44 protein-coding genes and 1 CRISPR repeat array (1 of these 45 running past the window's edge) are annotated in these 57671 nt (G+C 71.3%); of the genes, 24 read left to right on the forward strand and 20 right to left on the reverse strand.

From position 1 onward, the window contains the following. Window positions 1–91: 91 nt before the first annotated feature. The 3 genes from ABZ449_RS25975 to ABZ449_RS25985 form a co-directional block, all read right to left on the reverse strand. Window positions 92–1885, reverse strand: a complete 1794-nt coding sequence (locus tag ABZ449_RS25975; RefSeq protein WP_360350377.1) for an SMI1/KNR4 family protein — start codon at window positions 1883–1885, stop codon at window positions 92–94. A 530-nt stretch (window positions 1886–2415) separates the two neighbouring features. Then, window positions 2416–3222: a helix-turn-helix domain-containing protein gene (locus ABZ449_RS25980; protein WP_360350511.1), complete on the reverse strand. Its 807-nt coding sequence runs from the start codon at window positions 3220–3222 to the stop codon at window positions 2416–2418. A gap of 107 nt (window positions 3223–3329) precedes the next feature. Next, window positions 3330–4139 (reverse strand): alpha/beta hydrolase, encoded by an 810-nt coding sequence (locus ABZ449_RS25985; protein ID WP_360350380.1) that lies wholly within the window; start codon window positions 4137–4139, stop codon window positions 3330–3332. 524 nt (window positions 4140–4663) lie between these two features. On the opposite strand from ABZ449_RS25985, the gene ABZ449_RS25990 reads away from it, so the two are divergent. The 4 genes from ABZ449_RS25990 (at window position 4664) to tgmC (ending at window position 8566) form a co-directional block, all read left to right on the forward strand. Continuing rightward, entirely contained in the window at window positions 4664–5899 is a 1236-nt protein-coding gene (locus ABZ449_RS25990) for an MFS transporter (RefSeq protein WP_360350383.1), read from the forward strand. 287 nt (window positions 5900–6186) lie between these two features. Beyond that, window positions 6187–6462, forward strand: a complete 276-nt coding sequence (gene tgmA / locus ABZ449_RS25995; RefSeq protein ID WP_360350386.1) for a putative ATP-grasp-modified RiPP — start codon at window positions 6187–6189, stop codon at window positions 6460–6462. Then, the gene (gene tgmB, locus ABZ449_RS26000; RefSeq protein ID WP_360350388.1) at window positions 6459–7427 is read left to right on the forward strand and encodes an ATP-grasp ribosomal peptide maturase; all 969 of its coding nucleotides are present in this window, start codon (window positions 6459–6461) and stop codon (window positions 7425–7427) included. Before tgmA ends, tgmB begins: the two co-directional genes overlap by 4 nt. Next, complete coding sequence (gene tgmC, locus ABZ449_RS26005; protein ID WP_360350391.1) at window positions 7424–8566, forward strand: ATP-grasp peptide maturase system methyltransferase; 1143 nt, start codon at window positions 7424–7426, stop codon at window positions 8564–8566. The genes tgmB and tgmC overlap by 4 nt, the downstream gene beginning before the upstream one ends. A 101-nt stretch (window positions 8567–8667) precedes the next feature. Here tgmC and ABZ449_RS26010 read toward each other — a convergent pair whose 3' ends face one another. Further along, window positions 8668–8874, reverse strand: a complete 207-nt coding sequence (locus ABZ449_RS26010; RefSeq protein ID WP_360350394.1) for a hypothetical protein — start codon at window positions 8872–8874, stop codon at window positions 8668–8670. Window positions 8875–9137: 263 nt separating this feature from the next. On the opposite strand from ABZ449_RS26010, the gene ABZ449_RS26015 reads away from it, so the two are divergent. From ABZ449_RS26015 to ABZ449_RS26025, 3 genes are read left to right on the forward strand one after another with little or no spacing between them, the layout of a single operon-like run. Continuing rightward, window positions 9138–11069 carry a LodA/GoxA family CTQ-dependent oxidase gene (locus ABZ449_RS26015; RefSeq protein ID WP_360350397.1) on the forward strand — a complete coding sequence of 644 codons (1932 nt, stop codon included), beginning with the start codon at window positions 9138–9140 and terminating at the stop codon, window positions 11067–11069. After that, on the forward strand, window positions 11069–12172 hold the full coding sequence (locus ABZ449_RS26020) for an FAD-dependent monooxygenase (protein WP_360350400.1): 1104 nt from the start codon (window positions 11069–11071) through the stop codon (window positions 12170–12172). The genes ABZ449_RS26015 and ABZ449_RS26020 overlap by 1 nt, the downstream gene beginning before the upstream one ends. Further along, window positions 12169–12423, forward strand: coding sequence for a hypothetical protein (locus tag ABZ449_RS26025; RefSeq protein ID WP_360350403.1), 255 nt, complete (start codon window positions 12169–12171; stop codon window positions 12421–12423). Before ABZ449_RS26020 ends, ABZ449_RS26025 begins: the two co-directional genes overlap by 4 nt. Window positions 12424–12537: 114 nt before the next feature. On the opposite strand, the gene ABZ449_RS26030 is transcribed toward ABZ449_RS26025, so the two are convergent. After that, window positions 12538–13509, reverse strand: coding sequence for a proline dehydrogenase family protein (locus ABZ449_RS26030; protein WP_360350406.1), 972 nt, complete (start codon window positions 13507–13509; stop codon window positions 12538–12540). A 132-nt stretch (window positions 13510–13641) separates the two neighbouring features. Here ABZ449_RS26030 and ABZ449_RS26035 point away from each other — a divergent pair, with 132 nt between their 5' ends. Further along, a complete protein-coding gene (locus tag ABZ449_RS26035; RefSeq protein ID WP_360350409.1) occupies window positions 13642–14601 on the forward strand; it encodes a helix-turn-helix domain-containing protein in 960 nt (319 codons plus the stop codon). Window positions 14602–14627: 26 nt separating this feature from the next. Here ABZ449_RS26035 and ABZ449_RS26040 read toward each other — a convergent pair whose 3' ends face one another. The 3 genes from ABZ449_RS26040 to ABZ449_RS26050 all read right to left on the reverse strand — a co-directional run bounded on the left by ABZ449_RS26040 (window position 14628) and on the right by ABZ449_RS26050 (window position 20508). Then, window positions 14628–15137, reverse strand: a complete 510-nt coding sequence (locus ABZ449_RS26040; protein WP_360350412.1) for a winged helix-turn-helix domain-containing protein — start codon at window positions 15135–15137, stop codon at window positions 14628–14630. 671 nt (window positions 15138–15808) lie between these two features. Next, a complete protein-coding gene (locus ABZ449_RS26045) occupies window positions 15809–20101 on the reverse strand; it encodes a serine protease (RefSeq protein WP_360350414.1) in 4293 nt (1430 codons plus the stop codon). Continuing rightward, window positions 20098–20508 carry a CU044_2847 family protein gene (locus ABZ449_RS26050; protein WP_360350417.1) on the reverse strand — a complete coding sequence of 137 codons (411 nt, stop codon included), beginning with the start codon at window positions 20506–20508 and terminating at the stop codon, window positions 20098–20100. The genes ABZ449_RS26045 and ABZ449_RS26050 overlap by 4 nt, the downstream gene beginning before the upstream one ends. Before the next feature lie 196 nt (window positions 20509–20704). Next, window positions 20705–21219: direct repeats of the CRISPR family, unit length 29 nt; unit sequence GGAGCCATCCCCGCGTGTGCGGGGCCGAC. Between the two features lie 434 nt (window positions 21220–21653). Here ABZ449_RS26050 and ABZ449_RS26055 point away from each other — a divergent pair. Beyond that, on the forward strand, window positions 21654–22166 hold the full coding sequence (locus tag ABZ449_RS26055) for a hypothetical protein (protein ID WP_360350514.1): 513 nt from the start codon (window positions 21654–21656) through the stop codon (window positions 22164–22166). 221 nt (window positions 22167–22387) lie between these two features. Here ABZ449_RS26055 and ABZ449_RS26060 read toward each other — a convergent pair whose 3' ends face one another. Continuing rightward, on the reverse strand, window positions 22388–22717 hold the full coding sequence (locus ABZ449_RS26060; RefSeq protein WP_360350420.1) for a hypothetical protein: 330 nt from the start codon (window positions 22715–22717) through the stop codon (window positions 22388–22390). A gap of 643 nt (window positions 22718–23360) precedes the next feature. Here ABZ449_RS26060 and ABZ449_RS26065 point away from each other — a divergent pair. Further along, window positions 23361–23927: a ParA family protein gene (locus ABZ449_RS26065; RefSeq protein WP_360350516.1), complete on the forward strand. Its 567-nt coding sequence runs from the start codon at window positions 23361–23363 to the stop codon at window positions 23925–23927. Then, window positions 23927–25147 (forward strand): ParB N-terminal domain-containing protein, encoded by a 1221-nt coding sequence (locus ABZ449_RS26070; protein WP_360350423.1) that lies wholly within the window; start codon window positions 23927–23929, stop codon window positions 25145–25147. The genes ABZ449_RS26065 and ABZ449_RS26070 overlap by 1 nt, the downstream gene beginning before the upstream one ends. 215 nt (window positions 25148–25362) lie before the next feature. Here ABZ449_RS26070 and ABZ449_RS26075 read toward each other — a convergent pair whose 3' ends face one another. Further along, on the reverse strand, window positions 25363–26325 hold the full coding sequence (locus ABZ449_RS26075) for a hypothetical protein (RefSeq protein ID WP_360350426.1): 963 nt from the start codon (window positions 26323–26325) through the stop codon (window positions 25363–25365). Window positions 26326–26659: 334 nt separating this feature from the next. On the opposite strand from ABZ449_RS26075, the gene ABZ449_RS26080 reads away from it, so the two are divergent. Both ABZ449_RS26080 and ABZ449_RS26085 read left to right on the forward strand, forming a co-directional pair. Continuing rightward, window positions 26660–27865, forward strand: coding sequence for an alpha/beta fold hydrolase (locus tag ABZ449_RS26080; RefSeq protein WP_360350429.1), 1206 nt, complete (start codon window positions 26660–26662; stop codon window positions 27863–27865). Between the two features lie 89 nt (window positions 27866–27954). Continuing rightward, window positions 27955–28227 (forward strand): hypothetical protein, encoded by a 273-nt coding sequence (locus ABZ449_RS26085; protein ID WP_360350432.1) that lies wholly within the window; start codon window positions 27955–27957, stop codon window positions 28225–28227. A 97-nt stretch (window positions 28228–28324) separates the two neighbouring features. On the opposite strand, the gene ABZ449_RS26090 is transcribed toward ABZ449_RS26085, so the two are convergent. Together ABZ449_RS26090 and ABZ449_RS26095 are read right to left on the reverse strand one after the other, a co-directional pair. Further along, on the reverse strand, window positions 28325–29077 hold the full coding sequence (locus tag ABZ449_RS26090; RefSeq protein WP_360350435.1) for a hypothetical protein: 753 nt from the start codon (window positions 29075–29077) through the stop codon (window positions 28325–28327). 157 nt (window positions 29078–29234) lie between these two features. Continuing rightward, entirely contained in the window at window positions 29235–29417 is a 183-nt protein-coding gene (locus ABZ449_RS26095) for a hypothetical protein (protein ID WP_360350437.1), read from the reverse strand. A 269-nt stretch (window positions 29418–29686) separates the two neighbouring features. Between ABZ449_RS26095 and ABZ449_RS26100 the strand changes: the two genes are divergently transcribed. From ABZ449_RS26100 to ABZ449_RS26110, 3 genes are all read left to right on the forward strand, one after another. Beyond that, window positions 29687–30655: a hypothetical protein gene (locus ABZ449_RS26100; RefSeq protein WP_360350440.1), complete on the forward strand. Its 969-nt coding sequence runs from the start codon at window positions 29687–29689 to the stop codon at window positions 30653–30655. A 68-nt stretch (window positions 30656–30723) separates the two neighbouring features. Further along, entirely contained in the window at window positions 30724–30969 is a 246-nt protein-coding gene (locus ABZ449_RS26105) for a transposase (RefSeq protein ID WP_360350443.1), read from the forward strand. A 63-nt stretch (window positions 30970–31032) separates the two neighbouring features. Beyond that, window positions 31033–31437, forward strand: a complete 405-nt coding sequence (locus tag ABZ449_RS26110) for a DUF5959 family protein (protein ID WP_360350446.1) — start codon at window positions 31033–31035, stop codon at window positions 31435–31437. Window positions 31438–31534: 97 nt separating this feature from the next. On the opposite strand, the gene ABZ449_RS26115 is transcribed toward ABZ449_RS26110, so the two are convergent. After that, entirely contained in the window at window positions 31535–32005 is a 471-nt protein-coding gene (locus tag ABZ449_RS26115) for a hypothetical protein (protein WP_360350449.1), read from the reverse strand. Between the two features lie 25 nt (window positions 32006–32030). Here ABZ449_RS26115 and ABZ449_RS26120 point away from each other — a divergent pair, with 25 nt between their 5' ends. Continuing rightward, entirely contained in the window at window positions 32031–32342 is a 312-nt protein-coding gene (locus ABZ449_RS26120) for a hypothetical protein (protein WP_360350451.1), read from the forward strand. A gap of 125 nt (window positions 32343–32467) precedes the next feature. Here the strand turns inward: ABZ449_RS26120 and ABZ449_RS26125 are convergent, their stop codons facing one another. The 6 genes from ABZ449_RS26125 to ABZ449_RS26150 all read right to left on the reverse strand — a co-directional run bounded on the left by ABZ449_RS26125 (window position 32468) and on the right by ABZ449_RS26150 (window position 42417). Then, window positions 32468–35434, reverse strand: a complete 2967-nt coding sequence (locus tag ABZ449_RS26125; protein ID WP_360350454.1) for an RNaseH domain-containing protein — start codon at window positions 35432–35434, stop codon at window positions 32468–32470. A gap of 50 nt (window positions 35435–35484) precedes the next feature. After that, window positions 35485–38793, reverse strand: a complete 3309-nt coding sequence (locus tag ABZ449_RS26130; RefSeq protein WP_360350457.1) for a hypothetical protein — start codon at window positions 38791–38793, stop codon at window positions 35485–35487. Further along, window positions 38786–40042 carry a hypothetical protein gene (locus tag ABZ449_RS26135; protein ID WP_360350460.1) on the reverse strand — a complete coding sequence of 419 codons (1257 nt, stop codon included), beginning with the start codon at window positions 40040–40042 and terminating at the stop codon, window positions 38786–38788. The genes ABZ449_RS26130 and ABZ449_RS26135 overlap by 8 nt, the downstream gene beginning before the upstream one ends. 46 nt (window positions 40043–40088) lie before the next feature. Next, window positions 40089–41321, reverse strand: a complete 1233-nt coding sequence (locus tag ABZ449_RS26140) for a helix-turn-helix transcriptional regulator (protein ID WP_360350463.1) — start codon at window positions 41319–41321, stop codon at window positions 40089–40091. A 203-nt stretch (window positions 41322–41524) separates the two neighbouring features. Beyond that, window positions 41525–41977, reverse strand: a complete 453-nt coding sequence (locus ABZ449_RS26145) for a hypothetical protein (RefSeq protein WP_360350466.1) — start codon at window positions 41975–41977, stop codon at window positions 41525–41527. Between the two features lie 287 nt (window positions 41978–42264). Beyond that, window positions 42265–42417, reverse strand: a complete 153-nt coding sequence (locus ABZ449_RS26150) for a hypothetical protein (protein WP_360350469.1) — start codon at window positions 42415–42417, stop codon at window positions 42265–42267. A gap of 287 nt (window positions 42418–42704) precedes the next feature. Here ABZ449_RS26150 and ABZ449_RS26155 point away from each other — a divergent pair, with 287 nt between their 5' ends. The 6 genes from ABZ449_RS26155 (at window position 42705) to ABZ449_RS26180 (ending at window position 56467) form a co-directional block, all read left to right on the forward strand. Further along, a complete protein-coding gene (locus ABZ449_RS26155) occupies window positions 42705–43628 on the forward strand; it encodes a hypothetical protein (protein WP_360350472.1) in 924 nt (307 codons plus the stop codon). A 113-nt stretch (window positions 43629–43741) separates the two neighbouring features. Continuing rightward, window positions 43742–47872: a caspase family protein gene (locus ABZ449_RS26160; RefSeq protein ID WP_360350518.1), complete on the forward strand. Its 4131-nt coding sequence runs from the start codon at window positions 43742–43744 to the stop codon at window positions 47870–47872. Between the two features lie 85 nt (window positions 47873–47957). After that, window positions 47958–49358 (forward strand): hypothetical protein, encoded by a 1401-nt coding sequence (locus tag ABZ449_RS26165; protein WP_360350475.1) that lies wholly within the window; start codon window positions 47958–47960, stop codon window positions 49356–49358. Further along, window positions 49355–51358, forward strand: coding sequence for a hypothetical protein (locus tag ABZ449_RS26170; protein WP_360350478.1), 2004 nt, complete (start codon window positions 49355–49357; stop codon window positions 51356–51358). The genes ABZ449_RS26165 and ABZ449_RS26170 overlap by 4 nt, the downstream gene beginning before the upstream one ends. Before the next feature lie 61 nt (window positions 51359–51419). Then, on the forward strand, window positions 51420–52517 hold the full coding sequence (locus ABZ449_RS26175) for a MoxR family ATPase (protein ID WP_360350481.1): 1098 nt from the start codon (window positions 51420–51422) through the stop codon (window positions 52515–52517). After that, a complete protein-coding gene (locus ABZ449_RS26180) occupies window positions 52514–56467 on the forward strand; it encodes a TIR-like protein FxsC (RefSeq protein ID WP_360350483.1) in 3954 nt (1317 codons plus the stop codon). Before ABZ449_RS26175 ends, ABZ449_RS26180 begins: the two co-directional genes overlap by 4 nt. A gap of 96 nt (window positions 56468–56563) precedes the next feature. Here ABZ449_RS26180 and ABZ449_RS26185 read toward each other — a convergent pair whose 3' ends face one another. Continuing rightward, window positions 56564–57004 (reverse strand): hypothetical protein, encoded by a 441-nt coding sequence (locus ABZ449_RS26185; RefSeq protein ID WP_360350486.1) that lies wholly within the window; start codon window positions 57002–57004, stop codon window positions 56564–56566. A 205-nt stretch (window positions 57005–57209) separates the two neighbouring features. Here ABZ449_RS26185 and ABZ449_RS26190 point away from each other — a divergent pair, with 205 nt between their 5' ends. Continuing rightward, window positions 57210–57671, forward strand: the beginning of a protein-coding gene (locus tag ABZ449_RS26190) for a hypothetical protein (protein ID WP_360350489.1). It continues 705 nt past the right edge of the window; only the first 462 of its 1167 coding nucleotides appear in the window; it begins with the start codon at window positions 57210–57212; its stop codon lies off the right edge, out of view.

Consider the following 57671-nt stretch of genomic DNA (forward strand, 5'->3'; position numbering starts at 1 on the left):
CAGATATGACAAACGCGTCTACGTCTTCCTCGGCACGGTCACGGTCGCCGCACTGGTCATCTGGCTCCGCTCATGATCGACCGGACAGAACCTAGTCGGCCAAGTCCGCCGCCAGCTCATCGCGCCAGTGCACGGACATGCGCAGGCTCAGGATCGTCTCCGCCGCCGCGGGCAGGGGCAGCAGCAGGAACTGGCGCAGGGCCCCGGCCGCCGCGTCCCGGCCGTGCCACGCCGCGAGGTCGGCCTCGGTGACTGGCGCCGGGTCCGGCTGGTGGCGGGCCGCGTCGAGCAGTCCGCGGACGGCCCGGACCTCCGCCCGGATGGTCCGCATCCGCAGGTCGAGGGCCCCGTCGGCCGGGAGGTCCACCGGCTCGCCCCGGCCGACCTGCTCCAGCGCCCGGGCGATCTCCGAGTAGCCGTCGATGCCGGTCTCCGACGCCAGCCGGGCGAGCTGCGCCGCCATCGCGGAGCGCAACCGCTCCGGCGGGGTCCGCTCCACGATGGCACCGAGGTCGAAGTCGCGTACGACGGTGACCGGGTGCCGCGCCTCCGGTACGTCGTCGAGGACCGGCAGCAGCAGCGCGCTGGCCAGTGGTGCCGCTACGTCGTCCGCCGGGTCCCAGCTGATGCCGTGCTCCGCCGTCAGGCCTGCCAGCAGCCGCGCGTAGGCGGCCGTCGAGCCAGGCCAGGGATCGACGCCGATTCGCTGCCACTGCTGTCCGTCGCGTCCGAGCGCGGGCTGCCCGTCGGGGCCGGTTACGTAGTCCTCGCGCGGCGATTCGACCCGGTGACCTGCCTCCGGCCGCTCCGTGCCGTCCTCCACGACGGTCACGCGCACCTCGTATCCCTGCTTCGCCAGCCGCACCACCCGGGTTCCGCGGGACAGCCGTCCCAGCACCTCGGGACGGCCGAACTGGGCGTCACCGCCCTCCTGCGTGGCGTACGACCATCCATCGCCGCAGGACCCGGCCCGGACCATCGGGCGGTGTGCGGCCCAGGGCGCACCGGCGGACAGCCGCGCCTGTTCCCGGCTGCGCGGCCCGGCGGTCGCGGGCACGGAGCCGAGCCGGTCCAGAAGGTCTCCGGGGTCGATGCCCGCCACGAACACGACGTCCGGCTGCACGGGCGGTGCGGGTTCGGGCCCGAAGAATCCGCCGCCCCCGAAGGTGCCGACGGCGTATGCCCCGTCAGGCTGCGGGACGGGCGGGGCCGGCTCGGCCGCGGGGACCTGCGGCTCGGGGGCCCCGGCAGCGATGTCCAGGGCGGAGGTTGGGTCGGCGACGACCGTCCCGCCACCGTCCCAGATCAGCCGTCCCTCGTGGGCCAGGGGCGTCCGCCCGTCGAAGGGCAGGCCGTTCTCCAGGGCTGTGGCGAAGTCGGAGAGGACGTGCCGCAGTCCCGACCACGGGGTGAACGTCGAGCCCGTCTCGTCGAAGTACCGGCCTACCCGCCCGTGGTGCGGGCCGGGGCGAGTGACCAGGAAGAGTCCGTCGGAGGACTGCCAGCCGATGCCCAGTGTGACCAGCAGTCGTTCGTGCGGCCAGTACGCGTATTCGTCGCGCTCCTCCTCGTCGAGTTCGGCCTCCTCCTCGGCAGCGTCTTCCCCGACCTCGCGCAGGAACTCGGCGCTCTGGACGATCTCCCCGACCCCGGACAGCGGTCCGTAGTAGTCGAGCCGGAGCGTTCCGTCCTGGAGCTCCACACCGTCGTGCCGCAGCAGCGACTCCCTCAGGTCGGGCGGGAAAGTCACCCCCAGCCGGAGTTCGGCCGCCGCGATGTCCGCCAGGACGGCTGGCGGTCGCAGCAGTCCGTGGGTGACGGGGGCGTGCCGCGCGAGCCAGCTCTCGATGCGGTCCCAGGACTCTTCGACGGTGAACGTGATCATGCCCCGCACCCTAGGTGCGGGCACTGACACCCGGACGGCCGGGCTGTCCGTAGTCCCCTCCTGCCCCGATCTCGTGATCACCCCCTTAGCGTTAACCGCTGTACCGCTGTTCTCCGAGGCCGTGACACGCCGCCCAGCAGGCGGTCACGCCACCATGATCATTCTCAGCGCCAACGACTGTTCCGATGTTCCCCGGGGCCGATCTTATGAACGGTCCTCTGCGCGATCAAGATCAATCACGGGCCGCCGAACCCCCGCCGAACCCGGATTCGCTCTCAGAACCCGTTCTCACTCAAGAACGGGACGGACCCCTTTCTGAGACTTGCATTGTGCGAAAACCCGGGCCCATGACGAACCCTCAGCGGCCCTCCCCAGCCGACCGGTCGGACGCCGACGACGCCGAACAGCACGCCTGCCCGAATGTCCCAGGTCGGGCTGCGGGTGAGCGAGGCGTGCGGGCTCGACCCTGTCCCGCTTCTCATCCGGGCACGTGCTGAGAGACGATGCCTCGTCCCTCGTGGGACTTCAGCTCACTTCGCCGGAACCTGATGGATCGGAGAGGTAGACGGTGTCAGGTCCGCGAACGAGGTCGGCCACGCGACGTCATCGATGGCGAGCCACGGCGCAGCGGCTACGCCGGTGGGTGTCACCCCGGTGAACGCTTTGACCTCGCGGTGGAGGTGAGCCTGGTCGACGTAGCCGCTTGTGGCCGCCACCTGGGCGGCGGCGTTGCCCGCCGCGAGGAGGTGGGCGGCGTGGTCGAAGCGCACCAGGCGGGCGGCATGCTTGGGGGTGAGGCCGATCTGGGACCGGAAGCGGGACCACAGCCGTTTACGGCTCCATCCCACCTCGTCCGCCAGGCTGTCGACGCGAACCCGTCCCCGACTGGTGAGCATCATCCCCCAGGCGGCGGCCACCTCTGGATCAAGCGACGGGCGGGCGCTCATCCGTCGGCCGAGGACATCCACAGCGATCGTGAACCGCTCGTCCCACGACGCGGCGGCCCGCAGCCTTTCCTCGGCTCGCCCGGCGTCGCGGCCCCAGACATCCTCCAGGGAGACCACCGTCCCGCTGAGGTTGGTCGATTCGCCGAGCAGCGCAACCGCCAGGACCGGTGACAACCGGATCTGGAGGCACTCGATCCTCCCGGCAGCCCGGCCTCCGAGGCGAAGGTCGCCCGGTGCCAGTCCAACGGCCGTGCTGCCGCATTCGCGCCGGCCGGGGGCGTCGTAGACAAGGCTGTCTTCGTCGCTCAGGTCCACGAACAGGGTGACCGAGGGGTGCGCCACCATGGTGATGTCCGCGCGCGCCGGAGCACGTTGGCGGAACCCGGCCATGCTGATCCCCGGCAGCCGGGCCGGCTGCCGGGGCACGGCGACCTCCACCGACGCCCAGTCAGGTGGTGGTTCGGTGGACCTCACAGCACCAGGGTAGGCGATGGGTGTCAGCGGGCCGTCGCTGCGAAGTGCAGCAGCAACTCGCCGGTCGCCTCCGGCGCTTCGAGCATGGGGAAGTGACCCACGTCGGGCAGCTGCTCGACTCGCGAGTTCGGCACCGTGTCGTACTGGTGCGCCGAAGACGGATCCCAGCGGGGATCGGCAGCACCGAAGATCACCAGAACCGGGACGTCGAGTGCGGTCAGGCGCGCGGGTAGGCTCCTCTCGGCGATGTACGCGCCGTTTTGGCGCAGCACCGTCCTGAACGTGCGGTAGCCGATGCCCCGTACCTCGGCGACCAGGTCGTCCGGGACGTCCACCGGGCGGTTGCACACCGCGGTCACCCCCCGGCGGAGCATCGCGTCGGAACGGACTCTCCATAGAAGCGGGCCGAGCGGCGGGGCGATCAGGACCCGAAGGAAGAGGGGCTGCGGAAGGAGCGCGTCGGGACTCGGGCCACTGCTGATCAGTGCGAGCGAACCCACCAGGTCCGGGCGCTGTTCGGCGAGCGCGGTGGCGATGTATCCGCCGCTGGAGTGCCCGGCCACGGTGACCGGACGAAGGCCGAGCTCATCGAGCGCCGCGGCCAGGCTGGCTGCCTGGCCAGGCACGTCGTACGACGGCGCGGGCGCGGACTGACCGTGGCCCGGGAGGTCGATCCGGATGACGTGATACCGGCTGGCCAGTGCCGGCACTACCGGGCCCCAGGAGCTGCCCGAGGCCCCCGATCCGTGGATGAGTACCAGCGGCGGCGCCTCCCGCGGGCCGTCGTGGACCACGTGCATCCCGTGCACATGCTTACCGTCGAAAATACCCATACACGTGAGGATGCCTGGGCTGCCGGCCCTCGGTCTTGTACAAATGTCGTCACGGGGCCGACGATCGCCAGGACTTCCGAGAAAGCCAGCGGGCATGGCGCGGCCGCTCTGCTCGGCGGCCGACGACATCGAGGCAGCGCATCGGCTCGCCACTGCCCTCGTAGAGGGTGCCGTCCAGGTAGAACACTTCGTCGGCCCGCTGCGTGACGGGGCCAGGAAGTCGAAGAGGTGGATGAGCACCGGATTGCGCGCCGCCCGTACGACCTGGCGGTGCGGTTCCAGGTCCGTCTCGACGAGCTCGGCCGGTCATGGAGGTCTGACATGATCGATCTCCCCGAGTAGTCCTCAGGTCCCCGGTTCCCGCGCGGACGGCGGGCCTGCTACGGTGCCAGGCATGTTCCTCCCCCGTGCGTAGCGGACCCGCCACGACCGTGCCCCCTCTCGCCGGGCACGGCGTTCCGGTGTCCCCGCACGCCTTCGGGTACGGCCCCGCCCTTGCCCGCCTTCGCCGAGGAACGTCTCCCTTGTCTTCGCCCAACCCCTCCTACGCCGCTGTCCTGCGCGCCCCGCACGCCGGCCGTACCTTCGGCGCCGCCCTGCTGGGCCGGCTCTCGTACGGGATGGTCCCGCTCGCCATGATGCTGGCCGTCCGGGACGCCACCGGCTCCTACCCGGTGGCCGGCACCGTGCTGGCCCTGTTCGGGCTGACCAGTGTCTTTCTCTCGCCGGCCCGTGCCGCCCTGGTCGACCGGTACGGCCCCCGGCGCGCGCTGCCGCCGATGGCCGCACTGTACGCCGGGCTGCTGACCCTGGTGGCCGGCGCCACGTGGCGGCCGGGCGCGCCGCCGATCCTGACGGGCGTTCTGGTGGTCGCCGCCGGTGCCTGCACCCCGCCGCTCGGGCCGGTGATGCGGACGCTCTGGCGCCGACTGCTGCCGGACCAGGAGCTGCTCCGACGGGCGTACAGCCTGGACGCCGTCGCCGAGGAACTGCTGTTCGTCAGCGGCCCGCTGCTGGTGGGGCTACTGCTCACGGTCGCCGGTCCGACCGCCGGGTTGGCCGCGGGGGCCGGGCTCGTGCTTGCGGGCACCCTGGCACTGGTCTCCTCCCCGGCCGCGCGGGAGGCGGACCGGACCGGACCGGCCGCACCCGGCGAGCGCCCGGAGGGCGGGGGAAGGCTACGCCGCGCGGTGCTCACCTCGGCCGCGACCGGGCTGGCGCTCGGGGCGCTCGACCTGATGGTGGTGGCCTTCGCCGAGGAACGCGGGCGGGCCTGGGCGGTCGGTTGGATCCTGGCGGCGCTCTCGGCCGGCAGTGCCGTCGGGGGCCTGGCCTACGGCGCCGTCGGCTGGTCCGCCCCGAACCGGGCCCGGCTGCCGCTGCTGGTCGCCGGGCTGGGCCTGGCGTTGGCGGGCGCGGGGCTGGCGCCGAACCTCCCCGTGCTGACCGCGGCCGTCGCGCTGACCGGGCTGTTCGTCTCACCCGTGATCACCACCGCCTACCTGATCGCGGACGAGACGGCCGCGCCACAGGCCCGCACCCGGGCCGGCGCCTGGGTGAACACCGCTTTCAACGCCGGCTCGGCGGGCGGCACCGCAATCGTCGGCCTGCTGGTCGGCCGGCTGCCGCTGCCGCTCTGCTTCGCCCTGGCGGCCACCCCCGCGCTCCTCTCCGCCGCGTCAGCCGCCGGCCAGCTGGGCGACTTCGGTGGCAACAGGTCGCTCCGAAAGTCGGATACCGGGTCTGACCTGCGTCTCTAGGCTCAGGGGTAGGAGGAATCTGCTCGGTTTCGTGAGCTTCGCCCGCGTCGTCGGAGGGATCAGCGGCCTGCTTTCCGGCCCCACGCTCGAAGCCCACGTCGCCACGATCGCAACGGCAGCTTAAAAGTCAAGCTCAGCCGCCGACAGCCCGTCACCCCCAGGCGTGAACCCGGGTAGACCCACCGTCAACATGGCATATGACGACACCCGGAACCGGCTTGAAGGCAGCCTCGTACGTCGGCACAGTGATGGCCAGAGAACCGGCACCATCGATACGAGGAGGATGCATGACGCAGACGCCCGTACCGTGGGGCATCGGCAGGATGAGGCCGTTCGCGGCCGGTACTGCCACGCTCCCGGCGCTCACGCCCGTGATCGACCCCGAGACGCAGATCGCGGTCGTCGTGGACGAGAACGGCCGAACGGTGGAACTGGGTTCCCACGGGACCAGTACCAGCGGGCTCACCCCGACCATCACCACCCCTGGCGACGGAGCCGGGCCGGGCGGATCGACGGACGCCGACAGCACCGAGTCCTACGACCAGGATCAGAGCGGCAGTTGACGCTTCCCCGCCGCCGGCCGGTGCTGGTGCTGACCAACCCCTACGACGTCACCGCGGACGTGGTCCTGCGCGTCCTGGCGCACCGCCGCGCCCCCGTGGTCCGTCTCGACCCCGGCACCGACCTGCACACGGGCGCCTCGCTGACCGCCTCGTTCCGTACGGGCGGCCAGCGGGGCACCCTGCGCACTCCGAGCCGCGCGCTCGACCTCACCGAGGTGGGTGCCGTGTGGGTGCGCCGGGCCTCCCCGTACGAGGGGCCGGCCGACCTCGACGGCCAGGAACGCCGCTTCGCGGCCTCGCAGTCCGTTTGGGGTGCGGGCGGCATCCTCGCTTCCCTTCCCGGGGCGCACTACGTCAACCACCCGTGGGCCAACCGCGCCGCGGAGCACAAGCCCGCGCAGCTCGCCGCCGCCCAGCGCTTCGGATTCACCGTCCCGGACACCCTGATCACGAACGACCCGCAGGAAGCAAGGGAGTTCGTGGCACTCCAGCCGACCGGGGCGGTCTACAAACCGGTGTGGAACACCCCGTACTCCGTCGACGGCGAGCCGCGGGCCGTGTGGGTGCGGGAGGTCCGGGCGCAGGAGGTCACGGACGCGGTCCGGGCCTGCCCGCACATGTTCCAGGCCCAGGTCCCCAAGGCGTTCGACGCCCGGGTGACGGCCGTCGGCGACCGGCTGTTCGGCGTGCGGATCGACAGCCCGGACCTCGACTGGCGCCACCGGCAGGACCTGATGACCTGCACGCCGATCGCCGTACCCGAGCCGGTCGCGCGGTCCGTGGCCGACTACCTCGCCCACTTCCGGCTGGTGTTCGGGGCGTTCGACTTCGCCGTGGCGAGTGACGGCAGCTGGTCGTTCCTCGAATGCAACCCCAACGGCCAGTGGGCCTGGCAGCCGCCCGGGACGACCGAGCGCATCGCCCACGCCCTGGCCGACGAGCTACTGAGAGGCCCTGACGCATGAGCACGTCCGAAGAGCTGCGCGCCGCCCTGGCGGCCGGCCTGGCCGAGAACGGCGCGCTGTCCGACCCCGCATGGATCAAGGCGGCCGAAGCGGTTCCCCGCGAGGTCTTCGCCGGGTCGTACTTCCTCCCGGTCGAGGGCAGCGGCCCGACCGGCTACCGGGCGGTGCGGCAGGGGGACCAGGGCTGGCTGGAGGGGATCTACACCGACCGGACGCTCGTCACCCAACTCGACGGTCGCACCGGAGCGGACGACGTGGGCGGGCAACCGGTGGTCGGCGCCCCGTCGTCCTCCTCCACCCTGCCCTCCCTCGTCCTCGGGATGTGGCAGCAGCTCGGAACGGACGCCGGACACCGCGTCCTGGAGGTCGGCACCGGAACCGGCTACTCGACCGCCCTCGGCGCACACCGGCTCGGGGATGCCAACCTCACCAGCATCGAGTACGACCCCCGGGTCGCCGAACGCGCCGCCGCCGCCCTGCGGACCGCCGGCTACGCGCCCCGTCTCGTCGTCGGCGACGGGCTGCGCGGCGACCCGGACGGCGGCGGCTACGACCGGCTGATCGCCACCTGCTCGGTCCGCTACCTGCCGATGCCCTGGCTGTACCAGGTGAGGCCGGGCGGACGGATCCTGGTCACCCTGTCCGGCTGGAGCTACGCCTCCGGCCTGGCCGAGCTCACCGTGACCGGCCCCGGCGAAGCCACCGGCCGTTTCCTGCCCGGCTACACCAGCTTCATGATCGCCCGCCCGCACGACCGCCCGCCCCGCTCGACCGTCGCCCTGCTGCCCGGCGACGAACGGCCGAGCCTGATCGACCCGGCCGTCCTCGACAGCTGGACGGGTAGCTGGGTCGCCCAGCTCGCCGCCCCCTCCGCCGAACGCATGGGCAACGACGGCACACAGATCCTCTCCGACGTCGCCACCGGCTCCCAGGCCCGCACCACACCCCGTCCCGACGGAGGCTGGACCGTCACCCAACGGGGCCCACTGCGGCTGTGGGACCGCGTCGAGGAGGCCGTACACCTCTGGCAGCAGGCCGGCGAACCGCACCAGCAGGGCTTCGGGATCACGGTCTCGGCGGCCCGGCAACGGGTGTGGATCGGCACGGAGGACGGCCCGGGCTGGGACCTGCCGATCTGAGCCGGCGCCGGGTCGCCACCTGGGGCCTGCTCTGCGGCCCCGGGGGCCGGTTCCCCCGCCGGGCGGCGACCCGCAGCCCCGGAAGCGGGCTACCGGTCACCTCACACGCGCAGCCCGAGCCCCACGGCGGCCAGGACGGTGTTGGCCTGGTGGGCCGCCTGGTTCGCCACCGGGATCCACCCGGGCCGGAAGCGCTGCTCGTACTCGCCCGTCCAGTCCCGCAGCAGGGCGTCGAGTCGGCCGGTGACCGGTGCGGTGCGCTCGTCGTCCGGACCGAGGACGCGGCGCAGCAGGGCGGCGGTGCGCACGGGCAGGCGGTGGGCCCACAAGAGAAGGGGGGGTACCCCGAGTTCCCCGCAGCCGGGGCCCTGTCACCAGCCGAAGATCCCCTGCCGCCTGATCACGATCCGTCGCGCCCGACAGCCCCGTCGACGCGTCTTCCCCCAGGGGCACCCGTTCGGCCGGTCGTCCGTGTCGGTCCGGTCGGCGTAATGCGATCGCCCTTACCCTTCCGTCTGCCGACGAACAGTTGTCCTGGTTTGAGACCCCCAGACGTAGGAGGCAACTTTCCATGCTTGACGAAGTCGTACGCGCGGCCGTCCACCCCGCCATCGGCGTCGCCCGGGTGGGGAACTCGCCGGAGGGCTACTACCTGGCCCCGGAGGTGCCCGACCCGGAGCCGAAGGAGCCGGGGTTCTACAAGGACGCCTCGGGGGCGATCAGGCGGGAGGCGGCACGGTTCCGGATCTACGGCTACAACGCGCGCGGCGAGGTCGTCGCCGAGCTCACCGCCGACAACGCCGACATCCGCTGGCAGGCGCACCTGGCGAACAAGAAGGCCGCCTGGTACCAGTTCCAGCTGGCCCTGGACATCCCGGACGCGGCGCTCGCCAAACCGGCCGAGCTGCGCAACAAGGACGTCACCGGGGACCGGCGCAAGGACCTGGTGATCGATCCCGGCCCGGTCGAGATCACCGGGCGCGGCGTCGAGGGTCCGGACTACCACCTCCACCAGGGCAAGTTCATGGGGAAGGAGGTCTACCTGGGGGAGCTGCGCACCGACGAGGCGGGGCGACTGCTGGTCCTCGGCGGCTTCGGGCAGTCCGCCTCGTACAACGGCGCGCCGGTTCACACCTACGCGAACAACGACGGCTGGCACGACGACATCGGCGACGGCCCGGTCACCGCGACCGTGGCGGTCGGCGGGCGCGAGCTCCCCGTGGACCCCGCGTGGGTGGTGGTCGCCCCGCCGAACTACGCACCGATGCTGAAGGGCATCCGCACCCTCTACGACCTGCTGTTCGACGTCTTCGTCAGCAACGGCACGCTCCCCTTCCCGGAGAAGGTCTCCTTCTCCCGGCACATCGCGCCGGTGCTGCAGCGCTTCCTGGACCACCAGTGGGTCAACCAGGGCTTCGCCGGGTTCTACGGGCACCAGGGCCTGGCTCCCTTCGTCAACCCGGAGGCGATGAAGCGCCTCAGCAGCACCTCGCGGGACCGCCGGGCGCTGCGCCGCCAGGTGTTCAACGCGCTGCGGGACTTCTCCCGGGACGGGATGTCGCCCGTGCCCTGGCCCTGGCTGTACGGGGACGGCATGGCCGTCCCGCCGCGCACTCCGCTGCACAACATGGCGTTCTCGCCCACCCAGTACCGGATGTTCCAGTACTGGGCCGACGGCGAGTTCGAGGACGACTGGGGCAGCGTCGAGCCCGCGCGCGACCTGGCCGCGCTGCCGTTCGCCGAGCAGCCCGCCGCCCTGGACCGCGCGGCGCTGGACTTCTGCCTGGCCGACGCCTTCCACCCCGGCTGCGAGGTCACCTGGCCGATCCGGCACCCGTCCATGTACATGGCGCCGTTCCGCATCCGCCACCGCACGTCCGACCAGCCCGAACCCTCCTACGGCACGGTGCTCACCCCGGAGACGGCGCTGTCGGTCAACGGTCCGCTGTACGCCCAGGGCCCCGGCGACCTCAGCCGCTGGATGGCGGTGCCGTGGCAGACCGACACCGCCAGCTGCCGCTCCGGCTACGAACTCGCCCTGAGCCCGCGGCACGACCCGTACCTGCCGAGCTTCTGGCCCGCCCGCGTCCCCAACCACGTGCTCACCGAGGAGGACTACCGGATCGTGGCCGACGAGAGCCGGCCGCTGGAGGAGCGGACCGAGGCCTTCGAGCGCCGGGCGGTGTGGCTGCGCGGGCTCAGGGGGCAGAACGCCGAACAGCTCAACCAGATGATCGACGACTGGTACCGGCTCGGCATCGTCGAAGTCCGGCCCGGCGCCAAGGACTTCCCGGAGCGGATCCAGGTGGAGTCCACGCCGTCCATCGACCTGACCGGTGTCTCGCACACCCAGAACCTGGTGACCCTGCACGTGCCGCAGGCCGCGGACCCGGCGGTGGCGGCACTGGCGATCAACCAGGCCATCGCGGTGAGCGGCTACACCGCTGAAGAGGTGACGGCCGGCTTCATCGACAAGGTCGCCCCGTTCCGCGACAACGCCTGATGCCCGTCGACGTGGTCGTCGCGGGCGGCGGCCCGGCCGGGTGCGCCGCCGCGCTGACCCTGGCCCGCGCCGGCCGGTCCGTCCTGCTCGCGGACGCCGGCGGCGGGCCGCCCAGGCTGGGTGAGGCGCTGCCCTCGGCGGCCCGCGTCCTGCTGCACGACCTCGGTGTGGGCGAGCGGCCGGTCGCGGCCGGTCACCTGCCCTGCTACGCCAACCTCTCCTCGTGGGGGTCGGCGGCGCTGTACGGCACCGACTTCATCCGCGATCCCAACGGGCCGGGCTGGCATCTGGACCGCGCCCGGTTCGACCACGCCCTACGCCGGGCGGCCGACGAGGCCGGTGCCGAGCTGGCCGAGCGCACCACCGTCCGCCCGCACGGCCGGCGAGCCGACGGGACCTGGACGGTGGCGCTGCGGGGAGCGGGACGGGAACCGGACCGCCCGGTGCGCTGCCGCTGGCTGGTGGACGCCAGCGGTCGGACCCGGGCCGTCGCCGCCCGCTGCGGGTCGGTACGCCGCCGGACCGACCGGCTGGTCGCCAGCTGGCTGGAGCTGCCGCCCGCCGCGTCGGCGGCCGAGACCTCCTCGCTGGTCGAATCCGCCGCCGACGGCTGGTGGTACACCGCGCTGCTGCCCACCGGGTCCCGCCTGGTGGCGTACTTCACCGACGCCGACCTCACCCCGCCCGGGCACGAAGAGTTCCGGCACCTGCTCCGGCGGACCCACCATGTCGCCCCCCGTACCGCCGCGCATCCACGGCCCCCGGTACCGGCGCCCCGGCGGGCGCCCGCCGACTCCTGCCACCTCGACGACCCGGTCGGCGACGGCTGGCTCGCCGTCGGGGACGCGGCGACCGCCTTCGACCCGATCTCCTCCCAGGGCATCCTCACCGCCCTCCACACCGGCATGACCGGGGCCCGCGCCCTCAACGCCCACCTGGACGGCGACCCCGCCGCCCTCGACACCTACCGCACCAACGTCCACGCGCTGCTCGCCGCCTACCGGCGCAACCACCACACGGTGTACGAGCAGGAGCGCCGCTGGGCCGACCGGCCGTTCTGGCGCCGCCGCCACACCACCGGTTCCCCCAGGGAGGCAGCATGACCACCCGGCACGACCACGAGCACGAGGACCCGTCCGTCCACTCCTTCACCCCGGACGACCTGGCGGGCGCCGTGGAACTGACCGTCCCGGCCGTTCCCGACGACGGGCACAACGGCCAGCCGTGGACCACCAGGCCGCTGCCCGAGCGCCGCTACGAAGCGCTGCTGCACCGTACCCCGGGCCGCCCCGTACCGATCACCCTCGACCTCGCCAGCGAACGCTGGTGGAACATCACCACCCTCAACGCCTGATCCGACCGGAGACCACCGGACCCGATGCGCGTGGGGGCGTCGTCGGATCCGACGACGCCCCCACTTGCGCAGTGACCGCCCTGCGGACGTGAGCGGAGCGGTCGACCTCGTCGGTCATCCGGCCGCATCGACGAGTGCCTGGAGCACGCGCCGCGGATCCTCCGCCAGCCGGTTGCAGACGTAGAGCCACCACTCCGTACCGAACACGACGTACTCCCGCGTCGGGTGGCCGCGTTCGGCCATGGCGGCGAGGACGTTCGGCCCGAGGCCGAGGAGCGTCTCGAACTCCCACGGGGCGTGCTCGCGGCCCGTCCCGCCGAGGTGGTGGTCGATGCGGTCGACCAGGTCCCGGTCGTGGGTGGCGAAGGAGCACGGGTGGCCCGAGTCGGCCAGTTGACGCGCGTACGCCAGGTAGGCGGTGGCGAGGGCGGGCGATTCACGGCGGTGCGCGACGCTCTCGGGTTCGAGGAAGGCGCCCTTGACCAGGCGGATGCGGCCGGGCCGGCCGAGCAGCTCCGGCAGGTCGTCGACGGTGCGGTACAGACGCGCCTGGACGGTGACGCCTACGTGGTCGAACCGCTCGCACAGCCTGCGGTGCAGCTCCAGGACGGCGTCGGTGCGGTCGGAGCCCTCGGCGGAGATCATCAGCTCCCGGCCGGTGCCGGCGCAGGCCCGGGCGATCCGGGTGGCGTTGGCCAGGGCGAGTTCCGCGTCGACGGCGAGGCCGATGTGGGACAGGTCGAGGGAGATCGAGCAGTCGGGCGGCAGCAGCCGGGCGGCGGCGAGGAACACGTCCGTCTCCTCCGAGGCGCGCCGCGCGTCGCGGCAGCTCTCGCCCATGTACTCGACGTTGACGCGGTGGCCGGCGGCCCGCACCTGCCGCACGCGGTCCAGGGCGTCGGGGAGGGTCTCGCCGGCCACGTACCGCCGGGCGACCTTGCGGGCCAGCGGGCCGAGCACCGGGTCGTCGGGGATGCGCCACTTCAGGTCCTCGTCGAGGGCGAGCGCGCGGAGGACCTGGGCGGCCTGCCCGGGAAGGGCGTCGGTGGCGAGTGCGGTGTCGCTGCAAGGGGTGTGCGTGGTCATCGGGCGCCCAGCTGTTCAGTGGCGGAAGGGGAACACCGGTGAGCCTTCCAGGACGGGAAGGCCGCGGGCAGTGGCAGAAACGACGGTTAGGCTGGAATTCCTGCCAACTCCGCGAGAGGACGACCCCCGCCGATGCTCCGCGATGTCGCCGTCCTGGCCCTCGAAGGCGCCCACGCCTTCGAACTGGGCGTGTTCTGCGAGGTCTTCGGCATCGACCGCAGCGAGGACGCACTCCCCGCCTACGACTTCGCCCTCGTCTCGGCCAGCGGCGAGAGCGTCCCGACCCGGCACGGCTTCGAGGTGCGGGCCCGGCACGGGCTGGAGCGGCTGGCCTCCGCGGACCTGATCTGCGTCCCGGCCTACGACCTCCACGTGCGGCAGCCGGACGCCCTGGCAGAGAGCCTGCGAGCCGCCGTACGGCGGGGTGCCCGCGTCCTGAGCATCTGCACCGGCGCCTTCCTCCTGGGCCAGGCCGGGCTGCTGGACGGACGGCGCTGCACGACCCACTGGCGCTACACCGGGGAACTCGCCCACCGCCACCCCCGGGCCCGGGTCGAGACGGACGTCCTGTACGTCGACGAGGACCCGGTCATCACCGGGGCTGGCACCGCCGCCGGCGTCGACACCTGCCTCCACCTCGTCCGCGGCGAACACGGCAGCGCCGTCGCCAACGCGATCGCCCGCCGCATGGTCGCGCCCCCGCACCGCGACGGCGGCCAGCGCCAGTACCGCGAACGCCCCGTCCCCCGGGACCGCACCGGCTCCCTCGCCCCCGTCCTCGCCTGGATCGAGGCCAACCTCGACCAGGACCTGACCGTCGAGTCGATGGCCCGCCACGCCAACCTCTCCCCGCGGACCTTCGCCCGACACTTCCGGCAGCAGACCGGGACCACCCCGCTGCAATGGCTCACCGGCCAGCGCGTCCTGCTCGCCCAGCACCACCTGGAGAGCACCGGCGACCCCGTGGCCGCCATCGCCCACCGCGCCGGCTTCGGCACCGTCGACAACCTCCGCCACCACTTCGCCCGCCGCCTCGGCACCACACCCCAGGCCTACCGCCGCACCTTCGGGGCCCCGCCCGCCACCGGCTGACCCGGGCTTTCTCCAGCAGACCGGCCCTACGCCCCGGCCTGCTGGTAGAGCGTCACCAGGAGGCCGTGCACCGGCTCGCCCTCCGCATCCTCCTCCGTCTCGTCGACCAGTGCGGCCGGCGCCTCGGCGAGCCGCGCCGCCTTGGCCGGGCTGAGCCGGAGGTGGCGCAGCGTCAGGGTGTGCTCGGCCGGTGAACGGTCCAGCTCCTGGACGACGGCGCCGAGCAGCGCCGCCGTTCCCCCGGCCCGCGGCTCGTCGACGAGGAGTCGCTCGGCGGTCCGCCGGTAGTACTTCTCGGTGCCACCGCGCACCCGCCGCGTTCCCGCGGCCTGGACCAGCCCCGCCCCACTCAGCACCCCGAGGTGGTGGGAGACGCTGCCCTTGTTCACCCCGAGCTGTGCGGCGAGCCGGCTGATCGTGGACGGCCGAGCGCTCAGGGCGAAGGGTAGGCGCTGGCGCAGGGGGTGGGCGAGTGCGGTGTGCTGAAGTGGCGTGCTGATCCGCTGGACGTCCTCATCCGACTGGTGCCTCGGCACCCTGGGCTACGTGGTGGAGGACGCGGCCCGCCTCGGGACGACACTCGTCGTGGAGACCGGTCGACCGGCCGTCATGGAACCGGACCCGGTGCCGGCCGAGCTCGTCCTGCCGCCCGAGATCGCCGCGGGAGTACGAGGACGAGTGTCGCCGATCGCCGGCCCAGGAGCAGGCGACGAGCCTTGCCGGGTTGGGGATCAGACCCGGGTCGGTCATCGCCGAAGAACCATGTGCGGACGGTCCGCTCGGTCCGCAGGGGGTCCCGGATGCATCCCGGCGTCCGCACTGGGGTGGTTCTACTTCACAGTCATGGGACCAGCAGCCGTTACGACGCCGGGATCCCCCGGCTCGTGCTACGCCGCGACGCCCGGGGGGCGGTGCCTCGGCGGCGCCCTGCCGAGCACCGCTGAGGACAAGGCGGCCCAGGCAGGGCAATCGGCCTCCTGGTCGGACGGCTGGGCGGGCCGGCCGCGCCGACACTCATCGTCTTCCCGGTGTTCGCATTCGTCACCCGGCTCACGACGGTCAACCACAGGAGGCATGAGCCCCCGGCCCCGGCAGCGGGGCCGCCCGCGTACCCGGGCCGGCTTCAGCGCCTGGACGCCCCGGGCGAGGTGCGGGCGGCGGTGCGGCTCGCTGGTCCCGGTTCTTCTTGGCTGTCGGTTGGCCGGCCTCACCTGCCGGTCGGCCTGTCGGGCGCCGCACACGGCGGGTCCGCCGGGAGGCGTGTGGGGAGGCCGGCCCGTTCGTCGTCGGTGAAGGTCCGGTAGCCGATGACGCGGCAGAGTTCGTTCTGCCACGCCTGCGGGTCGAGGGCCAGTGGGCCGCCGGGGCCGGAGGAGAGCCCGTAGATGATGGTCCGGCCGTCCCCGGAGGCGTCCATGAAGCGGTACGAACTGTTGTTCCTGCCCGGCGGTGCGCCGAACTCGTACGAGTCCTGCGGGGCGCGCTCACCGACCCGGTAGGTCCGGACGGCGTTGTTGGCGGCGAGCAGGAAGCGCCCGTCGTCGAGGAAGGAGGCGACGAACGGGGTCACCAGGTCCTCGGCGACGCTCTGCAGCGGGCCGAGTTCGCGGCGCAGCGGGTCGCGCCGCCAGAGTTCGACGATCGATCCGCGGCGCAGCAGTGCGAAGTAGCGGCCGCTGCGGTCGAACTGGATCGAGAGGACGTCCTCGGTGGTCCGGATGGTCTGCGTGGCCTTGCCGGTGGTGATGTCGACGATGCGGACTTCGGGGTCGCCCAGGACGATGACGGCCACCTCGTTGGGCGTCGGGCTGGGGGCGATCACGACGTCCGGTGTGCCGGCGGGCAGCAGGGGGGTCACGTCGAACTTCGCGAGTTCCCGGCCGGTGCCCGGTTCCCAGCGCTGCACCACGCTCCCCGAGATGGTGAGGATCTTTCCCTCGGTGTCGAAGAAGTGGGCGAAGTTCCACTTCCAGGCCTCCCCCGCGGGCAGGTCCGGCCCCAGGACGGACGGCTCGGGGACGGGCAGGGGCGGGGGTTCGGCGGCCGTGATCGCGGCGACCTCCCGCAGGGTGGCGACGTCGCGGACGGAGACCACGTTCGTCGCCTCCTGGTCGGCGAGCAGGGTTCCGTCCCGGTTGAACTTGACCGGGTCGGCGTCCCCCGGCTTCCAGTACGGCTGGCGGCGGGCGGTCTCGGCGAGCAGCCGGTCGCTGTCCGCGTCGGCCGCGGGCCGCAGCTGCATGCCGGACCCGTCGGCGAGGATGCTGAGCGTCCGGGTGCCGTCGGGGGTGAGCCGCTGCTGGCCGACCGGCAGGACGGCGGCGCCGGGTGGGAGTTCGGTGTAGGTGACCGCCGCGTCGTCCCAGCTGACCTGGTAGAGGCGGCCGGCGGCCTCGACCAGTGCGTGGGTCACGTAGGTGTGGACGTTCGTGGGGACGGTGGCGATCACCTTCCCCTGGTTCAGGTCCACTACCCGGATGGTGTCCGCGTACCCCAGGGCCACGCGGCTCCCGGTCGTGTCGGCCGCCTGGGTGTAGCAGTTGTCCGTCTTGTACTTCTCGTCCTGGTCGGTGAACGGCCGGCCCTGCGGGGCGCCGTCGGAGGTCCGGACCAGACTCACCGTGGAGGTGCCGTCCCCGCGGCGGCACACGACGGCCGCGCTGCGGTCCGTGGAGAGTTCGACGTCGTCCACGTCCGCGGCGACGGCCCGGGTGGCCCCGGTGTCCGGATCGTAGGCGAGCAGGGCGCTGTTGTTCTTCCCCAGGCCGGTACGTCGCAGCAGCAGGGTTCGGTCGTCCGCGCCGATCCACAGCGGCCCGTTGTCGCCGCCGTCGTCCTTGGGCGCGGGTGTGGTGCGGAGCAGGGTGTCGTGGTCCAGGTCCCACCAGACCAGGTGGTCGAGCACCCGGGCCACGATCCGGGTGCCGTCCACCGACATCGACGGGCGCAGGCCCTTGTCGGCCCGGCTGGACGAACCCGGTGCCACGGGCAGGCGGTGGATCTGCCCGACGGGCTGGTCGGCGTCGGCGTCGACGGGGAACCAGACCGCTTTGCCGTCCTCCTGGAGGTAGGCGGCCCGCCGCCCGTCCGCGGAGACCAGCGGGTACCGCACCTGGCCGACCGAGGGCACCTGGACGCCGCGGACGGTTCCGGTGGCGGCGTGCACGAAGAGCGTCGCCCGGCCGTCCTGGGAGGTGGCCAGCACCACGTTGCCGTCACGGCTCGTCACCACGTGGCTGACCGTGCCCAGCAGGCCGGAGACCAACCGTCCCTCGCCGGCGTGCGCGAGGTACACGCGCAGCAGTTGGTTGCGGGCCTCCTGGGTCGGCGAGGTCCGGTAGGCCGCGAGCGCCAGCATCACCGAGCGGGCGGGGTCGCTGGAGGCCGCGTCCACCGAGGCCTGTGCCAGGGCTCGCGAGGTGGCCGTGGCCTCCCGTGCCCGGTTCTCCTGGCGGGATGCCACCAGGAGCGTGCTGGTGACCAGGGCGAGTGCGGTGAGGACCGCGACGCCGGACACGACGGCCCGCCGCCGGCGGGTCCGGGAACGGCCGTGGGCCCGTACGGCCTCCAGGTAGGCGTGCTCGGCCGCGCTCAGGTCGGCGCCGCGCTCGGTCTCCCACCGCGGGGAGCGGTCCGGCAGGGTGGTGCGCGGCGGTCCCGTGCGCCCTGACTCCTCCCAGGCGTCCATGTCGCGGCGCACGGACTCCAGCCAGACCAGGAAGGCGCGGTCCTCCGCCGCCCAGCGGGCCAGCCGCTCCCAGCCGCTGATCAGCGCCTCGTGTGCGAGTTCCACCGTCTCGTCGCCCTCGGCGTTCCGCCCGGTGACCAGCAGGCGGGTGGTGGCGAGCTGTTGGGCGATCCGCCATTCCTCCTCGCCCAGTTCGCCGCGCAGGGCGGTTCGGCGGGTCGCGGCCGGGGAACCCGTCGGGACGCGGATCAGCCGGGTGAACAGCCGGCGGGCCGCCGCTTCGTCCGCGGTCCGGAGCTGTTCGTCCCACACCTGGTCGGCATGGGCGCTCAACGCGCCGGTGACGCCGCCCAGTTCGCGGTACGCCTGGTAGGTCAGCAGGCCGCCACGCTGGCCCTGCCACAGCAGGTCGAGGGTGAAGCCGAGCAGCGGCAGGGCGCCCGGCTCGGTGCCGGTGTCCTCCAGGATGCGGTCCACCAGGGCGGGTTCGTAGCGTACGCCGGGGATCGCGTCGATGGGGGCGGTCACCACCTCGCGCAGGCGCTCCGGGCTCAGCGGGCCGAGCGCGTGGATCCGCCGGCTGAGGCGCGGCCCGAGCCGGGGGTGGGCCAGCACGAGTTCCAGGAAGTCGGCCCGCAGCGTGGTCAGGACGCGGACGGTGCTCGGCAGCGCGTCGTCGAACAGCACGTCGGCCAGCGCGTCGACGGCGGCCGGGGCGAGGGCCAGCAGTTCCTCGAACTGGTCGACCACGACCAGCAGCCGGTGGCAGCCGCGCCGTTCCAGCACCCGGGCCACCACATCGGCCAGCCCACCGCCGGCCAGCCGCTCCGCCAACTCGGCGACCCAGGCCAGCCGACGGGTCTCCGGGACCTGCGGCAGTCCGGGCTCCAGCAGCGGCAGCAGCCCGGCGGCGAGTGCGGTCAGCGGGCTGCTGCCCGAGGCCGGCCGGACGACCACCGCCTCGGCACCCGCCGCCCGCATCAGCGGGACGACCCCGGCCAGGGCCACCGACGACTTCCCGGAGCCGGAGGCGCCGACGATGCTCACCCACTGCTCGGCGAGCAACGCCGACGCGAGTTCCGCGCTCTCCACCCGCCGGCCGTGGAACAGCGCGGCGTCGGCTTCCCGGTACGCCGCCAGGCCGCGGAACGGGGAGGGTGGCAGGGCCAGCTCCCGCAACGGCGGCCAGGCCCGGAGCAGCCCGGCCGTCGGGATCAGGTAGCTGACCGGCGGCTGGCCCGACTCGGCGACCGCCATCATGCCGACCACGCCGACGAGGTGTTCGTCCCAGGCCGGGCCGCCGCTGAAGCCCCGGGTGACCGGGTAGCCCTGCCCCGCGAGGTCGGCCTGCACCCACCCGTGGGCCTGCTCCGCCCGCAGGACGCCCGAGTGCCAAACCCCGCCGGGGCGGCCGGCCGGGAAGCCGAAGGCCCGGACCGGGTGCTCCCACACCTCGTCCGTCTCGATCAGGCGGACCGGCCTGCCGCCGGGCAGCGGGGCGTCCAGCCGCAGAACGGCCACGTCCCCGCCGCCGGACTCCAGGGGCGGCATCCAGTGCTCGACGCTCGCGGTCACGCCCGCGCCGCCGGTGGAGGAGGTGGGCTGCAGCGGCAGGTCGACGTCGAGCCGGGCGGCGGCCTCGGGCCGCTCGTCCGGCCGCAGGCCGAGGGCCGCGGACACCACGTGCGCACAGGTCAGCGCCAGCTCCGCGGAGACGAGGAACCCCAGCCCCACGGGATCGCCGCGGGTGTCGCGCACCCGCAGCACGGCCGAGTTGAGGGCCTTCGGGCCGATGCCCTCGGCCGGGGTCACTCCGTCGGCTCCGCCTGCTCGGTTTGCTCCGTTTGCTCGGACGGCTCGGACGGCTCCGTCGGCTCGGACGGCTCGGACGGCGCGCGGTGCCAGGTGAGCGAGACCTTGAAGTTGGCCTGGGCCGCCGTGCTGGAGATGATCACATCGGCTTCGGCTGACAGCGACAGTCCGAACTCCAGGCTGAGTTCGTCAGGCGCGTGGGCCATGCCGCGGAAGCCGTCGACGAAACCCTGCGCGACCGGCCGGATCCCGGTCACCATCTCCCCGAGCGAGCGCGTGGCCCGGGCCACCACCTGGCCCGGTCGCGCCACCCGAACCAGGCCCTCCTCGCCGGCCGGCGAGATCTCGACCCGCACGACGTCCTGCGCCCCGCCGTCGACATCGACGGGCAACTCCACGTGGTACACGACGCATCCCCCTCAGGACTTCCCTGCCGTTCCTCGCGGCGGCGCCGCGCCACGGATTCCCCTGAAGCCCCCTCCGAAGAGCCCCCGCGACGCCGCACCGGCCACCAGCCGCGCCGAACGTACAACAGCGAGCAGACCGCCGTGTACAGAACACGGAAACGCGGCCGGCGAGGGCCTCAGGCTCAGCGCCGACCCAGGAACCATCCCCGCGCGTGCGGGGCCGACCACGGGCCGGTGGGCGGCTCCTCTTCCCACTCGGACATCCCCGCGTGTGCGCGGCCGACTTGAGCGCATCGCTCACCGCGCGCTCGCTCGCGGAGCCAACCCCGCGTGTGCGGGGCCGACGGCTTCCTGGTCGTCCCGCGCGTGTTCAAGCGGGAGCCATCCCCGCGTGCGCGGGGCCGACACCGCGAGGGTGTCCTGGACGAACATGGCCTCGGATCCATCCCCGCGTGTGCGGGGCCGACTCGCCGTCCACGTCGACGGAGATGGTGACGACGGAGCCATCCCCGCGTGTGCGGGGCCGACCCGGCGGCGAATGGCGAAAGGCCAACGGCGGCGGAGCCATCCCCGCGTGAGCGGGGCCGACGTCACCGGGCGGCGCAGGTTGCGCTCGTCTCCGGAGCCATCCCCGCGTGTGCGGGGCCGACGCCACAATGTCGGCGGTGGTGTACCGCGCGGTGGAGCCATCCCCGCGTGTGCGGGGCCGACACTTCCTGACCTGCTGTGATTCGCCCCAGGATACGCGAAACGATTCAGTTCGAATCCGCAGCCCAGCCTGCCAGGGCCGAAGCTCAAGGCCGACCCGAAACTCCGCTCCTTCAGTCTGACACCGAGGAAACCACGCTCGCGAGCACAAGTCCGAACTCCTCGCAACGGAGCTGTCCTTACCCTGAGGAGGAGCAGCGAACGACGTCCGGAACGGCCCGAGGCGGTCCGCCAGGACGACCAGTCCGGCCTCCACGCCCTCGCCGCCGTCATCGTCGCACGACGCACCCCGTCCTCGAACTCCGGCGTTGTCAAAGGAACAGGTCATCCGGATCGTTCTGTGGAGTCAAGGCTGTCCGGTGCTGCCAAGGATCCTGCCACTTCGAATACGTGCTGGCGGATCGGGTCGCGGGCCGGAAGACTCTGCTGCTGTGGACATGGGGATCTCTGGTTTCAGACCGTCTTTCCTGATAGGGGTCGAGGCGGTTCGGCAGGCTCACGAGGCACGTCTGGCAGCGCTCGTTGGCAGGCGGCTGACGGGGTTCGCCCTGGTGCGCTTCGCCGAGGACGACGACTGGTTCGCCGACTGCCCGGTGGTGGTGGACTTCGACGGTCTCCGGGTGGAGGTCTGCCACGCGAAGCTCGACGAACTCTCGATCGGCTGGAACACCATCGACACCGCCGCGGCCATCACCGGGTGGGAGCGGTCCGAGCTCACGCCCCGGTGGTCCCACAGCGACGAACGGCTGGAGCTGTTCATCGGCCAGGAACTACGCGAGGTCGCACTGCTTGAGTGGCGGCCGACAGACCGTGACCTGGCCGCCGCAACGGTGGCGGTGGAGTTCGCCTTCGCCGAGGACCGTCTACGGATCGTCAACGGCCTCGACGAGAACCGCATCGAGATCGGCGCGACCCCGCCGGACTACATCCGGCACCGGATGCGCCGCTGATCGCTACCACCCGGCCGGCCTCTGGACGATCCCAACGACAAGGCAGGGCGGCCTGCGCAGGGATGCCGATCTGCCGAGGCGTCGGCCCGACCGACGCGGAGGCGTCGGGGACCCGCTTCAGTAGCCGGTCGAGGGCGGCTTGCCCGTCGCCGGCCGTCAGCGCGTTGGTCGTCCGTCGGCGGGATGGCCGCGAGCACCGCCGGGGGCCGGCTGGCGGCACCCTACCCGGGCCAGCCGTTGCAGTTCTCGAAGCCGTCTTCCACGCTGCCGGTGAACGCCAACGCTTCGCGACCGATCCCGAGGGCACCGAGCAGGGTGTCGAGCGCCGCGCCCGCGTCCTCCACCAAGCGGCTCACCCACACGGACGTGTAAGGGGAAGCCGCGCCTTCGAACGCGCTCAGTGCGAAATCGGTCCCTTCGATGCGGAACATGGCGACGTTCACGTAGCCGATGTCCTCCCAGCTCCGTTCGACGGTCAGCCGCAGCCGCAGCCGGTCCGCGAGCGCGTCCAATGGCGGCTGAAGCCCCGCCACCATGCGGAAGGGGCTCACGGCGTACTCCCCGTGCTCTGCTGGAACGCCGGGCTGCGCTTGCCGACTTGGTACGCCGGGGCCTCCTCCCTGTCCGGTTCGGGCCGCGGCACCTCGACCTCGGCCATATCGACCCCCTCCGGCCTTTCCGGCCTCGTCGCTGCCACCGACGCCCACCCTGGCCCTGGCCCCGGACTCGGCGGTACCCCGGCGGGCGCCGCCGCGAAGGACCCACCCGCCACGACAGCCGTCCTGCTTCGCGAAAGCTCAGTGCACGTACCACATGCCCGATCCGAATGACCCGCGTGCATGAACTCCCCCCTCCGTCGACCGGCCATCACCGCAGGTGGAAATCCTGGAGTTTGGAAGGAACGCTCCGGAGAGCAGGGCGGATTTCCGGAAATCCAGCCGCGGCGATCGCACCTTTGTGCTCCATGACACGCGGGTCGTGTCAGGCTCCGGGCTGATCATCTGGAATGCTGTTCCCAGTCCGCCGACCACGGCTTTGAGCGGCGGGCATCCGCAGTACCGGGCACTCGGCCCGGGAAGCCCACGGAGAGAACGGAACATCATGAAGCCATCCGTGCTTGTCGTGTCCACCGACCCCCAGGGGTCCGCCGTCGTCTGGGCCGAGCGGGTGGGAGACAACCTGCCCTTCGACTTCATGGCGGCGCACGACCAGGCCGATCAGCTGATCCACCTGAAGAAGACCGGCGCGAAGATCCACGTCATCGCCAACCAGAAGGGTGGCGTGGGCAAGACCACCACCACGGTCAACCTCGCGGCGTGCACCTTCGACGTCCTCGGTGCGAAGGACGAGTACCAGCACATCTTCATCGACACGCCGGGCACCCTGGCGGACGAGGAGATCCTGCGCAGGGCCCTGGAGATCGCGGACGACGTCCTGGTCCCGATGATCACCGAACCGCTGTGCTTCGACCCGACGGCCCGGACCATCCAGAAGGTCATCGAGCCGATGGACATCCCCTTCCGGATCGTCGTCAACAACTGGGACCCCCGGGACGGCCGCGCCGACCTCGAGGACACCGAGGCGTACATCACGGCGAAGGGGTGGCCCCGCGCCAAGACCGTCCTGCGCCGGTACAAGATCCACTCGCGGGCGGTGGCCGAGGGAACGGTCGTCACCCAGTACAAGGAGAGCGGTACCGCCTACCGGGCCCGCGAGGACTTCTTCCGCCTGTCCCTCGAGCTCGGATACGGGGGCCGCTGATGGCAGGCCGTCGCGTCTCCTTCGCCTCGATGGCCGCCGACCCGGTCGTCGACGCCCCGGGTGTGGACAGCGCCAACGACACCCCGGTGGCCAAGTGGATCCCCACCGCCAGCTGCCTGCCCAACCCGCGCAACCCCCGTGACGAGCTGGGCGACCTCTCCGACCTGGCGAGCATCAAGGACCGCCAGCTGCAGAGCTGCCTCGCCGTCACCCCGGCCGCCTACCTGCGGCTGTGGCCGGAGGACCGGCAGACGCTGGGCGCGGGCGCGCAGGACGTCGTCATCGTCAACGGCAACCGCCGGCGGGCCGCCGCGCAGCTGTACGGGCGCGAGCAGCTGCTCGTCGTCGTGGACGACTCGGTGGCGGAGTCCAAGGCGACCCTGCTGCGGGCCGCGCTCGACGAGAACATGGCGCGCAAGGACTTCGACCCGATCGAGGAGGCCAACGCGGTCCTGCTCATCGTGGCGCAGTACCCGACCGCCAAGGAGGCGGCCGAGGCGGAGGGCTGGTCCCAGAGCTGGATCTCGCACCGCAAGAACCTGCTGAAGCTCCACCCGGAGCTGCAGCGCCAGGTGCGGGCCAAGGCGCGCGGCGAGGAGGGCATCTCCATCAACGTCGCCCGCCGGCTCGGATCGGTGAAGGGCATCGAGGGGATGTCCCTGGCCGGGCAGACAGCGGAACTGGAGCAGCTGCTCCAGGCCGACGCCGACGCGGTGGCCGCCAGGCGCGCCGCGAAGCTGGAGGCCAAGGCCGCCGCCAAGGCGCCGGCCGAGACTCCCGCACCGCAACCCGCCGCGGCTCCCTCTGCCGCAGCCGTGGCCCAGCCGGCCACGGCTGCAGAGGCGGCACCAGCCGCCGTGCAGGCACCGGCCCCCGTGCAGGCACCGGCCCCCGTGCAGGCACCGGCCCCCGTGCAGGCACCGGCCCCCATCGCCACCCGGCCGGAGCTCGCGCCCCGCACCCCGGTCGCGAGCGCCGAGCCCGTCCAGGAAACCGGGCGATTTTCCGCGGAAAACTCCGAGCCGCTCCCGATGCCGGAGCAGCGGGCCGTCGCCCCGGCGGACGAGCAGCCGTCGGCCGCCCCGCAGACGGAACTCGGCGACGTCGACTGGCACAACGTGGAGGAGCTGGCGGACGCCATCTGCCGCACCCTCTCGGCCGACGAGGCCTACCGCCTCGCCGACGCCCTGGCCAACCGGCTGCTGACGACCAGCAGCTGACACACCCCTGGTGCCCCGGCCCCGCCGTCATGGCGCGGCCGGGGCACCACGGCGTTCGGTCAGCGGTGCGGTACCCAACAGCGGCCGGCTGACGGTTGCTCGGCGGACGAGGCGCTCGGAACCCGGTGCAGCGGTGCAGCGGTGCAGCAGGAGTCGACGGGCGCGGGCGGCGCGGGCCGGCCACGGCCGGGGCGAGCCTCCCGCACGGGGCCCGGCTACCGCCCGTTCGCGGCCACCGCCCGCCCGCGCAAGGACACCCCGAAGCGCGTACGAAGCCGGTGCACCTCCCACCAGGCCACCGCCGTCACCGTCGCGGGACCGCCGACCACGGCGCACAGCTGGACGGGCGGCGGGCCAGGCGGCAGGCCGCCGAACAGCAGCCCGATCCCGGCGAGTTCCCAGACCACGATGCCGGTGAGGACGGGCGGGAACGTCGCGTGCACCTGGTCCATGGTGAACGCCGTACGGGCCACCGTCGGCGAGGCGAAGGCCACGAACATCAGCACCCAGATCGGCACCGCCAGAACCAGCAGGTCAAACAGCGGCCCGAGGAACAGCCCCTGGACCGACCCCCGCGCCTGCGAGGCCAGCCACAGCAACGCCGGAACCGCCGTGCACGCGCCCACGTACTTCAGGGCCATCAGCACCGCAGGCCGCACCCGCGCCCGCATGGCCGGTCGGGCGGCCGGCCCGGCGAGCCGGAACAGTACCCCGACCACCACCGGTGTGGTCACCAGCACCAGCACCGGCGTGACCGCCAGCCGGATCTCGAACTGCTCGTCGAGCCGGCCCCAGTCGTCTGCCGACCCGTACACCACCAGTACCCAGAACGCCGCCGCGAGCGCCAGCCACCCCCGGATCCGCTGCACCCGCAGTACCGGCTCGTCGGTGATCCCCGGCGGCCCCGGCACGGCGAACACCTGCCGCGCCAGCCGCCGCGCCGTCCTGGCCATCGGGTACAGCCCCAGGAGCACCAGTACCGGCCACAGGCAGAACAGCATCGGCACCAGGACCCAGCCCCCGACCCTCCGCCCCACGGGCGCCAGCACCTCCCGCAGGGTCGGCCACTCCTCGCCCCGGAACCGCTGCCACAGTGGGGCACCACCCGGCTGCCGCGGCTGGTGGTGCTCCTCCCGGTAGGGAGCCCGCCGCAGGGACTCCTGATCTCCGTACCTCACGCCGAGTTCCTCACGCGCGCTGTGCCCGTCTCACCGACACATGATCAATCCGTCAGCGCCGCACCCTACTGGTGCCCGCCGGGATCCCACCCACCCGAACCCGGCGCCCACCCGACCCCGGCCGCCCGGCCTACGCCCGGCGCCGGGCCCCGACATCACCTCGGTGCGGAGTCCCTCGGGTGTGCCCCGCCGATCGGAGGAGCGGCGCTCACCCGATCAGTCACCATCCGTGCGTCCCGCCGTCCCGGCTCCTCGTACCGCCCTTGGACGGCGGAGATGCTGGCCACCCCCGGGAGCAACCGTTCCTCAGGGCGAACAATCATCGGAGGCGACCATGCCGCAACTGACCCTTGTCGATCACAAGGTCAAGCACAAATCAACCGTCCCGGCGAACTTCGGCGACGAGATCGAGCTCTTCGTACGGGAATACAAGAAGGCTTCCGGACCAGCCGGCACCCCCAAGCCGGTCCTCATGCTCCACGGCAGGAGCGTTCCGGCCCTCCCCGGCTTCGACCTCGTGCTCCCTCCCAAGGGCGGCTCCCCGAACCCGGACACCAGCTACAGCTGGGCGCAAGACCTGGCGGGCAAGGGCTACGACGTGTACGTCATGGACCTCCAGGGCTCCGGGCTCTCCCCCCGCCCGAAGATGGACGACCCGTGCAACGCCAACCCGGCCCAGCGGGGCCTGCTGGAGACCAATCCCGGCACGGGGACCTGCTCCCCGACAGCGCCCTACCCACACCAACTGGGCAACTCCCAGAGCGAATGGGACGAGCTGGCCACCGTCGTCAAGTTCATCAGGACCCGAAGCAGCAACGAGAAGGTCTCCTTCATCGGCTGGTCCGCGGCCGCGTTCGTCATGGGCCCGTACGCGCTGCAGAATCCCGGGGACGTGGCGAGAATGTTCCTTCTCGCGCCCATCTTTCCCCCGAACGGCCGATGGTCGACGCACACCGACGCACCCTTCGCCCCGCCTCCCGGAACGGGTCTGCCGACGCAGCCCGAGTCCAAGCCGCCCGCGGTCTTCGGCTTCCCGATGAACCTCACCAGCAAGGCGGGCCTGCAAGCCACCATCAGCGACAAGGACCTGGCCGGCCACGTCTGGCAGGCCATCATGGATTGCGACAGCGTCGGCCAGAAGTGGGGCGGCCCCACCGCGGGGGCGCCCGAAGGCATCATGAGGTGGCGCAACTCCTACTGGTGGGGCTGGAACAAGAGCACCGTGCCGTACGGCTCCACGCTCGGCACCGCTGTGCCGGTGTGCATCGTCTACGGAGATCAGGACACGACGGCCAACACTTCGGAGGTGCTGGGGCCGGTGCTGTACTTCTCCGTTCCGGAGCTCTACAAGGCGATTCCGGGCGCTGACAAGCTGATGATCCGTGTCGAGGGCTGGGACCACAATCCGGTCTGGGAACGTCGGGCCAACCAGACCCTGCAGCAGATGTCCTGGAAGTGGCTCGAAGACAAGAAGGTGTACGGCGTCGAGAGCGGAAGCTGGGCCATGGACATGGACGGCGTGGTGGCGGAGGTGGAGTGAGGCCCCCGACCGCGGATGACACGGGGCGAGCCGGGGCCAGCCGAACACCGGGCCCCGGCGCGAGCACGGCCGTCTCCGCGTAGCGCCTCGTGTCCGACCCCTGCTCCCCGCTCCGCCTCGACCGACGGGACGACGGCTACTCCCTCATCCCCGACGCCCGCGCCCAGGCCGCCCCCGGTGAGCGGGCGGCCTCCCAGCTTCTTCATCTGCGCGAGGCGACCGTGCCGGTGCAGGTCCTCGCCGCGGCCGCCGAACTGATCGCCTCGCAGCTCAAGAGCGAGGATCCGGCCGCCCGCGACGCTGCCGGCGACATCCCCGCCCGCCTGGTCGCCGCCATCGAGGGTGCCGTTCCCGGCCGGTAGCCTGTCCTCCGACGGGAGACCTTGACCGTTTGCCACCGCAGTTTGACCGGCCCCATGGCCTTCGACGGCGACTCGGCCCGCAGGCGGCCCTGAGCCGTCAATCCTTCTGGTCAACGGTGAAGGCGGCGTGGCCTGGATCGAGAGCGGCCTCAAGCCGCTGCCGGAGCTCCGGCGGACAGGCGGGGTTGGCGGCCACCTTGCGGCGGACCCCGCGCGACGGGTCCTCAGCGAGCGCCGTGAGCACATCGAGCGGGAGGTTCGGGTTGCCGGCCAGCCAGCTCCGGTTCTCCGTGGAGGCGGACGTCGCCGCGGCCCGCATCAGCTTCCGATTGGTCGTCCGGTACAGGGCCCACCAGCGGACGTGGTCCTGCCTACTGAGCGCCGCGGCATTGACCAGCTTGGGCGGCACTGCCGGATTGAGGATGACGAAGACCCGCACCTGCTCGTCCCGGTCGCGTGCGAGCTCCTCCAGAAGGTCGGCGGGGGTATTGGGGTTCGAAGCCACGGCGACGCGGATGTACCACTCGTCCCGCGCCGCCGACCGCAGGGCCGCTGTGTCGCTGGTCCGGCCGACGGCGCTGCGCCGCACGTCCACGACCGGGTCGTCGAGCATCCGGTCCACCAGATCGGAGGGGGCGCCGGGATGGGCGAGCACCGCGACGCGGACGTCGGAGGCCGGGCTGGCCACCAGGGTGCGCAGAAGGCGTTCCGGCAGGTCCTCCCGGAGGCGGGGCCCGGTTCGCCGGCCGCAGTCAACGATCCACTCGTCCGCGTGATACCACGTGGGGGCCTGGAGCATCCGTTCGCAGCCTGGCGTGAAGACGGTGTTGCAGGGCCGCTGTTCTTCCATGGCGTCCTCCTGGCGGTGGCGGACCTACTGCTTAATGTCAGTTAGACGATAACAGATTCTCGTCAAATAGACGATAAGGGCTGCTTGGCACTCTCGCGGCCGCGCGGACGGTCGTCGCGGTCGTCGCGGTCGTCGCCGACGCGGCGGCGGCCGGCGGTCAGGTCAGTACGGCCGCGAGAACCGCGATGGCGGTGAACACGCAGTCGGCGGTGAACGCCACTGCGCGAGGGGACTGAACACCCGGTTCGAAGAGGGGCCACATGCCGGCTCCAACGAGCGCGCCGATCCTGGTGTGGAATGCGAGGCGCTGGAGGCCGGCGTCGCCCAGATCCAGGAGCACGCCCACTACGGTGACGTGTTCGCCGGTCTCGCGGCATCGACCGCTCCTCGACCACGCAGCCTCGCACGTACCGTGACGTTCCAACGGGCACAGGTCAGGCTGCTGTCCGTCTCTGCGCCCCGAGTGCCGCCAGGCGGGCCCTGGCCCGTTCGGGGCAGGCAAGAGCATGGTGCGATCACAATCTTCTTGTGATGCTGCACAGTTCATTCATGCGGCGAACGACACCGTGGTGGCGGCATGCTCTCGACAGGACACGGGAGCTTCGTGCTGTGACCATGGCCCAGGCCATCGAGCTCAACGGGCGGTTGAAGCTGAAGGAGGAGGAGACGGGCGCCCCGTTCCAGCTGTTGGAGACAGCCAGGGAACAGCTGAACATGTGCATGGACGCTCTTCGTGACGTCGGCAGTTTCGGAGGTTCGCGGACGGCCGTTGCCCAGATCCACTTCGACGCGGCGTTCATCCTCTATCTGCGCGCGGCGAACGTGGAGGAGACCGCTCCCATGATTCCCGCCATCCTGGGGGCCGTGCAAGAGAACCTCCCGCCGGATGATCTCCGCAGAAAGGCGGTGGAGGAGATTGCCGAGGCGGGGGTGGGGTCCCCGCTCAGCGGATCCGAGCGGGAGACGGTGCTGGACGCGCTGAACGCGGCGCATCAAGCCGCCATCAACAAGTCCCTACGGATTCGCAGTTTCGTTCGCATCGTCTCCACAGTCGGCTTTCTCCTCGCACTTGCCGCCATGTCCGTTGCAACCCTGACCCTGTTCAGACCACATGCCGTTCCCCTCTGCTTCGTGCCGCCGGCCTCGGGTACCCAGTTCCTCACCGTCTGCCCTTTGGGGGCAGTCCTCGGCGGGACGCCCTCAAGCCCCGACCTGGCAGCGACCGACCCCGCCGACTACCTCGTTGTCGAGATCATCGGGTTGGTGTCCGCAGGGCTCGCCGCGGCTTCGTCCCTCCGGCAGATGAGAGGGACGACGACGCCGTACAACGTCTCACTGGCCCTGGCGTGGCTGAAGCTGCCGACCGGCGCGCTCACCGCCCCGCTGGGCCTGCTGTTCATGCGTGGAGGCTTCGTACCGGGCCTGTCGGCCCTGGACTCGTCGGCTCAGATCATCGCCTGGGCCATTGTTTTCGGCTACTCCCAGCAACTCCTCACACGCCTGGTCGACAACCAGGCGAAATCCATTCTTCAGGATCCTCAGACTTCCCAGAAGCCTGAGATCGCGAGTGGGCCGTGATCGGATCCGGGGCAACGGGGAGTCAGCCCTCCGGCGAGGACGAGTCCGAGGGGGCCGACGCCCCGTCCATGAACCTCGGACAGGCCGAGGCCCCCACCTATGCCCCGGATCTCAACCCGCAGGAAGGTGTGTGGTCGCTGGTCAAGCGGGATATCGGCAACCTCGCCGCGGCCGACCTGGGCCAGATCACGCGCGCCGTGAAGCGCAAGCTCAAGATGTTGCAGTACCGCCCCGAGGTGATCGACGGGTGCCTCGCGGGCACCGGGTTGGCCTTCGAAGCTGCCGGACCGCAGGCCCCGTTCGAAAGCCGATGAGGCAGGATGCAAGGCCAGACCAGCACAGGGAGAGCGAGGCCGGCGGTGACCGATTCAGGCGCGATGGACCTGATCCACCTGGAGGACCCCGATGGCGACCACTGCATCGTGCGCGTCACGGGCCGACAGCCAGGCCTGCCGGCTGGCAACGACGTTCTACGAGCCGAGGTTCTGGCGCATGCCAGCTTCGTGGATGCCCGGCTGGAGCTCTACCTCTTCCAGCACGACCTCGATGCTTGGAAGGACGAGCTGAGCGGCCTCGTCCCTGGGACAGGCGCGCTGATCGGCGGAGACCGCGGGCTGAGCCTGGTCCTCCACATGCAGGAGGACCGTTCCCTGGTCGTGGCGATCAACGATCCCGACCGGCTCAGCGTGATGCTGTGGATCCGACCGCCGGAGAACTGGATCGCCGAGCACCACGACCGACTGGAACAGGTTCGTCAGACCTGGCCCAGCGAGGCCCTGTAGACGGCCGACATCACGAGTTCAACTTCAGTAGCTGCTGGCTGAGGATTGCAGCGGGGGCTTCCTCGGCTGCGGCCGACAGGCGCCGAGGAAGCCCCCGTCACAGATTCGGTTCGCCCGGATAGGACGACTGACCGAACACGCGGGCCACCCAGCCGTCGAGCTGGACGCCGAACTCCCGAGCTGAAGCGATACCCGAGGCCGGAAGGGCGCCAGCGTCGTCCATGCCGTCGAAGTAGTCGACGTCGGCCCAGCCGCCACGGAACAGCACCACCGACAGCTCAGCCCCCGCCGGGTCCGAGATGAGCACACCAACGGAGTCGGGATCGTTCACAACCGACCTGTCCGTCTCAAGTCGCTGAGGCCAGGGAGCGGCTTCATCGCGCCAGGTCACCCGGCCCACTGTCAGGCCACCAGCCCGCCACCCCGGCGCTCGATCAGCTACTTCTGCAGCCGCCTCATCAAGATCAATAATTCGTTCCATGGGCAGATCATGGTCCATGGCCGGCGCGCTGCGACACAACCCAAGCGCTGCCACTTCTCGGCAACATTTACCGTCGAACAGATCCACAACCGCTGTCGGAACTCGCCGACAAGTGCTGTCAGGTCTCACCTACGCAGCCAACCTGTCCAACGACGCGAACAGGTTCACCGCCTCGGTCGTGGTCGGCTACCACGAAACGGCACCGGACACCGTGGACCTGACCGTCCTCGCTCCCTGTGTCGAACGCGACGGCAGCCCCGGCGCCTCCGCCCCACGGCTGACCGCGCGCCTGCCCGGCACGGTGGAGACCGTCCGGGCGCACGGCAAGATCAACCGTCCGCTGGCGGTGGAGCCCGGCTTCCACCGCCAGCGCCTCACCCCGGTGCGGTGGGTGACGGCCAACCAGTTGATCATCAGGCGGTAGGGCCCGTGCTGGTGGTGAGCACTGGCTCCCTCCCGCAGTGAAACACGAGTTGCTGGAGCTGCCGTTCCCCCGCGGTCGATGCTGCGGGGGAACGGCAGCCCTGATGCCTGGTCCGGAATCCGATCTCAGTCGTCTTCGAAGGTCAGCCCCTCGACCGCCTCGCTGAGGATCTCCCGGTCCTCGGTCTGGAACTCCCGCGGCGCGGATCGCCGGAAGTGGGGGTGGTCGAGGTCCATCTGTAGGGCTCCGTGCAGCGGCGCGGGGTACCGGGTCCGGTCCGACCAGGACAGGGCCTGGTCACACAACCGCGCGACGGCCACCGCCAGGCCTTCGCGGGGCACGGCCTCACCGACGAACATCGGGGTGACCTCTCGGCACGTCAGCGTGTACCAGGGGGCTTTCAGCTCGCTCTCCGGCTGGAGGCCCACCTTCTCGGGCAGCGCCCGCCAACGGGTCTTCCACTGGCCGAACCGGGTCTTGCCGTAGTTCCGCGGCTCCGTCACCACCCACCACGGGTGTCCGGGGCCGTTGTCCTGCGGGCGGAACAGGTCACTGCTGGTCTTGCTCTGCTTCTCGTCCCCGGAGGCGAGCCGGGTCGTCAGGTAGGCGATGCTCGGCATCTCGTCGGCGAAGCAGTTGATCCGTACGATCCCGGCCGGCCTCATGTGTTCCGGCAGGCCGGCCCCGGGAAGCCACACCCGGCCGAAGGAGTCGAACTCCTCCATGCCCTGCTTGTTGTTGTGCAGCCCGGGGAAGATCCGGCGTGCTCCGTGCCCGTCGAGGATCACCGCGTACGGCATCCCGTCGAGTTCGTCGGCGAGTTCCTTCAGGCACTCGTTGATGTCGCGGCCCGCCTCGGACCAGCGCTGGACATCCGTGGCCCCGCTGCTCGCGTGGTCGATGTAGTTCCTCTTGTGGAACTCGCCCTGCGCCACCCGGTACGACTCCCAGTACGGATGCAGGTTCGACCAGCCGAGGATCCGCCACCGGCCTCCCGGCTCCGCCGACGGGATCAGGCAGGACGCGGTGACGACCCGCTTCGGCTCCGCGCCGAACGTGTCCGACTTCGACTGCCGGCGCACGTGGATGCCGAGGAACGCCATGCGGGGGATCTCGTGCGGGTCGCCCGGTGCGTACAGGGCCCGTTCGTACCGGTCGTCGACGACACCGCAGGACCGGTTCAGGTCGAGCAGGGCCATGAACGCCCGGTGGTCGTTGTCCCGGTCCTTCGGGACGGTGATCACCTTGCGGGTCCTGGTTCCGTTCCGTCCGGTCTCCGTCGTCGCGCCGACGATGTACTGGCTCGGGACGAGTTCGGTTGCGAAGGCCCTGCGGAGCTGGAACTTGGCGTCCTTCGCCGCGAGGTCCTTCCGGGCTTCGGCGGACTTCATGCCCTGTTGTTCCTCACCGGGCTCGGGGATCTCCGTCTCGCACCACGCCGCGAGTACGACCCCGTCCTCCCCGAACCTGTCGACGATGCCCCGGACGTCGTCCAGACGGCTGTCGTCGGGCCCGTGTGCGAGCAGCTTGTTCGCGCGGACGAACACCGCCTCGATGCCGTCGGCGAGGGCGACGGTGTCCCCGTCCTTCGGGTCCATGTCCACGTCCTGCCCGTGGGAGTGAGCGAGTGCGCTGATCATCCGCAGCCGGGTCTCGTCCCGGTACCACAGGCACACGATGCGAAGCCGCGCGAAGCCCTGGTCCTCGACCGAGGAGCGCACGCTGTCCGGCGTGGGCAGCCCACAGAGGTTCAGGAACTCGCCGGTCTTCTTCCGCTCCTTCTTCTCCGCCGGGGTGATGGAGTGGATCCGCGCTCCGAACACCGTGTCCACGGCGCCGAGGGTCAGGAACTCGGCCTTCCCGGCGAAGGCGCGACCGATGTGGTCGTGCAGCATCGCGAGATGGTGCAGTCCCGCGCCGGAGCCGACCTGGAACGAGCGCTGCTTCGGAACGAGCGGGCGGATCGTTCCGGGCTTCTCGGTGACGCGCTTCGCGGCCTTCTGTCCGTCGGTCTTCGGTGCGTTGAGGGCGTCGGTTTCGGACCGTACGCGTTCGTGCACCGTGTTCAGAGCGGTCGCGTCGGCGTCCAGCTTCGCGAGGATCTCCAGGGCCAGCCGGTTGGTGTGCTTGAGCTTCCTGCCGTCCAGGTCCACCAGGAGGATCGGCCCGTCGCCCCGGTCGACCATGACCTTGCTGGACCAGACCACGGTGTCGTTGACGCGCCGCATGTGGGCGTCCAGGTTGATCACCGGCTCGGGCCGGCCGGGGTGGGTGGACATGTTCACCGAGATGCGGGACAGCGCGTACTGCGCCTGCCACGGCTCGGGGGCCTCGGGATAGCCGCTGTCCAACGCCTCGGGGGTGAGCGGGTGCGGGAGGGCGGAGAACGCCGGTCCGATCGGGTGGTCCCACGCGATCAGGTCCCCGGAGCTGTCGGGCCGGTACCAGACCTCCGCGGTGTTCGGTGTGTGCTTCCATCCCGAGATCCTCATCGGGAAGTCACCGTTCTTGTCCGCCTTCTTGGACTTCTCCAGGACCGGCTCGATCTCCTGGTCGTGGAACGGGACGTCGGCCATCCTCTTCGCGACATGCCATCGAATGGCCTGGTAGGCCCACGACGGTGGGTCCGCGACCGCGGCGTCTCCACCGGGAAGGATGACGTCGACGAGGCGCCTGGTCACGCTGTCGGTGCCGGCGACCAGGTCCGCGAGCGGCGAATCCACGCGCAGCGGGATCTCGTCGACCGGGATTCCGCACACGACGCCCTCGAGATAGGTGAACACCTTCCGAAGGGACTTCGGTTCGACCGGCGCCAGGGCGACCATGAAACGCAGGTACCTGTCGAGGTGCACGTAGCCGTCGGTGAGCTGCTGGAGGACGTTCGCCACGATCGAGTAGGGCAGCAGGAACCTGTTGCGGTCCGCTCCCTTGGGTGCCGACCTCCGTTCGTCCCGGGCCTGCTGTTCCAGGGCCTTCCACGCATGCTGGGTGATTTCGTCGAATTCCCACACCTCGGCCGTCATGCCGTCCAGCAGCGCCGGCGTGCACAGGATCGTCGTGGTGGGTGCGGTCAGGTCACGGCGTCGCGCCATGTGTCGAGTACTCCTCTCCTCCGCGCCGGCGCGAGCCGGCACCGGGTGTGCTACTTGTTCATGTCCGCGTACGCCAGGAAGGCCTTCAGGGCCTCGCCGTACAGTTCCTCCATGACCGTCCGCTGGTCGGGGGTCCAGGCCCGTTCGATCCGGCGGATGATGGCGGCCATCCCCGCGCTGAAGGTCGCGTCGTTCATCGACTCGTCGACGATGAACAGCCGCATGTCGGTCTCGCCACGACGCCCCCGGCCCGCGAGTTGGATCAGCTGGACGATCATCGTGGCGACCAGTTCCTCCTGCAGGTCGGTGGTGATGTTCGAGAAGTTCGCCGGCGACCGGAGGATCATCATCAGCCGCGCCCACGCGGCGCCCTGCGCCGCGTGGATCGCCTCCAGTGGGCGGTCGCTTCCTCCGGGGGGCAGGGCGTTCATCCCTGCGGCGTTCACGCTCGCGTGCAGCCAGGACGTCGCCTCGATGCTCAGGTACGGGCGCGTGCAGAGGTAGACGTCGTGCACGGCCGATCGGACCCCGACCACGATGTTCAGCCCGCGGTAGATCAGCGGCAGCGGGGCCACCAGGACCTCCCCGAGGTCGGGGAACTGTTCCAGCTGCTCACGGGTGATCCGGGTGACGTGCGCCGGAACGTTCTTCTCGTACTCCTCCGGCTTGTCGTGGCTCCTGACCAGGACGCAGACGCGGTGGGTGAGCCCTTCGGCCATGGCCACCCCTGAGGCGAGGTGCGCGGCCTGCTCGTAGGAGTTCGTCGCAAGGATCGCCCTGGCCTGGTTCTCCTTGGTCTTCTTGAGCTTCGCCAGGCGGCGCTGGATCCTCTGTTCGTACATCACCTGTCCGAGCTCGCGCAGCACGGCCGGCTTGTGTTCGGCGTAGATGCCACCGATGCGGATCGCCTCCGGGCCTTCCTTGCCGTCCCGGTAGACCGGGTCCGCGAGCACGGTGATCGACTTCGGGCGCACGTCGGGAATCCACCAGCGCACCGGCGCGTGGACGTGCTCGCTGACCGCCTGGGGGAAGTACGCGGTCGCGGACAGGCCCAGGACGGGCCGCTCGACTCCGGCCGACAGCAGCGCCGTCAGGCCGCCGAGCTCGGAGACGAAGGTGTGCGGGTCGCCGCCGATGATGCGGGTCATCAGTTCCGCGTTGGTCTCGCGCTTGTCCATGCCCTTGAGCTGGAAGCCGTTGATCGACGTGCCGATCATCGCCGTCGGGTAGAGGCCGCTGACAGCGGACGACTCGACGGCGTCGAGGATCTTCCGGACGGACGCGAGATCGAGGTGGCGCATCGACTGCGCCTGGTAGCGCAGTTCCTTCAGCGACGCTTCGAGGTCGGACAGCACGGTGCGGGAGATCAATAGGTTGACCAGTGCGGCACGCTGCTGGCCGTCTTCCACGGTCTTCGCCAGGAGCTCGTGCAGGTCGGACTGGACCTCTGCGAAGTACGTGTCCCCTCGGGGTGCCACCAGAGCCGTCAGTGCCCGCTGGACGCTGCTCCAGTCCGTCGCTCCGTCGGGCGGGACGGGCTCGTCGGACGGCTCGCCCTCGTGCCAGCGCTCGGGCATCAGGGCGTCGAGGAACGCGGCCCGGCCGGGCTCGATCGGCTCACCCTTCACGACCTGTCCGGGGAACAGGAGGGCGAGGATCTCCCGGTCCCTGGACTTGGCCATGCGCCAGCCCGCGTTGTCCCGGCTCGCGCCCTTCGATCCGTCGTCCACCGTGCCGGGGTTCAGCCTGATGCCGTTCTTCGCGCAGGACCACAACAGCGCCGAGTTCGCCATGTGCTCGGCGTGGTTGAGCGAGGAGAGAAGCTGTGTGGCGTGGTGGGTGGGGATGCGCCGGAAGTCCTTGCCGATGTTCCACAGGTCGGATTCGACCCGACGCGACGACAGGGTGGTCTCCGTCACGCACGAGTCGATGACGGTGGCCAGGAACGCGTCGATCTCGTCGATCACGACGGCGTCACAGCCGCGCAGCACCGTTTCCAGCACCGTCAGGCCCGCGGTTCCCCTCGGGCGTCCGCGTACCTGCCGACCGTCGAGGACCATCCCGATGCGGGTCGTACCGGCCAGCAGGTTCGCGTGGCTGGTGACGACGACCGTGGCGTCCTGGGCGTCGTAGAACTGGGAGAACTTCCCACAGACCGGGATGAACGGGCAGGCGTGCTGCACATCGCCTCCGCCGACGGGGGAGAGGGTCAGACAGTTCTCATCACCGGGCGGGTAAAGGTCGTGGGGCTCCATCAGGGGGCGCTGGGCGCAGCCGTGCGCGAGGAGCCCGATGTCGGTCTTCCGGCGGGTCTGCCAGGCGGTGATTTCCTCGTTGGAGTTCAGCGCGGCCTGGGTGAGGGCGCGACGGTGCATGCTCCGGGGCGAGAACAGCGCTGCCACCGTGTGGAGCCTGGGGAGGTCCTTGTTCCTGTGGAGCCAGGCGAAGTCGCCGGCGATGTTCCACCGCATGTCAAGGGTGGACTTCACGTCGGGAACGACCAGGGCGATGCGGATCCCGTGGAAGGCGGCCCATGCGGCCAGGACACGGGTGAGGACGGTCTTTCCGCTGGCGGTCGGGGCGTTGAGGAGGTTCACCAGGCCGGAGGTGAGGCTGAACTCCGCCAACGTCTCGTCGGTGGTCTTCAACTGCTTGAAGAACTTCTCCAGCGTGTTGTGCAGGTAGGCACGGTCGGGGTCCTGTTCGTCGAGCAGTGCGGCGATGCGCAGCAGCTCGTCGACCGCGGGGGCGATCCGCTCGCGGTGAGGACGGGTCGCGAGCGCGGGCAGCGCTTCGTGCCCGGGCGCCTGGCGGAACGACCCGGTGCGGTGGAAGGTGATCTGGCGACGGGTGACGCCGTGCTTCTCACCGAGGTCGGCGGTGCGGGTCTTCCATGTGCCCGGTCCGGCGAAGGCGTGGGCGCGGCGCCGCTTTCCCCAGGTGAAGAACGATTCGGTCCGGCTGAGGGCGTAGCCGAGGAAGTCGCCGCCGGCGCGGATATGGACTGCTTCGGACCGGAACGGATCGTCTCCGTCGAGGACGATCGTCCCTCCGGAGCGGTCGTCGGGTTCTCCGTCGACGGCGAACGCCCCGGTCAGAGCCAGTGCCGCGTTCCTGAGCTTGTGCTCGCCGACCCATTCGGGCGGAGTGAGGAGCATGACCTGCCGGATCAGGTGACGCTCGTCCGCGGTGAGGGTGGGCCACCTTGACCAGGCCTGGGGCTTGCGGTGGGCGAAGAAGGTCGCTTCGCGAAACCCGGCGGTCACCTTCCCGTTCTCGCCGGGGCGGGGAAAGTAGTGGGCGGTCAGTGCGAGGACCGCCATGATGGCCGCTTCGTCGGCGCGCCGTTCATCAGCCATCGCGGCGGTTCTCCTTGACCTCGTGAGCGACCATCGTCAGGTAGTCGGTCGCGGTGATCGCCTGCAGTTCGTAACGGCGGGCGGCGGCGTTGAGGTGGTCGACCTGTTCGCTCCGGTGGTCGGGCACGATGAGCCACTTGGCTCCGCCCTGGTCGCCGGCATCCCTGTGGATCTTGGCGATCAGGTGGTTGGTCCAGGTGTAGTCCTTGAAGTCCGCGCTGAACAGGACCTCGCGGGAGGGGCCGATCAGGGCGTGGTCGAACGCATCATCGAACGGCCAGAGTGCGGCGGTGCAGTCGGTGGCCGTCAGCTCTTCCTCAAGAGCTTGATGGAGCCTCAGCTCCGGCAGTCCCGCGACGGTGGTGTACCGCCACACGGCGCGGTGCAGTGCGACGTGGTCGGAGGCCCGTTGGGGCTCTGGAAGGTCCGGACGCGTTCCAGTCCACAAGCGGGCGTAGCGGGGGGAGGGCCGGCGGCATTCGAAGGCGGGGTGCAGAGTGGGCGGCTCGCTGCCGGTGGTCGGAGTGAAGACGTAGACCGCGCCGGTGTCGGCGTGCCACGGGTACAGGCATCGCGCCATGCCGCGGGCCCGTCGGCCGCTGCCGGTGACCGTGACCTTCATCGGCCATCGGCAGGCCGTGCACGGGAAGAACCAGCCGTGGTGCTGCGCGTACTGCTCGATCGGCTGGTAGAACCGGTTGGCCTGCATCGGCAGGAGGAGGTCGGGCAGGCCGCCGGCGGGGACGACGGGATGGTTGATCAGTGTGGTTCGGTGGCGTTGGTAGAACTCACCCTTGATGGACCTGAAGACGGATTCCTGGCTGTACTCCGCGTCGAGGTCCTGCACGGTGACGCCTTCGGGGCTCCTGCTGAGCTTCGACGCCTTTCGGCGGACGAGTTCGGCCTCGTGGCGGAAGTCGAAGCCGCCTGCGGTCAGGACGCCGTCGGGGTCAAGAAGCCTGACACCGTCCAGATCCGTCGCGTCGAGCCAGGTGGGGATCAGACCCTCAAGGTCGCCGGCCAGCTCGCCACTGAGGCGCTCCAGGAGATCATTGAAGGTGATGCGATGCCCTGGGCCGAAGGCCGCCATCAGGGAGCCGTGCGCGTGCATGAGCCGATCGACCCTCTCGGCCGGTTTCAGGCCGGGGTGCGTCGCGGCGTTGGAGCAGACTTCGAACGCCTTGACGACGTCGAGAAGGATGGTGGCATTGTCCCGTGCCCCGGACGGTTCTGTTGGCGCGTCTTCCACGGGGCGGACTTTAGGGGTGCTCGGGTGAACAGTTCCCGGTATTCGGCTACATCGGACCGTTCAGGTGAGCTTCGAGCCCTTCGGTATTGACTCCCGAGTACAGCTGCTGGTAGTCGGCGAGGTGGTCAGCGGCGTGGTCGAGCCCCGAACGGGTCGGATACCAGTAGTGCGGTCCGCCCTCGGCACCGTACGGCTGCCGGTGTTCGATGAAGCCCCGCGCCGGCACCCCTTTGCGGACGGAGTGCCCGACCGCGAGGTGATGGGTTCCACGGCCCGGCACATCTCCGTCGGAGATGGGCGCCTGAACGATGACGCGGACCAGGAGGCGCCACAGCCACTCCGACAGCATGCCTGGGGGAGTGGCGAGGCGTTCGATCCCGAGGCCTGAGCGGGCCGCCGACCGACCGGCACGGGTCAGCTCGACGCGGGTCCGCCTCACCTCGCCGATCGATGGGAGGTACACGGTGTCCTGGTGGCGCACGATCAGGCCTCGCCGCTCCAGTGCGCTCAGCGAGGCTCCGGCTCCGGGATCGTGAACACCGGCCACACGCAGACGCTCCTGGACAGGCGTGTACCCGACGGCCCGAGCGGGCGCGTGCAGGCAGAACAGGAACCTGCGCCACTGCGGCGCCGGGGTGTACGGCGAGCCGTCAAGGCGCCGCTGTACCTGTTCCTGCTCCTGCTCCTGGTCCTCATGGAACAGTTCCCGAAGGTACAGCCGCTGGCGGTCGTTCAGGGAGTCCCACGTCTCCTGGATTCGAGGGTCCGGAGCCCGCTTCGACGGCGGCGCGATGCCCGGAGCGGCGACGCTCGTGTTCGTCCTCCGCCATGCGTCGATCAGCAGCCGCAGGGGAACCCGGTACAGGGCGGCGAGGGCCTTGGCGATCGTGGCGCAGTCCGGTGTCGAACGCCATTCCCTGCCACGGACGTGGCCGCCCTGTTCCAGCCCCCGGATCTTGTCCGCCGTCATCTTCATGTGGGCGGTGGTGCGGTACTTCCTCAGGTGCGTCGCGACCTGCTCGGCGCTGAGCGATGCGGTACGACGCAGGTCGCGCAGGGTCTCCTCTCCGCGGCGCCCCTGCCCGATGGCCTGGGCATCGCAGCGCAGCGCGGCGAGCACCCGGCCGAAGTAGCGGTCGCCGATCTCCCGTACCCCGGCTTCCCAGTACCGCACGGCTCGGGTGGTGACGCCGACCTGTTCGGCGAACTCCTCGACGCTGAGCCCCGCGAGCTCGCGTCGGTGCCTCAGCCTGGCGGGCATGTCGGTGTCGGCTGCCATGAGGTACAGGAAAACGTGGGGAACTGTTCACTGCAACTACCGCGTCGAAAGAACGTCGCGACGGGTCGCTTCAAGAGGTCAGGGAAGGTCCTGCCCCGCTGTCGACGGGAGGGAGCGTCGCAGCTGAGCAGACCTACGAACGGCCCGCAGCACCGAGTGGACGACGACCGGCAACCGTCCGGGCGGGGAAGCCGGGGCCGACGCTACAGCGAGGGTTTGTACACCTCGACGGCCCCGCCATGGCGCAGGATGAAGGCCGGGTCGGTGTCTGCGGGGTGGTCTGCCAGAGGGCGCAGGCAGAGGCCCGCCTCTGTGATCGTCCTGACTGCCTGGAGCGTGAGCATGTCTCCGATCCGCCGTCCTTTCTGGGCTACTCGGGGCATGCCGACGATCGCGAACCGGCCGGTGTTCTCGACGCCGACGTGGCTGGCCAGACTGATGGCCGTCTGTGCGGCGCTCAACGCCTCTCGGGCTTCCTGAGCGGCCAGTTCGGCCTTGATCATCTCCAGGACGACAGGTCGGCTGTACGCCGACCGGGCCCGTCGTGCGATCTCGTTGGCACTGGTGCCCTCGCGAAAGTCGCGCGCCATGGCCCGCGCCACGTCCTGCTTGGCCCGTTCCAGCCTCTTCAGTGCGGCTGTGGTCCTGTCCGGCACTTTGCATCCTCCTTCTTGGCGGCTCTGTATGGAGCTCGGCGGTCAATCCATTGACCAGGGGGCTGATCAAGGGTTTGACCGGCAGAAGACCGGTGATCAGGGTGGATGCATTAGCGATTAGGCCACAGCCACGGTTTTCGCATGCGGAATCTCCGTTAAAGCCCGCGCGCCTCTCGAGGCTGTCGCTAACGTAGTCGGTGTGTCCAACCTGGTCGTTCTGATCGGGAGTGGATCGGGGCGACCCGTGTGGGCCGCCCCGTGCCCGCTGGTTAGGCGGAAGGCCGAGGTCACCAGTGGTGGTGGTCCGTGATGGTCGCCAGCGCAGCCGTGAACTGCGTCAGGCGGACCAGGAACAGCCACACCTGGTTGCCTCGGCCGATCACCGGTGGCGTTCGCGACTTCCTGACCAACGCGGTCAGGCGCTTCTTGAACTCGGCCATGCTTCTCACTCTCTCCCGTCCTCGTGGTTGCGCTAACGGAGGGGTGAGGTGACAGGCCGTCACCGTAGTGGCAAAGCTATGGCGGCCCGCTGTCCGGTGCCGCAGATTCGATGAATTCCGTGAACAGCCGCCCTCCGGTGTGGGACCCTGTGCGCCCGCACGGCCCGAGCACGCCCGGAAGTGGTCAGTACCGCCCGTTCGATGCCTCGAAGAGGAAGTGGGCATTCCTGGAACGGCCCCGGACTATGCTCGCGGCAGGAGTACGGGGACGCGTTTCAAGGGGGGCCATGAGCCGGGTTGTCGTGGTGCACGGGGTGGGGCGGCAACTCGACACTGCCGAGACCCTGCTGGCCGAGGTGGAGCCGGCGCTGCGCGGCGGGGTCGGCCTCGCGCTGCGCAAGGACCCCGCGCTCGGACGGCTGGCGGACGGCGACATCACCTGTGCCGGATACGGGGACCTCTACCGGCAACCCGGTACGCGCGGCGAGCCGTACTACCGGGCGGAGGACGTCGAGCCCGGGTTCGAGGCCGAGTTGCTGGAGGCCTGGTGGCGGGAGGCCGCCCGGCTCGAGCCCGAAATTCCCGGACCTGACACCCGCGGCCCGGCAGGGGCGGGGCCCACTCCCGCTTCCCGCGGCGCGGTCGGCCATCTCGCCTCCCGCCCCCTGGCCGTGGACCGGATCCGCCGCGCCCTGCACGCCCTCACCCGCACCCGCTTCTTCGGTCCCGTCTCCGACCGCCTGCTCGTCTCGGACCTCAAGCAGGTGCGCCGGTACTTCACCGACCCCGCGCTGCGCGCCGCCGTACGGGCCCGGGTCGAAGAGCTGGTCACACCGGACACCCAGGTGGTCGTGGGGCACTCGCTCGGATCGGTGGTCGCCTACGAGGTGCTGTGCGCGCTCCGGCCGGAGCGGCCGCCGCTGACGCTGGTCACCCTGGGCTCCCCGCTGGGGCTGGCGGGGCTGGTCTTCGACCGCCTGCAGCCGGCCCCGCGGCAGGACGGTACGGGAGTCTGGCCAGCGCCCGTCAAGCAGTGGACCAACATCGCCGACCGGTGCGACATGGTCGCCGTCGTCCGCGAACTCGCGCCGAGGTTCGGTCCGGAGGTCCTGGACGTGCCGGTGGACAACGGCTCCGAGATGCACAGCATGCGCGCCTACCTGACGGCGGTGGAGACCGGAACGGCGATCGCCACGGGACTGGCCCGGTGACGCACGGCCCGACAACGGGCGTTCCCGCCGCGGGCGCGGCGGACGGCCCGGCCTCGGACGGGCTCAACCGGTTCGTCCTCGCCTTCGGCGCCGGCCTGTTCACCGCCGACCCGGTGCTCGAGGACCTGCCCGGCGTGCCCGAGGACCTGCGCCGGATCAAGGACCTCTTCACCTCCCTCGGGTACCAGGAGATCCTCCCGCACCTGGCCGGTGCACCCGATGCCCAGCAGTTGCGCGCCGGTCTGGAGGACTGGCTCAAGGCGGACGAGCGGTGCGCGCAGGACGTGCTCGTCGTGTACTACGCGGGGCACGGCCTGCGCGACGACCGCTCCCACCGGCTCACCTTCCGCAACAGCCGCCACGACCGCGTGAGCACCACCCTCGCCTCCCGCGAACTCGCGGACCTGCTGGCCGACACCCGGGTCGGGCACGTCCTGCTACTGCTCGACACGTGTTACGCCGAACTGGGCGCGGCCGAGATCACGAGCGCCGCCGGCCACCTGGTGGACTACCGGCCCCCGGGGGCCGACGGACTCTGGCTGGTGGCCTCAGCCCGCTCCCGCGAGCTCGCGTACGACCATGCCTTCGTGACGGCCCTGGACGCCGCGGTGCGCGCGGGCACGGCCGGGATGCGGCAGCAGTACCTGGACGTCCCGACCGTGACCGACCAGATCAACGACCACTTCAGGGAGCACCGCCCGGACCAGTGCGCCAACTACCACGCCGTCTCCGGCCGGGCGGTCCCGCCGTTCCTGCCCAACCCGAAGTACCGGCCCGGCCTGCCCGACGAGGCGATGGACGTGGAGTCGCAACGGGAGTGGACCGCGCACTTCGGCCCGCGGGGCCGCGGGGTGGAGTACGCGAGCGAGCCGGGCGACTGGTTCACCGGACGCCTGCAGGCGCTGGCCACGCTGGCGGGCTGGCTGCGCGATCCCGTCCACGACGCCCGGGCACGGGTGGTGACCGGGGATCCGGGATCCGGCAAGTCGGCCGTCCTGGGCCGGCTGCTCGCCCTGGCCCGCCCGGACCACCCGCAGGCGCCCGCGCACCTGCTGCCGCCGCCCGACTCGGTGACGGTGTCCGTACACGCACACGGCACCACCCTGGAGAAGCTCACCGCACGGCTCGCCGCCGCACTGGGCATGGAGGCGGACAGCCCGCCGCACCTGCTCGCGAGGCTCGCCGACTACGACGGCCCGCTGCGAACCGTACTGATCGACGCACTGGAGGAGGCCGGCACCGGCGTCGGCGGGCGCGAACCCCAACGCATCGCCCGTGAACTGCTCCGGCCGATGTCCGCCCTGCACAACCTGCGCCTGCTGATCGGCACCCGACGGACGATGATCCCCGAGCTGGGCCGGGCCATCGAGATCGTCGACCTGGACAGCGAGGCGTACACAGGACGCGAGGACATCGAACAGTACGCACGGCGCGCGCTGGCCGAGATGCCCGGCGGGCTGACGGCACCGGAGCGGGAGGCCGTGGCCGTCGCGGTGGCCCGGCGGGCGGGACGCTCCTTCCTGGTCGCCCGGATGACCGTACGGGCCCTGCTGCACGGCCACCTGACCCCCGACCTGATCCGGCCGGGCTGGGAGGAGGAGCTGCCCTCCGAAGTCGGACAGGCCTTCGACGACTACCTCGCCCGCTACGGCGAGCACGAGGACCGGGTACGGCGGCTGCTGCGTCCCCTGGCGTACGCGGAGGGCGCCGGCCTGCCGTGGGATTCCCTGTGGGCCCCGCTGGCGGCGGCCCTGTCGGGCGAGAGGTGTGCGAACGACGACGTGGACTGGCTGCTGCGGCAGGCGGGTGCGTACGTCGTGGAGGTCCCGGCCGGTGAGGACCGGTCGGTGTTCCGGCTGTACCACGAGGCGCTGGCCGAGCACCTGCGCGACCCGCGCCGAAGCCGAGAGGACCAGCGGCGGATGACGGCCGAGCTGCTCGCCTCGGTCCCGCCGCGGGCCGACGGTGACGGCCCTGACTGGGAGCGTGCACACCCGTACGTCCGGGCCCACCTGGCGAGCCACGCGGCGGCCTCGGGGGACCTTGAACACCTGCTGCAGGACCCGTGGTTCCTGGTGCACGCGGAGACCGACGGGCTGCTGGCCGCCATGGACGGCGTGCGAAGCGGAGAGGCACAGCGCATCTGCACGATGTACCGGACCTCGGCCCACTTCCACCGCGATCTCTGCATCCACGAGCGGGCCCAGGTGTTGGCGGTGGACGCGGCCCGCTACCGGCTGGAGGACCACCGAAAGGGGCTCGGGCGGAGGCTGGAGTGGGTGCCGCGGTGGGCGACCGGGTCGCAGACGAGCAGCCTGTTCCGGGTCGAGCTGAGCTCGTGGTCCAGCGATCCGTTGGTCGCGGCGGAGATGAACGGAACCCCGGTCGTGCTCAGCGCGCAGCGCGGTGGGCCGGTGCAGATCTGGGATCCCGCGCAACAGGCCTGTGTGGCCACCCTGGAGGGGCACACAGGCTCGGTGTCGGCGATGGACTGCATCGACGCGGACGGCGCCACGCTCGTCGTGACCGCGTCCGAGGACGGAACCGTGCGTGTCTGGGACCTCGCGCGAAGCACCGAGCTCCGGCGATTCGTGCTGCAGAGCGAGACCGAGACCGCGCTCAAGGCCGACGAACACGAGGTGGTGACCCACGTGGCGGGCCTGGCCTGCACCCGGGTTCACGGCGAGGCGCTGATCGTCGGCTGCGCCCCGGACGGCTCGGCCTGGGTTCGGGAGCTGATGACCGGTGAGGTCCGGCGGACCTTTCAGAGTCCGTCAGGGATCTCTCACTACCGCCTCTCGCTCGTCTGCCTGGAGACGCAGGGGGTGAATACGGCCTTTGTCGCCTTGCCTTCGGGTGCGGTGCTGCGGTGGAATCTCGAGACCGGGGAGTGGGACTGCCTCCACGGTTCCGAAGACTGCTGGGCGGTGGCGAGCATCGCCCAAGATGGCGGTGAGCTCGTGTCCCTCGGCTACCAGGACGGAAGGCTTCAGTTCCGCGACCCCACTACGGACACTGTCGTCTCTTCCTGCCGTGTCGGTCAGGGATGGATCACGGCCCTCGCATTCACGGAACTCGACAGCCGCGCGGTCATGGTGGTGGGCTACGGGGACGGCTCGATGGAGCTGAGGGGCCGGCCAGACGGCCAATTGCTTGCCCGGCTGAACGGCCATACGGAGTGGGTACGCACCATCGTGATCACGACCGTGAACGGCCGACCGGTAGCCGCCAGCTCCACCAGCAGCGGATCTGTTCGCCTGTGGAACCTGGAAGAGCAAGCCGAGGCCTTCAAGCCCCTGGGCCATTCAAGCAAGGTGTCGTCAGTCGCGTGCACCGTCGTGGACGGTGCAGCCGTCGCCGTGTCGGCGAGCGACGATCACACGGCGCAGGTATGGGACGTAGCCTCCGGACAATCGCTCCAGCGCCTTGAAGGACATACCGCTTGGGTGCAACGGGTGGCCTGCGCAACGGTCTCCGGCGCACCGATGGCCGTGACCAGCGGGCGGGACGACACCATCCGGATGTGGAATCTCACGGACGGCTCGGAGACTGGAAGGGCCGAGGCGGGCTTTTCAACACCGCTGGCCTGCGGACACCTCGGCAGTGGCCCAGTCGCCCTGATCGCACACGGAAGGTATGACAGCAATCAAACGCGTATCTGGAACCTGGAGACCCTGCAGGTCAGCGCGACCTTCGGAGCCATCAAGGATACGGATGCCCTGGCGTGGGCCCTTGTGGAGGGACGGCCCCTGGCCGTGATCGCAGGATATTCCTCCCACGAGAACACTCGGCGGACGACACTCTGGGATCTCACCGACGAGACTCGGGTGGGCGACTTGGAGGGCCTTTCAGACCAGGTCAACGCTCTGGCCTGTGGCTCCGACGGGCACAACCCCGTGGTCCTGGCAGCCACCGCCGGCAGTGGTGCCCAAGTGTGGGATCTACGGACCCGGCAGCTGTGTCACCAGCTCGGTGACGGCTGGGTGTCCGATGTGGAGTTCGGTCAGCTGGACGGGACGCCAGTGGCCATCACGGCCAACCATCGCGGCGTATGTATCTGGGATCTTGGCAACGGCACACCTGTGCACGAGATCCTCACGCCCGTGCGTGCCTACGCCGTCGCCTTCGCCCCGAGCGGTGAGCTCGTCATCGGCGCCGGATACGAGGTGATCGTCCTGGAGCGCTCAGCTGCTTCGCGCACCAGCCCACACCGAGGGCATGCTGCCGAGTCCCTGGGACGGTAGGCATTTGCCCGGATCCTCCGCTCAACGCCTCGCGCAGCGCTAGGGTGCTGTCCGGACACGGGATGCGGGTAGGCGTGGGGGTGGCATGCGGTTCCTGTTCGTGCACGGCACCGGCGTACGACGGGACGGTTACGACCCGCTGTTCGAGCGGGTCTCCCGTGAACTCCTGGCCCGGTTCCCGGACGCCGAGACGGTGCCCTGTTACTGGGGCGACGACCACGGTGCGACGCTCGGCGCGGGCGGTGCCTCGATCCCGGGGTTCCCGGGCCTTTCGCCGTCTCTCCCCACCTCTCCCGACCAGCGATGCGGCGGACCGGTCGTGCCGGGTCCGGAGACGCTGGTGAGCCAATCCGACGGTGGCTGGACGCTGCTGTACGTCGATCCCCTGTGCGAGCTCCGGGTCCTGGCCGAGTTGCCCGTCGAGGACGAGGGGTTCGAGTCACCCGGGTTCCGTTCGCCCGGCGCGGCCGTGGCCGCCGCGCTGGCCGGGTTGGCGGACGGGGTGCTGACCGGCTCACCGGAGCGCCCTTCCCCGGCCGGAGCTGCTGGCGGAACACCGGTGGACGGCACGTCCCACGACGTGGCCGCGTCGGCCGCACGCGAGTTGTCCGGTCTGCTGGTGTCCATCGGGCTGGCCACACATCTGCGGACCGCGCTGCGGCAGGTCGCGGACTCACCGGAGTTCGACGAGGCGTGCGAGCGGGCCGTCGATCCCGCGACCGCCGCCGAGCTGACCGCGGCGACCGCCCGCGCGGTCACCGCCGCGCTCCTCGCCGCGGCCGGTCCCGCCACGCCGTGCACCGCCGATGAACGCGACCGTGTGGTCGAGCTCCTCGCCGACCTCCTCGGCGGTACCGCCCGCGGTCCCCTCGGCCGGGCCGCCGGTGTCCTCGGCAAGCTCGGGATGCGCATGGGCGGCCAGTACCTGCTGAACCGTCACCGCGGCACCCTGACGGTGGGGCTCACCCCCGCGCTGGGCGACATCCTGCGCTACCAGGCGCGCGGCGGCCCGCTCCGCCGCTACCTGGCCGAGCGGATCGCGGCCGCCCCCGGGCCGACGGTGGTCATCGGCCACAGTCTCGGGGGTATCGCGCTGGTCGACCTCCTGGCACTGGCGGCCTCCCGCCAGGAGGTCCCCGACGGGCTGCGCCTCCTGGTGACGGTCGGCTCCCAGGCCCCCTATCTGCACGAACTGGGTGCCCTCCACAGTCTGGAACCCGGTGCCGCCCTGCCGGACGGCTTTCCCGACTGGCTGAACATCTACGACCCGAACGATCTCCTCGGCTACCGTGCCGGCCCCGTCTTCCCCGGCGACGAGCGGATCGCCGACCATGAGGTGACCAGTCGACAGCCGTTCCCGTACTCCCACAGCGCCTACTTCGGCCTGCCCGCGCTCTACGACCGGATCGCCACCGCGCTGGCCGACGCGCCCGGTCACTCTCCCCAGCAGGACGGGCCGGACAGGGCCCGGGGAGGCGCCGGGTGACCCACCGGCCGCAGCCGGACTTCCCATCCCTGCTGCCCGAACGCGTCTTCGCACTCGTGGTGGGCATCGAATCCTACCGAGTGGGCACCGATTGGGACCTGCGCGGCCCCGCCCGGGACGCCGTACGCTTCGCCCGGTGGCTGTCCGGTCCGGCCGGGGTACCCGAAGCCAACATCCGGCTGTTCCTCTCACCGCTGCCCGTCCCCCCGCAGGGCCGCCCCTCGGAGCATCCCGACGTCTCCGCCCTGCCCGCCCACCGCCCCGCCACCGGCACCGAGATCGAGGACGCACTGCTGCGCGAACTGCCCAAGCACGACGGCGACCTGCTGCTCATCTACTGGGCCGGCCACGGCTACGCCGGCGACCAGGACCAGTTGCTGCTGCCGTTCGCCGATGCCTCCACCACGCCCATCCGACATCTCGACCTCGACTCGGCCCTTCGGTTCTGGAACTCCAACAAGGTCCACCAGGCCTTCCGCCGGATCGTCTCGATAGGCGACGCCTGCAGACTCGACCCCCGCTCCGGGACCCGCTCCGCCTTCGGCCGCAACGACTACGGCGAGGGCAGGCCGGTACGCAGCCGCCGGACCTTCACCCTCTACGCCTCCCGCGCCGGCATGCCCGCACAGAACATCGCCGGCGGCGGCCGGCTCACCGAGGCGCTGCTGGCCCGGCTCACCGGGCGCACCCTCGACGAGAGCATCCGCAGCCTGCCCGACATCGCCCGACTGGTCCACGACGACCTCGCCACGAGCGGCGACATCCCCCAGGAGGTCCAGTGGCGCATCACCGGGTGGGACGGCAACCCACTGATCGACACCGGATGGCCGGAAACGCCACCCGGCGCACCACCGCTCGACGAGCAGGCCTGGACGGAACTGCGCTCGCTGCTCGCCGGCCCCGACCTGCCGCCCGAGGCCTACAACGCCTACTGCTGGGCCTTCGAGGCGGCCGGCTGCGCCCCGCCCGGCCCGGCACTACCCGCCACCGAACCGATGGCGGTGGTGCGCGACCTCGACCAGCGGCTCGGCAGCAGCACCCGCAGGCTTCCGCTCCCGCTCGCTTTCGTCGCCTACCTCGCCGCCCGGCAGAGCGAGGGGGAACAAGCCGAGCGGCTGGCCGACTGGGTCCGACGCACCGGCTTACGACTGGGCACGGACGCCGTCCCGGCTCCTCCCGCGCCCGAGCGCGACGGGCGGGCCGAACTGCACGTGCGGCTCACCGAGTCCACCGCCGAGGACGCCTTCCTGGCACGGATGTGGATCTATCGGAACGGGTTCGAGACGCTCTGGGAGTCCGGCGCGCCGGTCCCCCTGGCGACCGTCCAGCAGGAACTGGTCCACCAGCTGTTCGAGGCACCGGCCGGCCAGGAGGTGGGCCGCATCGAGTTCCACGTCCCCGAGATCCTGCTCGACGAGGAGTTCGAGCGTTGGCCGCTGCCGACCCGCGGCAGCCGCCAGGGCGAGATCGGGTGCACGTACGAGGTCGTGGTCCGCTGCCCAGAGGAGCGCACCCACCAGTCCGGGCGCCGCTGGCGGCGCAAGTGGGCCTGGTACCGCAAGCACGGAGGCCGCCGGTCGGACGCCGTCCTGTCCCTCGCCGGCAGCGCGCCGATCGACAACGGGCTCGCCGACCGGCTCGGGGCCGACGGCCACCCGGTCTGCGCACTGCTCGATCGGCACACCGCCCCGCTGCACGACCGGCTGGAGGTCCTGCTCGACGCCGGCCTGCCCATCGCCCTGTGGCGACGGACCGAAAGGGACGGGGCGCACGACCCGGCCTGCGCCTGCAACCGGGCCGAGGACGACCTGGCGGCGGTCCTCGCCTGGCTCTGGACCGCCGAAGGCACCGGAGGCCCGGACTTCGACCTCGGTCAGCTGCCGTCCGTGGTACGGAAACTGCGGATCGGTGGCGGGCCCTGCGGGTGCCCCGCGGGCCTGCGCCTGGGACTGCTCTGGGACGACCCGGAGCACCGGCCCCAGACCGGATCGCTGTCATGACCCCCGACTGCCGCGACCGACGCAGTGGGGAACCCCGGAGCCGAAGGGAAGGAACCAGCACGTGAAGGACTGGTGGATCTACCAGGGCGAAGGGACACCGGATGCCCGGCTCGCCGCCCTCGCGGCCAAACAGCCGCCATGGCGCGACTTCGACGGCACCCCGGACCCGGACTACCAGCCGCCCGGCGACACCGGCCGGGCCTGGGAGCGCACCGTTCGACGCGGCACCGGCTACGTCCCCGACGAGGCCGAGATCGACACCGTCAACACGGCGCTCTACCTGCGCCGGCCCCTGCTCGTCACCGGCAAGCCCGGCATCGGCAAGTCCACCCTCGCCTACAGCATCGCCGTCGACCTCGGCCTGGGTCCGGTGCTGTACTGGCCGATCACCAGCCGCAGCAGCCTGCGCGACGGCCTCTACCGCTACGACGCGATCAGCCGCCTGCACGACGCCAACCTCCAGCAACTGCACGCCGGCCGACCACCCGCGCACGACCCGGCCGGCGCCCCGGCAGGCCCCGGGATCCCGGCCGCACCCGATCGTTCGATCGCCCCGTACCTTCGGCTCGGCCCGCTCGGCACCGCACTGCTGCCGCAGGACCGCCCCCGGGTCCTCCTGGTGGACGAGATCGACAAGAGCGACATCGACCTTCCCGGAGACCTGCTCACCGTGTTCGAGGAGGGCGGCTTCGAGATCCCCGAACTCGTCAGGATGGCGGCCCGCGAGCCACGGGTGCGGATCGGCACCGACGACGACGCCGACGCGTCGGCCGATGCCGATGTGGTCATCGACCGCGGGCGTGTTCAGTGCAGTGCCTTCCCCGTCGTCATTCTCACGAGCAACAACGAGCGCGACTTCCCCCCGCCCTTCCTGCGCCGCTGCATCCGCCTGCACGTCCAACCACCCTCGACCGACAAACTCGAACGGATCGTCCGCCAGCGGCTCCGGCTGCCCGCCGATCTCGCCCCCGAGAGCCAGGACCTGCTCCACGACCTGGTCCATGCCTTCGACGAGCGGAGGATCGACGGCGATCTGGCGACCGACCAGCTGCTCAACGCCGTCCAGCTCAGGCTCAGCGGCGCCTGGTCCGACGCAACGGAGCGCGATGCCTTCCTGGGCACCGTCCTGCAGAAACTCACCGGACCGACAGCACCGTGATCGACCGTCTGCTGCGTGCGCTCGCCGAGGCCGACAACGCCTCGGCGGCCGGCTTGGCGCCCGAGGAACTCGCCGACATCGTCTGGCTGGCCGGCTGCCTCGACGGCTCCGCGGCCGTGCGCCCGCAGCCCCCGGACCGATCCGACGGGCCTTCGCCGGAGCCGTCCGACAACGCCCCTCTGCAACGCCGGCCCGGCATCCAGCCCGGCGGACGGTCCGATGCCCGCACCGAGCGACACTACGCGACAGCCGATCTGGCCGACCACAGCGCCGCCCCCGCGGGCCCCGGCTCCCGGCACGGCGACCTGGTGCGCGTCGCCCGCGCCGGCGCCCTGACGGACCCACTCGCCGTGATGCGCGCGCTTCGCCCGCTCGGACGCCACTCCGTCGCCGACAGCCGGGGTGAACCGGAGCTCGACGAGGAGGCCACCGTCAGCGCCGGCGCCGACCAGCGCATGCTCATCCCCGTGCTGCGTCCGAGGCCGGGCCGGTGGCTGGACCTCGCCCTCGTCATCGACACGCACCGCTCGATGGTCCTCTGGCACGACCTCGTGGCCGACCTGCGCCGGGTGGTCACCCAGACCGGCGTCTTCCGCGACGTACGGACCTGGTACCTCGGCGGCACCGAGGCCGGCGGCAGCCCCGTCCTGTACACCCGCCCCGGCGGGGAGCCGCGCCGCCCCCAGGAGATCGCCGACCCGTCCGGGCACCGGCTCGTCCTGGTGGTCACCGACACCGTCGGCGGCGCCTGGGGACAGCCGGCCCTGGACGCGGTACTGCGCGGCTGGGCCCGACACGGCTCCGCCGCCGTTCTCGACGTCCTGCCCGAACGCCTCTGGTCACGCGGCGCCGTCCGGCCGTCCCCGCTGTGGCTGCGCACCACCGCCCCGGCCGCGCCCAACGCCCGCTGGGAGAGCACCGCCCCCGGCCGCCGCGGACGCGTCCACCGCCGCCGGGGGACCGGACCGGCCGGCCGCCCACTGCCGGTGCCGATCGTCGAACCGAACCCGTCGGGGCTTGCCGCTCTCGCCACGCTGGTGTCCGGCAGCGGCCGACGCGCCCGGCTGAGCTGCCTGCTCGTCGACGGGGCCGGCCGCACGGGCTCCGGCCCGGGACCGGAGGCCGATGCCGACCTGGTTCCGGAGTGGGAGGACGCGCTCCCGAAGACGGACGGCACGGCGGCATCGGCGACCGCCGCCGCGGCACTGAGGCGGTTCCGTGAGACCGCCTCGCCACCCGCCCGTGAACTCGCGGGCCATCTCTCGGCCGTACCGCTCGTCCTTCCCGTGATGACCCTCGTCCGCCGGACCATGCTCCCGCAGTCCGACCACGGCCACCTCGCCGAGGTTCTGCTGGGCGGTCTGCTCGCGCCATGGGAAGCGCCCGCCCCCGGTACGAGTGCTGACGACCTGAAGTTCGAGTTCCTCCCCGGCGTACGCGACGCGCTGCTCGGCGCCCAGCGCCGCGAGGACGTCCTGCGGATCCGCGTCGCCGTACGCCACCAAGTGGCCGCCTACCTACGGTCGCACCGCGGCACGCCCGCCGACTTCCCGGCGGCCCGGGTGGCCGACGGCACCACGGGCCGCGCGCTGGCACCCGGGGCACTGCCCTTCGCCGAGAGCGCCGTCGCGGGCGCGGAAGCACCATCCCGACCGAGCGAGACCGTCCCGGTCGCCGACGCGCTCGCAGACCCGGTGCTGCTGGGCGTCGAACCGTCGGAACGCCGCCCGGGAGCCGAAGGGCTGCCGGCCCTGACCCCCTACCACCGACGCGACCTGGACGACGAGCTCTCACGAGCGGTACGCCACGCGGTCGACGGACACAGCACCGCCGTCCTGGTGGTCGGCGCTCGGGGCACCGGGCGGACCAGGGCTTGTCTGGAGACGCTGCGACAGCTGCCCGACGGCTGGCAGGTCTGGCGGCCCGACGGCGCACTGGACATCTGCGCCCGAACGGCGGAGATCGCGCCACGGACGGTGGTCTGGCTCGACGACGCCGAATCGGTGTTCGGCGCCCAGGATCCTGCCGGTGCGGCGGCGGTCGACCTGCTGACGAGGCTGATCAGGGAGCGTCCCACCCGCGCCCCGGTCCTGCTCCTGGGCACGTTGCGGGCCAACTCCCTCGAATACGTCAGGGAGCGGTTCGGAGAGGACCGGCTGTCGGCCCTGGTGGCATCGGCCCAGACGGTGATCGTTCCGTATCGGTTCACCTCGCAGGAAGCCTCGGCCGTCGGGCGAGCCGACCCCCGGCTCGCCGAAGCCGTCCGGGTCGCCGCCTGGGACCGGCGGGTCATTCAGCTCCTGGCCGCGGCACCGTGGCTGCGCCGACGGCTCGACGAGGCGCCCCCCACCGTACGTGCGCTCCTGAACGCGGTGCTGGACGCGATGCGGATCGGCCACCGGCGCGGACTGACCGGGTCCGCCCTGGCCACCAGGGCACAGGCTTACCTGTCCGATGAACAGTTCCGGCAACTGCCGTCCGACTGGTTCGCCGACGCACTCGCTCATGCCGTACAGGGCAGCGACTCGACAGGACTGCTGCAGCCCTGGCAGGAGACAACCTCGACCGAGACCTTCTACGCCCTTCACCCGCTGGTGGAGGAATGGTGCGACACTCTGATGCCCCGGCTGCCCGGGTCCCTCCGGTCAGTCGCGGCGGCCGGCTCGGAACGCGGCTGGGACGAGGACGATGTCCGGCCGTACTTCGTCCTGTCCTACGCACCCCACACTCGGGCTTCCGATGCACCGGGGGCGAACGATCCCAACAACTGGGTCCGGAGCCTGTACCGGGACCTCTGCGAAGCAGTACTGCAGCTCACCGCCGTTCCGGACGGGGCCGCGGTCGGCTTCATGAGCGAGCCCGCACTACAGGGCGAACTGTCGGCCAGGCAACAATCCGAGGCACTGGCCACGTGCCGGGTGTTCGTACCGCTCTACTCTCCGAGGTACTTCAACAGCGTTCCGTGCGGCCAGGAATGGCACGCCTTCACCCGTCGGCCGGTCTACCCGGCGAACCTCGACTCGGAGCGCACCAGCGGCATCGTCCCGGTGCTGTGGGCACCGATGAGCCGCTACCGGCCGCCAGGGGTGGCCAGTGAACTCCGGTTCAACCACGAGAGCTTCGGACCCGATTACGCCACCGAGGGCCTGTACGCGCTGATGAAGCTCAGCTACCTCCGGCCCGCCTACGAGATGACCGTACAGCGGCTGGCGGCCCGGATCGTGCAGGTCGCCGAGGAGACGGTGATCCCCGTCGGGCGGCGGCTGGAGATCAGCGGCCTCCCGAGCGCGTTCAACGCCACCGCCCCGACCAAACAGCTGCGGATCTATGTCCTCGCCGACCGCCGGGACGAGTTGCCCGCCGACCGCAGCCCGGACTACTACGGTGAGCGGCGCACCGACTGGCACCCGTATCGGCCGGACGGCTCACCGATCGCCCAGCACGCGGCGCGCCTCGCCCGGCAGCTGGGGTTCGAGCCGACCGTGCACGAGTTCGACGACAAGGCCGAGTCGATCATCGAGCGCAATGACGATGCCCCCGGCCTGCTGCTGCTCGACCGCTGGGCGTTGCGCGACCCGGGCCGGCGCGAGCTGGTCCGGCGCTTCGACCGCTCGGACGCCACCTGGGTGAGCATCCTGGAGCCGTTCAACAGGGACGACCCGGAATGCGGCGAACTCGCCGATGATCTCAGCGAGTTGAGCGATGATGCGCTGCGCATCACCCGGCGGGCCACCCGGCCGAGCTTCCTCGGCGCGACCGGACCGACCGGGCTGCACACCCTGGAGGACTTCGACGACGCGCTGCCCCGGGCGGCGATGAAGGCCAAGTACGCGTTCGAGGGCCGCACCCGGGCCGAACCGGAGGAACCGCCGCCGCCCCGGCGGCCGAGCCTGCGGGAACACCTCCGGGACCGGGCGGATGACGCATCGCCGGGCGGCGGGCCGACCTAGACAGCCCCTGCCTCGCCAGCCCTCTGGGATGCCCGCGGCTTCCATGACACGAGGCTCCTGACACAACGGTTCTCACCTCGCGCCCATGGGACGCATTCAACGGTCACGGGGCACCAGATCGCCCAACGCCTCCTCGAAGGCCGTGAGCGGATACTGCTCGCTTCCGCAACCGGGCATCTCAAGCTTCTTGAGCTGCCCACCGACGATGTGGGACCTCAGCGGTACGGGCAGGGCATCCGGCCACAGACCGGTCCGCTTGCCCTCGGAGAGCACGCGCCGGAAGGCGCCGGTGGAGCCCCGGAGGCTCCGCCCGTTCGCCTTCAACTCGTCGGCGCCGCACTCGCCTTCGCCCTCGACGACCTGGATCAGGATCTGCTGGGCCCGGGGCGGCAGGCGGTCGTAGTACGAGCGGGCGCGCTCCGGGGTCCAGCGGTCGTCGGGCACCGCGGTCACGACCGCCGTCGGCGTGGTGGCGAGGGCGAGCAGCTTCTCGAGCACCTCGGGGGTCGGATTCTCCACGGTGATCGTGATCTTCATGAGGGAAACACTGGCAGCTTGGAGCACTGAACACAAATAACCTCCGCAAACGTGTCCTAGACGATGCCCATGCCTCGGGCTCCTCTTGTGTATCAATTTCTGTGTTGCGTCCTCTAACTGGATTTAGAGGACGCAACACAGGGCCTGATACAGATAGGCTGTCCCGGACGGATCATCAGCCCGCCGTGCCGGAAGGAGAGCGCCCGTGGATGCCGAGGCGTCGGACGGCCTGCCCGTCCTGGTGGAACGCTCCGCCGAGGTCGTCATCGCCGAGCTGGTGGACGACACTCAGGCCCTCGCGCCGTTCGCGCCCGCGGGGGTCGACCCCAACGAGATTCTGACCGAGGACGCGGCCGACGACCTCGCCTCCGCCCGGCCGGCACGCACCAGCCAGACCTACGCCGAACAGTGGCGCTACTTCGCCCGCTGGTGCGCCGACAACGGCCGCCACCCCGGGCCGCGCACCAGCGAGGCGAACATGGTCTCCTACATCTCCCACCTGCGGCGCCGCGGCGGACGCGACGGCACGGGCGCGCCCGTCAGCTCCCTGCGCCTGGCGATGGCCGCCATCCGCGACGCCAACGCCCGTGCGGGGTACGAGAACTGGCCACCGAAGAAGGCGACCGCCGAACTGATCCGCAAGCAGGCCGCCGAACACGCCCGCGAC

Source organism: Kitasatospora sp. NPDC005856, from assembly GCF_040629945.1.
In the GTDB taxonomy this organism is placed as follows: Bacteria; Actinomycetota; Actinomycetes; order Streptomycetales; family Streptomycetaceae; genus Kitasatospora.

Excerpts from the sequence above, each read along its gene's own strand:
- ABZ449_RS25975 (WP_360350377.1), bottom strand. The coding sequence starts at position 1,885 with ATGATCACGTTCACCGTCGAAGAGTCCTGGGACCGCATCGAGAGCTGG.
- ABZ449_RS25980 (WP_360350511.1), bottom strand. The coding sequence starts at position 3,222 with ATGGCCGGGTTCCGCCAACGTGCTCCGGCGCGCGCGGACATCACCATG.
- ABZ449_RS25985 (WP_360350380.1), bottom strand. The coding sequence starts at position 4,139 with ATGGGTATTTTCGACGGTAAGCATGTGCACGGGATGCACGTGGTCCAC.
- tgmA (WP_360350386.1), top strand. The coding sequence starts at position 6,187 with ATGACGCAGACGCCCGTACCGTGGGGCATCGGCAGGATGAGGCCGTTC.
- tgmC (WP_360350391.1), top strand. The coding sequence starts at position 7,424 with ATGAGCACGTCCGAAGAGCTGCGCGCCGCCCTGGCGGCCGGCCTGGCC.
- ABZ449_RS26015 (WP_360350397.1), top strand. The coding sequence starts at position 9,138 with ATGCTTGACGAAGTCGTACGCGCGGCCGTCCACCCCGCCATCGGCGTC.
- ABZ449_RS26020 (WP_360350400.1), top strand. The coding sequence starts at position 11,069 with ATGCCCGTCGACGTGGTCGTCGCGGGCGGCGGCCCGGCCGGGTGCGCC.
- ABZ449_RS26025 (WP_360350403.1), top strand. The coding sequence starts at position 12,169 with ATGACCACCCGGCACGACCACGAGCACGAGGACCCGTCCGTCCACTCC.
- ABZ449_RS26030 (WP_360350406.1), bottom strand. The coding sequence starts at position 13,509 with ATGACCACGCACACCCCTTGCAGCGACACCGCACTCGCCACCGACGCC.
- ABZ449_RS26035 (WP_360350409.1), top strand. The coding sequence starts at position 13,642 with ATGCTCCGCGATGTCGCCGTCCTGGCCCTCGAAGGCGCCCACGCCTTC.
- ABZ449_RS26055 (WP_360350514.1), top strand. The coding sequence starts at position 21,654 with ATGGGGATCTCTGGTTTCAGACCGTCTTTCCTGATAGGGGTCGAGGCG.
- ABZ449_RS26065 (WP_360350516.1), top strand. The coding sequence starts at position 23,361 with ATGGCGGCGCACGACCAGGCCGATCAGCTGATCCACCTGAAGAAGACC.
- ABZ449_RS26070 (WP_360350423.1), top strand. The coding sequence starts at position 23,927 with ATGGCAGGCCGTCGCGTCTCCTTCGCCTCGATGGCCGCCGACCCGGTC.
- ABZ449_RS26080 (WP_360350429.1), top strand. The coding sequence starts at position 26,660 with ATGCCGCAACTGACCCTTGTCGATCACAAGGTCAAGCACAAATCAACC.
- ABZ449_RS26090 (WP_360350435.1), bottom strand. The coding sequence starts at position 29,077 with ATGGAAGAACAGCGGCCCTGCAACACCGTCTTCACGCCAGGCTGCGAA.
- ABZ449_RS26105 (WP_360350443.1), top strand. The coding sequence starts at position 30,724 with ATGAACCTCGGACAGGCCGAGGCCCCCACCTATGCCCCGGATCTCAAC.
- ABZ449_RS26110 (WP_360350446.1), top strand. The coding sequence starts at position 31,033 with ATGGACCTGATCCACCTGGAGGACCCCGATGGCGACCACTGCATCGTG.
- ABZ449_RS26125 (WP_360350454.1), bottom strand. The coding sequence starts at position 35,434 with ATGGCGCGACGCCGTGACCTGACCGCACCCACCACGACGATCCTGTGC.
- ABZ449_RS26130 (WP_360350457.1), bottom strand. The coding sequence starts at position 38,793 with ATGGCTGATGAACGGCGCGCCGACGAAGCGGCCATCATGGCGGTCCTC.
- ABZ449_RS26140 (WP_360350463.1), bottom strand. The coding sequence starts at position 41,321 with ATGGCAGCCGACACCGACATGCCCGCCAGGCTGAGGCACCGACGCGAG.
- ABZ449_RS26150 (WP_360350469.1), bottom strand. The coding sequence starts at position 42,417 with ATGGCCGAGTTCAAGAAGCGCCTGACCGCGTTGGTCAGGAAGTCGCGA.
- ABZ449_RS26155 (WP_360350472.1), top strand. The coding sequence starts at position 42,705 with ATGAGCCGGGTTGTCGTGGTGCACGGGGTGGGGCGGCAACTCGACACT.
- ABZ449_RS26165 (WP_360350475.1), top strand. The coding sequence starts at position 47,958 with ATGCGGTTCCTGTTCGTGCACGGCACCGGCGTACGACGGGACGGTTAC.
- ABZ449_RS26185 (WP_360350486.1), bottom strand. The coding sequence starts at position 57,004 with ATGAAGATCACGATCACCGTGGAGAATCCGACCCCCGAGGTGCTCGAG.